The sequence below is a fragment of the Acinetobacter seohaensis genome (assembly GCF_056431365.1).
The window spans coordinates 56,679-105,171 of record NZ_JBWKMK010000021.1 but is presented as its reverse complement, the minus strand read 5'-3'; the positions used below and the strand labels follow the sequence as shown (position 1 = coordinate 105,171).

44 protein-coding genes, 1 rRNA gene and 1 pseudogene (1 of these 46 running past the window's edge) are annotated in these 48,493 nt (G+C 39.4%); 28 read left to right on the top strand and 18 right to left on the bottom strand.

The window, feature by feature from the left end:
- Positions 1-263 precede the first annotated feature (263 nt).
- Positions 264-378: ribosomal RNA gene (rrf, locus tag AC07E5_RS03450) — 5S ribosomal RNA — on the top strand.
- 157 nt (positions 379-535) lie between these two features.
- On the opposite strand, the gene AC07E5_RS03445 is transcribed toward rrf, so the two are convergent.
- Positions 536-1,087 (bottom strand): lytic transglycosylase domain-containing protein, encoded by a 552-nt coding sequence (locus tag AC07E5_RS03445; RefSeq protein ID WP_004973862.1) that lies wholly within the window; start codon positions 1,085-1,087, stop codon positions 536-538.
- Between the two features lie 325 nt (positions 1,088-1,412).
- On the opposite strand from AC07E5_RS03445, the gene AC07E5_RS03440 reads away from it, so the two are divergent.
- From AC07E5_RS03440 to AC07E5_RS03410, 7 genes are all read left to right on the top strand, one after another.
- Positions 1,413-3,005, top strand: coding sequence for a Na/Pi cotransporter family protein (locus AC07E5_RS03440; protein WP_104851940.1), 1,593 nt, complete (start codon positions 1,413-1,415; stop codon positions 3,003-3,005).
- A gap of 117 nt (positions 3,006-3,122) precedes the next feature.
- Entirely contained in the window at positions 3,123-3,590 is a 468-nt protein-coding gene (ybaK, locus tag AC07E5_RS03435) for a Cys-tRNA(Pro) deacylase (protein WP_004973860.1), read from the top strand.
- A gap of 135 nt (positions 3,591-3,725) precedes the next feature.
- Positions 3,726-3,899, top strand: a complete 174-nt coding sequence (locus AC07E5_RS03430) for a hypothetical protein (RefSeq protein WP_004973856.1) — start codon at positions 3,726-3,728, stop codon at positions 3,897-3,899.
- A 248-nt stretch (positions 3,900-4,147) separates the two neighbouring features.
- A complete protein-coding gene (locus tag AC07E5_RS03425) occupies positions 4,148-4,564 on the top strand; it encodes a YeeE/YedE family protein (RefSeq protein WP_004973854.1) in 417 nt (138 codons plus the stop codon).
- Positions 4,565-4,981 carry a DUF6691 family protein gene (locus tag AC07E5_RS03420; RefSeq protein ID WP_004973852.1) on the top strand — a complete coding sequence of 139 codons (417 nt, stop codon included), beginning with the start codon at positions 4,565-4,567 and terminating at the stop codon, positions 4,979-4,981.
- Between the two features lies 1 nt (position 4,982).
- Complete coding sequence (locus AC07E5_RS03415; protein WP_004973849.1) at positions 4,983-5,849, top strand: MBL fold metallo-hydrolase; 867 nt, start codon at positions 4,983-4,985, stop codon at positions 5,847-5,849.
- Between the two features lie 163 nt (positions 5,850-6,012).
- Positions 6,013-6,774: an alpha/beta fold hydrolase gene (locus tag AC07E5_RS03410; protein ID WP_104851942.1), complete on the top strand. Its 762-nt coding sequence runs from the start codon at positions 6,013-6,015 to the stop codon at positions 6,772-6,774.
- A 206-nt stretch (positions 6,775-6,980) separates the two neighbouring features.
- On the opposite strand, the gene accC is transcribed toward AC07E5_RS03410, so the two are convergent.
- The 5 genes from accC to AC07E5_RS03385 all read right to left on the bottom strand — a co-directional run bounded on the left by accC (position 6,981) and on the right by AC07E5_RS03385 (position 12,299).
- Entirely contained in the window at positions 6,981-8,348 is a 1,368-nt protein-coding gene (accC, locus tag AC07E5_RS03405) for an acetyl-CoA carboxylase biotin carboxylase subunit (RefSeq protein WP_004973841.1), read from the bottom strand.
- A 17-nt stretch (positions 8,349-8,365) separates the two neighbouring features.
- Positions 8,366-8,788, bottom strand: coding sequence for an acetyl-CoA carboxylase biotin carboxyl carrier protein (gene accB / locus AC07E5_RS03400; RefSeq protein WP_004973838.1), 423 nt, complete (start codon positions 8,786-8,788; stop codon positions 8,366-8,368).
- 16 nt (positions 8,789-8,804) lie between these two features.
- Entirely contained in the window at positions 8,805-9,260 is a 456-nt protein-coding gene (gene aroQ, locus AC07E5_RS03395) for a type II 3-dehydroquinate dehydratase (protein WP_004973836.1), read from the bottom strand.
- Positions 9,261-10,227: 967 nt separating this feature from the next.
- Positions 10,228-11,634, bottom strand: coding sequence for a sensor histidine kinase (locus AC07E5_RS03390; protein ID WP_498624588.1), 1,407 nt, complete (start codon positions 11,632-11,634; stop codon positions 10,228-10,230).
- The gene (locus tag AC07E5_RS03385) at positions 11,631-12,299 is read right to left on the bottom strand and encodes a response regulator transcription factor (RefSeq protein WP_104851944.1); all 669 of its coding nucleotides are present in this window, start codon (positions 12,297-12,299) and stop codon (positions 11,631-11,633) included. Before AC07E5_RS03385 ends, AC07E5_RS03390 begins: the two co-directional genes overlap by 4 nt.
- A gap of 170 nt (positions 12,300-12,469) precedes the next feature.
- Between AC07E5_RS03385 and dsbD the strand changes: the two genes are divergently transcribed.
- Genes dsbD through dsbG form a run of 3 tightly spaced genes read left to right on the top strand, consistent with a single transcriptional unit; the run spans position 12,470 to position 16,179 of the window.
- Positions 12,470-14,533: a protein-disulfide reductase DsbD gene (gene dsbD / locus AC07E5_RS03380; RefSeq protein ID WP_104851945.1), complete on the top strand. Its 2,064-nt coding sequence runs from the start codon at positions 12,470-12,472 to the stop codon at positions 14,531-14,533.
- Positions 14,530-15,360 (top strand): TlpA disulfide reductase family protein, encoded by an 831-nt coding sequence (locus AC07E5_RS03375; protein WP_104851946.1) that lies wholly within the window; start codon positions 14,530-14,532, stop codon positions 15,358-15,360. The genes dsbD and AC07E5_RS03375 overlap by 4 nt, the downstream gene beginning before the upstream one ends.
- Before the next feature lie 60 nt (positions 15,361-15,420).
- A complete protein-coding gene (dsbG, locus tag AC07E5_RS03370) occupies positions 15,421-16,179 on the top strand; it encodes a thiol:disulfide interchange protein DsbG (protein ID WP_004973828.1) in 759 nt (252 codons plus the stop codon).
- A 109-nt stretch (positions 16,180-16,288) separates the two neighbouring features.
- Here the strand turns inward: dsbG and AC07E5_RS03365 are convergent, their stop codons facing one another.
- Together AC07E5_RS03365 and AC07E5_RS03360 are read right to left on the bottom strand one after the other, a co-directional pair.
- On the bottom strand, positions 16,289-16,918 hold the full coding sequence (locus AC07E5_RS03365) for a class I SAM-dependent methyltransferase (RefSeq protein ID WP_104851947.1): 630 nt from the start codon (positions 16,916-16,918) through the stop codon (positions 16,289-16,291).
- A 30-nt stretch (positions 16,919-16,948) separates the two neighbouring features.
- Positions 16,949-17,296, bottom strand: a complete 348-nt coding sequence (locus tag AC07E5_RS03360) for a carboxymuconolactone decarboxylase family protein (RefSeq protein ID WP_004973824.1) — start codon at positions 17,294-17,296, stop codon at positions 16,949-16,951.
- A 294-nt stretch (positions 17,297-17,590) separates the two neighbouring features.
- On the opposite strand from AC07E5_RS03360, the gene AC07E5_RS03355 reads away from it, so the two are divergent.
- Entirely contained in the window at positions 17,591-19,798 is a 2,208-nt protein-coding gene (locus AC07E5_RS03355) for an OsmC domain/YcaO domain-containing protein (RefSeq protein WP_498624587.1), read from the top strand.
- 185 nt (positions 19,799-19,983) lie between these two features.
- On the opposite strand, the gene AC07E5_RS03350 is transcribed toward AC07E5_RS03355, so the two are convergent.
- The 3 genes from AC07E5_RS03350 to AC07E5_RS03340 form a co-directional block, all read right to left on the bottom strand.
- Complete coding sequence (locus AC07E5_RS03350; RefSeq protein WP_004973819.1) at positions 19,984-20,298, bottom strand: helix-turn-helix domain-containing protein; 315 nt, start codon at positions 20,296-20,298, stop codon at positions 19,984-19,986.
- 418 nt (positions 20,299-20,716) lie between these two features.
- On the bottom strand, positions 20,717-22,012 hold the full coding sequence (locus tag AC07E5_RS03345; protein WP_498624586.1) for a Y-family DNA polymerase: 1,296 nt from the start codon (positions 22,010-22,012) through the stop codon (positions 20,717-20,719).
- 43 nt (positions 22,013-22,055) lie between these two features.
- Positions 22,056-22,670 carry a LexA family protein gene (locus AC07E5_RS03340; protein ID WP_096902350.1) on the bottom strand — a complete coding sequence of 205 codons (615 nt, stop codon included), beginning with the start codon at positions 22,668-22,670 and terminating at the stop codon, positions 22,056-22,058.
- A 198-nt stretch (positions 22,671-22,868) separates the two neighbouring features.
- On the opposite strand from AC07E5_RS03340, the gene AC07E5_RS03335 reads away from it, so the two are divergent.
- The 3 genes from AC07E5_RS03335 to AC07E5_RS03325 all read left to right on the top strand — a co-directional run bounded on the left by AC07E5_RS03335 (position 22,869) and on the right by AC07E5_RS03325 (position 25,153).
- Positions 22,869-23,414, top strand: a complete 546-nt coding sequence (locus AC07E5_RS03335; protein WP_368780108.1) for a hypothetical protein — start codon at positions 22,869-22,871, stop codon at positions 23,412-23,414.
- 92 nt (positions 23,415-23,506) lie between these two features.
- Positions 23,507-24,694, top strand: coding sequence for a phosphotransferase enzyme family protein (locus AC07E5_RS03330; protein WP_498624585.1), 1,188 nt, complete (start codon positions 23,507-23,509; stop codon positions 24,692-24,694).
- Positions 24,695-24,988: 294 nt separating this feature from the next.
- Positions 24,989-25,153 carry a hypothetical protein gene (locus AC07E5_RS03325; protein WP_178867722.1) on the top strand — a complete coding sequence of 55 codons (165 nt, stop codon included), beginning with the start codon at positions 24,989-24,991 and terminating at the stop codon, positions 25,151-25,153.
- A gap of 95 nt (positions 25,154-25,248) precedes the next feature.
- Here the strand turns inward: AC07E5_RS03325 and AC07E5_RS03320 are convergent.
- A pseudogene (locus AC07E5_RS03320) lies at positions 25,249-25,437 on the bottom strand (IS110 family transposase); the annotation flags it as partial.
- Between the two features lie 203 nt (positions 25,438-25,640).
- Here AC07E5_RS03320 and AC07E5_RS03315 point away from each other — a divergent pair.
- Positions 25,641-26,816 carry a Fic family protein gene (locus AC07E5_RS03315; protein ID WP_498624584.1) on the top strand — a complete coding sequence of 392 codons (1,176 nt, stop codon included), beginning with the start codon at positions 25,641-25,643 and terminating at the stop codon, positions 26,814-26,816.
- A 150-nt stretch (positions 26,817-26,966) separates the two neighbouring features.
- On the opposite strand, the gene AC07E5_RS03310 is transcribed toward AC07E5_RS03315, so the two are convergent.
- Positions 26,967-28,058, bottom strand: coding sequence for a sigma-54-dependent transcriptional regulator family protein (locus tag AC07E5_RS03310; protein WP_104851952.1), 1,092 nt, complete (start codon positions 28,056-28,058; stop codon positions 26,967-26,969).
- Between the two features lie 233 nt (positions 28,059-28,291).
- Entirely contained in the window at positions 28,292-29,266 is a 975-nt protein-coding gene (lipA, locus tag AC07E5_RS03305; RefSeq protein WP_104853228.1) for a lipoyl synthase, read from the bottom strand.
- A gap of 342 nt (positions 29,267-29,608) precedes the next feature.
- On the opposite strand from lipA, the gene AC07E5_RS03300 reads away from it, so the two are divergent.
- The 6 genes from AC07E5_RS03300 to AC07E5_RS03275 are packed head-to-tail and all read left to right on the top strand — an operon-like array spanning position 29,609 to position 36,435.
- On the top strand, positions 29,609-30,571 hold the full coding sequence (locus AC07E5_RS03300) for a thiamine pyrophosphate-dependent dehydrogenase E1 component subunit alpha (RefSeq protein WP_104851953.1): 963 nt from the start codon (positions 29,609-29,611) through the stop codon (positions 30,569-30,571).
- Between the two features lie 15 nt (positions 30,572-30,586).
- A complete protein-coding gene (locus tag AC07E5_RS03295) occupies positions 30,587-31,606 on the top strand; it encodes an alpha-ketoacid dehydrogenase subunit beta (RefSeq protein ID WP_368779758.1) in 1,020 nt (339 codons plus the stop codon).
- Position 31,607: 1 nt separating this feature from the next.
- On the top strand, positions 31,608-33,146 hold the full coding sequence (locus tag AC07E5_RS03290; RefSeq protein ID WP_498624583.1) for a dihydrolipoamide acetyltransferase family protein: 1,539 nt from the start codon (positions 31,608-31,610) through the stop codon (positions 33,144-33,146).
- Between the two features lie 11 nt (positions 33,147-33,157).
- Positions 33,158-34,558, top strand: a complete 1,401-nt coding sequence (gene lpdA, locus AC07E5_RS03285; protein WP_498624582.1) for a dihydrolipoyl dehydrogenase — start codon at positions 33,158-33,160, stop codon at positions 34,556-34,558.
- Positions 34,559-34,569: 11 nt separating this feature from the next.
- Complete coding sequence (locus AC07E5_RS03280; protein WP_108619593.1) at positions 34,570-35,355, top strand: acetoin reductase; 786 nt, start codon at positions 34,570-34,572, stop codon at positions 35,353-35,355.
- Positions 35,356-35,376: 21 nt separating this feature from the next.
- Positions 35,377-36,435 (top strand): 2,3-butanediol dehydrogenase, encoded by a 1,059-nt coding sequence (locus AC07E5_RS03275; RefSeq protein ID WP_004281883.1) that lies wholly within the window; start codon positions 35,377-35,379, stop codon positions 36,433-36,435.
- A gap of 310 nt (positions 36,436-36,745) precedes the next feature.
- On the opposite strand, the gene AC07E5_RS03270 is transcribed toward AC07E5_RS03275, so the two are convergent.
- Positions 36,746-36,982, bottom strand: a complete 237-nt coding sequence (locus AC07E5_RS03270; protein ID WP_003651786.1) for a VF530 family protein — start codon at positions 36,980-36,982, stop codon at positions 36,746-36,748.
- Between the two features lie 452 nt (positions 36,983-37,434).
- On the opposite strand from AC07E5_RS03270, the gene AC07E5_RS03265 reads away from it, so the two are divergent.
- Complete coding sequence (locus tag AC07E5_RS03265) at positions 37,435-38,769, top strand: ISNCY family transposase (RefSeq protein WP_498624581.1); 1,335 nt, start codon at positions 37,435-37,437, stop codon at positions 38,767-38,769.
- Positions 38,770-38,959: 190 nt separating this feature from the next.
- Here the strand turns inward: AC07E5_RS03265 and AC07E5_RS03260 are convergent, their stop codons facing one another.
- Positions 38,960-39,418: a DUF2147 domain-containing protein gene (locus tag AC07E5_RS03260; protein ID WP_180112803.1), complete on the bottom strand. Its 459-nt coding sequence runs from the start codon at positions 39,416-39,418 to the stop codon at positions 38,960-38,962.
- Positions 39,419-39,838: 420 nt separating this feature from the next.
- On the opposite strand from AC07E5_RS03260, the gene AC07E5_RS03255 reads away from it, so the two are divergent.
- The 4 genes from AC07E5_RS03255 to AC07E5_RS03240 all read left to right on the top strand — a co-directional run bounded on the left by AC07E5_RS03255 (position 39,839) and on the right by AC07E5_RS03240 (position 44,883).
- Positions 39,839-41,698: an ABC transporter ATP-binding protein gene (locus AC07E5_RS03255; protein ID WP_167846013.1), complete on the top strand. Its 1,860-nt coding sequence runs from the start codon at positions 39,839-39,841 to the stop codon at positions 41,696-41,698.
- 227 nt (positions 41,699-41,925) lie between these two features.
- A complete protein-coding gene (locus AC07E5_RS03250; protein ID WP_004973729.1) occupies positions 41,926-42,954 on the top strand; it encodes a helix-turn-helix domain-containing protein in 1,029 nt (342 codons plus the stop codon).
- Positions 42,955-43,025: 71 nt separating this feature from the next.
- A complete protein-coding gene (gene gcvH, locus AC07E5_RS03245) occupies positions 43,026-43,400 on the top strand; it encodes a glycine cleavage system protein GcvH (RefSeq protein ID WP_096902550.1) in 375 nt (124 codons plus the stop codon).
- Between the two features lie 292 nt (positions 43,401-43,692).
- A complete protein-coding gene (locus AC07E5_RS03240; protein WP_498624580.1) occupies positions 43,693-44,883 on the top strand; it encodes an MFS transporter in 1,191 nt (396 codons plus the stop codon).
- A gap of 123 nt (positions 44,884-45,006) precedes the next feature.
- Here AC07E5_RS03240 and AC07E5_RS03235 read toward each other — a convergent pair whose 3' ends face one another.
- Both AC07E5_RS03235 and AC07E5_RS03230 read right to left on the bottom strand, forming a co-directional pair.
- Positions 45,007-46,065 carry a 3-deoxy-7-phosphoheptulonate synthase gene (locus tag AC07E5_RS03235; protein ID WP_004973722.1) on the bottom strand — a complete coding sequence of 353 codons (1,059 nt, stop codon included), beginning with the start codon at positions 46,063-46,065 and terminating at the stop codon, positions 45,007-45,009.
- Positions 46,066-46,582: 517 nt separating this feature from the next.
- Positions 46,583-47,698: an S-(hydroxymethyl)glutathione dehydrogenase/class III alcohol dehydrogenase gene (locus tag AC07E5_RS03230; protein WP_004973720.1), complete on the bottom strand. Its 1,116-nt coding sequence runs from the start codon at positions 47,696-47,698 to the stop codon at positions 46,583-46,585.
- Between the two features lie 237 nt (positions 47,699-47,935).
- Here AC07E5_RS03230 and AC07E5_RS03225 point away from each other — a divergent pair, with 237 nt between their 5' ends.
- A protein-coding gene (locus AC07E5_RS03225) for a phospholipase D family protein (RefSeq protein WP_131261443.1) crosses the window boundary here: on the top strand, positions 47,936-48,493 show its beginning. 966 nt of this gene lie beyond the right edge of the window; 558 of the gene's 1,524 nt are visible here — the first part of the coding sequence; it begins with the start codon at positions 47,936-47,938; the stop codon falls past the right edge of the window.

Sequence of the window (48,493 nt, the reverse complement as noted above, 5' to 3'; positions counted from 1 at the left end):
ATGTGGAAGCATAGCGATATGTGAAGCTGACCAATACTAATTGCTCGTGAGGCTTGACTATACAACACCCAAACAGTTGGGGTTGTATGCTCAATCGATTCAAATCCAATCAGTCAATTCAGACTGACCTTGATTTAGTTAACGCTAAACAATAAAATTCAGACCCAATACAGCCCAACCTGTTAATAACTCATTTGGAACAAAGTAAGGCATTACATGCAAAAGCAGAGTAACTAAGACCCGAACAAGTCCATAACAGTTGTGCTGGCGACCATAGCAAGAGTGAACCACCTGATCCCTTCCCGAACTCAGAAGTGAAACCTCTTCGCGCTGATGGTAGTGTGGGGTTACCCATGTGAGAGTAAGTCATCGCCAGCTCATTATTCAAACACCCTCAACTAGCGTTGGGGGTGTTTTTTTATGTGGAAAAGAAAATATTAAGAAGAAAAGTAGAAAAAGAAAGGATAATAAAACCATCTGAGGATGGCTTTAATTCAACGGGTATTGGCTACTTTATTAAGCTAGTAAGTCAAAATTAAAGTGCATCTTTTAAGTTTTTTTGGTGCTGTTTGACTTGTTTCGCGTAGCGTTTACCTTGCTTTTTCATTTTTCGATTACTATTGTAGCCAGTAGGTCCCACATTGTAATAGGCCAAAGCTTTAGGCCATTTACCCGACTGATTTTTATAATGATTTAAAATAAATGTACCACAGTTGATATTGGTATGTTCATGGAATAAATCGCCAGGACAAGTCTGCTGCCAATAACGTGGAATAATTTGTGTGAACCCAACTGCACCTGAAGGTGAAACAGCATAGGCACGATAATTCGATTCTTGTCTAATAACTGCAGCGACAAGCAGAGGATCAACATTATGTTGTTCTGCACTTTGTACAATGATTGGTGCTACACGATTTGCTGTATCAGGATGCACAGCATAAGCCTTTTGGATCCCTGTAGAAAGTTTAGCTGAGCGTTTTGCAAGAGAGCCACCTCCTAGTGGAGAGCAGGCTGCTAACGTTAAAACAGTACAACCAATACTGAATATTTTTATAGATGGATATTTTCTAAATGCATTAAAAATCATATTAAAACTATATCTGTCATTTTGGCGTATGTGAGTATATATACTGATTTTGAGGTGAGCGATTGGTTCAGTCAAGTGAACTGAAGATTTGAATTGTATCGTGTCAGCATAATACAGAGGTTTCGTTTTGTTTTATCGAATGATTGGATAAACCAATGGAGTCTGATCTATCCTTAGGTTTTAATAATATGTCAAATTGATGACAAGTTTTTTATTTAATATAAACTATTGGAATAGAACAAATAAACTGCAATTTTAAGATAAAAGTACGTACAATATCGGCTTTTTAGCACTTTGAAAATTGCTTATTGCACAGGGAGTAAGTGTGTTAGAAGTCTTTGTACAATTATGTGGTGGTATTGGCCTATTTTTGATTGGTATGACCATGATGACGGACAGCTTAAAAGATATGGCAGGGGAAACCTTGCGTATTTGGTTGTCTAAGTTCACAGGTTCACCCATTAAAGCTGTGCTTTCAGGCATCGGTTTAACTTTAATTGTACAGTCTTCTACGGCAACAACTTTAGCCACGATTGGTTTTGTTAGTGCGGGGATTCTTACTTTTGCTCAGGCAATTGGTGTCATTATTGGTGCGAATATTGGCACAACCAGTACGGGTTGGATGGTGGCATTTTTAGGTGTTAAATTTTCCATCACCAGTTTTGCATTACCTTTGCTGGGTTTGGGTGCAATGCTCAAATTATTTAGTCAGGGGCGAGTTGCATTATTTGGAATGACATTGGCAGGTTTTAGTCTGATTTTCCTTGGCATTGATATGTTGCAAGTTGCCATGTCAGGTTTTGCTGAACGTGTCGATTTATCAGTATTTTCAAGTAGATCTTTGATTGCGCAACTCAGTTTGGTTTTGGTCGGTATTATCATGACCATTCTGTTGCAATCTTCAAGTGCTGCAATTACCGCGACCTTAGCAGCATTGGCCAGTGGTGCGATTGATTTGCAACAGGCTTTAGGTTTGGTGATTGGACAGAATATTGGTACGGTGGCGACAACCATTATTGCTGCAATTGGTTCAACTGCAAATGCCAAACGTACTGCAGCGGTTCATGTGATTTTTAACATCATTTCAGCCATTTTTGCTTTTATTATTTTAAAACCGTTATTTCTTGAGCTAACACAAAATCAACGTCTTATGGCAACATGGGACAATGTGGTGATTGTTGCTGCATTTCATACAGCATTCAGTATTTCTGGTACTTTGATTATTTTGCCTTTTATCCGTCAGTTCGAAAAACTGATTATGAAAATTATCCCAGATCAAACTCAATCGGTTTTATGTTATCTCGATCAAGCGAGTTTATCTGTGCCCGCCTTGGCTATTCATGCTGCATCAAAGGTGATTTATCATAGTTTGTATGACGTTTTGGTGATGCTAAAACTGGCTATCCAAGAGGGAAGATTACCTTCAAAAGTACGTTTATTACAGCTAGATGAAGTACTCATTCAAGTCCAACGCTATTTGGAAGAAATGTCGATTTCAGAAAATGAAGCCGATCAACAGCGTTTAATGGCGATGCTTCGTTTGATGGTGTATTTACGTGTTTTACGAAGTGATTTGGAAAATATTACTTTAGCAAAAGAAATACGCACCCAACCTGCAATTTATCAAGTTGGCTTAGATTTTGTACAAATTCTTGATGAACATCTAAAAGAAATGGATGATTTTGATGTGCATAAACATGTACTAAGTCTAAATACCGAATTATCTAATTTGAAAAAATGGACAGAAGATCAACGTGCCGAAAACCGTGAAAAAGTGCTGCAATATATTGCCGTGAATCAGCTCAATGCTGCGACAGGTTTAGAGTTGTTGGCGGCACAACGTTGGTTGGATCGCGTGATTGCGCATGCACAGCGCTTAGCTAACGTGTTGGTTGAAAATTCACGTAAACCAAGTTAATGATTTTAGGCTATTTTTTCGATAGTTACTTTTATATTTAAAAATAGCCTAAGCAAATTAACTTTTAATCTTGATTAAGCGTATAATTTTAACATCATTTTTTACAGTATTTTTTCAATGACTCCAGCAGCTAAACTTTTAAAAGCCAAGAAAATTCAATTTTCTATGCATGAATATGAACATGATCATAATGCTAAAAGTTTTGGTTTAGAAGCTGCGGAGAAGTTAGGCTTAGATGTCACAGAAGTATTTAAAACTTTATTGGTCAGTGATGATAAGCATTATTTTGTGGCGATTTTACCTGTCCATTACCAATTAAATCTTAAAAAAGTTGCGGCTGCTTTTCAGTGTAAAAAAGTACACATGGCTGATCCTAAAGATGCTGAGCGTTTGACAGGTTATTTGGTTGGGGGCATTAGTCCAATTGGGCAGAAGAAACAACTGAAAACAGTGATTGATGCATCCGCTCAACAGCTTGCAACTATGTATGTGAGTGGAGGGAAGCGTGGATTAGATATTGGTTTAACACCAAGCGATTTGGCAAAAGTTTTAAATGCTAATTTTGTAGATATCGTAGATGCATGATATGTTGCAATTTACATTGAATGGCGTCCAAATTAAGCAATAAATAGGGTAATTAAAAACTCGTATTGATGATTTTTTAACAAACTAAATTTTATGTTATATTAGTGAAAGTCAAGAAATTCTGAGAGGTGCAGTATGGGTAAGCGTCTTAAAGACTACACAATCGAAGATCGAAAAGCTCGTCCAATGTGTCCAGCTAAACCTATTGACTTTGGTGATGATGAGACTACCAATCGCATTATGTTAGATGCTGCTAAACGTGTAATTCGTCGGCATAAAAAAGAACTTATTGCGCTTGCTCACAAATGAGTCTAATGCCCTCAACTTTTGTCGTTGCTGTCTATTTTGATATATCTTTATTACGTTATGAGGCAGTCATTTAGAATGACTAAATTTTCTGCCTTATGACTTAATATCAGCCAAAAACTTGCGAAATCTCTCTCACATCGCAAACATAGACGAATAGTCAGATGAAGTTTACAAAACTTACAAGAGAATAGTTGAATAATAATTACAATAATATATTATAAAAACATATATTGTTTTGGGTGTTCAAAATGCATGATTATCTGCTGGCATTAATCGGTGGTGGATTGCTTGGTCTTGCAGTCGTGGGCTATTTATATGTTCATGGTCGTATCGCAGGCATTAGTGGTTTACTGGCTCAAGTATTAAATCCGCAAACGCTGTTCAAAACGCCTGCATTGTGGTTTGTGTTAGGTATTTTCATTGTGCCTTTTTTCTATGGCATCGTGGCTCAACCTAAAGTTGAATTGAATGCAAGCCCATTGATGATGATTGTGGCGGGATTGTTGGTTGGTTTCGGTACTCGTTTGGGTTCGGGTTGTACCAGTGGACATGGTATTTGTGGCATGAGTCGTTTATCTAAGCGCTCCATTGCAGCAACAGCTACCTTTATGTTAGCTGGCTTTATTACCGTTTATGTTATCCGCCATATCACAGGAGCATTCTAAATGAAAAATTTCTTAGCCTTTGTTTTCGGTGGTATTTTTTCAGCTGGATTGATTCTTTCTGGTATGTCGAATCCTGAAAAAGTTTTAAACTTCCTCGATCTTTTCGGTACATGGGATGCAAGTCTGGCATTTGTTATGATGGGTGCAATTGCGGTTGCCTTTATTCCATTCCAAAGAATTATGCGCCAAGCTGAACCAAAAACCATTTTAAATGAACCAATTGATTTGCCTAAACAAACTCAAATTGACTCTAAACTGATCACAGGTAGTTTTATTTTTGGTATCGGTTGGGGCGTTGCAGGAATTTGTCCAGCGCCAAGTCTAACCTTGATTGGTTTAGGTTATTATCAAGCAATCTATTTCATTGTTGCAATGTTGGTGGGGATTCTCATTCATCGTAAGGTTGCAGGAGCATAAGATGCACGCAGATATTCAGCATTTTTTTGATGAAAATACTAATACATTCAGTTATGTGGTAAGTGATCCTGTAACGCGTCAATGTGCCATTATTGACAGCGTGTTGGATTATGACCCTGCATCTGCGACTACTTCAACAATTCATGCCGATGAAATCATTGCTTACATCCAAAAAAATGAATTAACGGTTGAATGGATTTTAGAAACGCATGTGCATGCCGATCACCTGACAGCTTCTCAATATTTAAAAGAGCAGTTGGGTGGTAAAATTGCCATGAGCCATAAAATTTCGATTGTGCAAGAAACATTTAGTGCTATCTATAACTTGGATATCAAGTATTTCAATTCACATCAATCATTTGATTATCTGTTTGACGATCATGAAACTTTTACGATTGGTGAATTACAAGCCTATAACATCCCTACGCCGGGGCATACGCCTGCTTGTTTAAGCTATGTGATCGGTGATGCTGTATTTGTAGGTGATACTTTGTTTATGCCTGATTATGGTACGGCACGTTGTGATTTCCCGAAAGGCAGTGCAGGGCAGTTGTACGATTCTGTGCAAACGCTATACGCATTGCCTGAAGAAACACGAGTGTTCTTATGCCATGATTATCTACCAGAATCACGTGAACAATATGAACATGAAACACTGCTCAAAACTCAAAAAGAGCAGAATATTCATATTCATACAGGGGTAAGCAAAGCTGAATTTATTGAGATGAGAACTCAGCGTGATGCTACTTTAACGATGCCTAAATTGATTCTGCCATCAATTCAAATCAATATGGACGCAGGTAAGTTCCCACAACCTGAGGCCAACGGCATTCGTTATTTGAAGTTGCCTTTGAATTATTTTAAATAAAATTTTAAGAAAAGTTCATCTTGTATGTTATTGCTTAGGTTTATACAAATAGCCTAAGCAATATTATAAGTTTCACGATAAAAAGCACATATAAAATTTGATTTATAAACTCAAAACTCATTAAATAGATTAATCATTTGTATTCAAGTTTAGAGTCTATTTTATGTTATTAAATTATCAAATCACGCAAAATCAGCCTGAATCTACGTTGCCATCTTTGGTTTTTATTCATGGTTTATTTGGTAGTTTGAGTAATTTAGGCATGCTCGCACGTGCATTTCAAGAACAGCGCACCGTAATTCAATTAGATGTGCGCAATCATGGTAAGTCTGCGCATTGTGATGACATGAATTATGCAGCAATGGCACAAGATGTTTTAGAAACGTTGAACAGCTTGAATATCGAACAGTTTTCTGTGGTTGGGCATTCAATGGGCGGTAAAGTTGCAATGACTTTAGCTCCTCTGGCTGCTGGGCGTTTACAGCAATTGGTTTTATTGGATATTTGTCCTTTTGCTTATCCTGAAAATCGTCACGATCAAATTTTTACAGCCTTGTTTGCTGTGCAAGATGCACAAGTTGAAAGTCGCCAAGCGGCAATGGAAATTATGCGTGAGCATCTTCAAGAAGAAATGGTTGTGCAATTTTTGATGAAGTCATTTAGCAAAGGGCAATGGTTATTTAACTTAAATGCGCTACATGAACATTATGCCGAAATTTTGTCATGGCAGACAGTGCATAGTGATGTCAATACTTTGTTTATTCGTGGCGGTAATTCACCTTATATTGAGTTACCTGAGCATTATGCCGCTATTCAAGCACAGTTTCCTCACGCAAAAGTTGAAACAGTCGCTCATGCAGGGCATTGGTTGCATGCCGAAAAAACCGCAGAAGTATTGGCATTCATGACTGAGTTTTTAGATTAATCTTGTCTAGTATTTTGCATCATTCGATGATCTAAAATGATCTCAGTTTTTAAATCAATTTTTAAACCAATACTCCATTTGGAGTATTGGTTTTTTATTGACACTGATCTGCATAGATTAACGGTTTAGCTTTTATTCCCAACAATAAAAAAGAGCTGACGTTGAATCATCAGCTCTTTATTTTAAACTTAAGCAACCTTAATTACTTATGCTTTTTCTTCTTCATTGCCAGCAAGTTGCTTTAGCAAATGCTTTTCAAGATAGTGAATATCCATTGCTTGTTTGCAGAAGTTTTTATCTTGCAGAATCAAGTCTTTGTGCAAAGGAATGTTGGTTTTAATTCCTGTTAAGATAGTTTCATCCAAGGCTTGACGCATACGCGCAATACTGGTTTCACGATCTTTACCATGCACAATCAGTTTAGCAATCATTGAGTCGTAATACGGCGGAATGCTATAACCTTCGTAGATGTGTGAATCTACACGAACACCTGCACCACCTGGGGCATAGAAGTGTTCAATTTTACCTGGTGAAGGTACGAAGGTGGTTGGGTCTTCTGCGTTAATACGACATTCGATTGCGTGACCACGAATTTCAACCTGATCTTGCTCAATGTCTAAACCTAGACCTGCAGCAATACGCAATTGTTGTTCAATGATGTCAATGCCTGTCACCATTTCAGTTACAGGATGCTCAACCTGAACACGTGTATTCATTTCAATGAAGAAGTATTCATCATCTTCAAATAAGAATTCGAAAGTACCTGCACCACGGTATTGCATTAACTTACATGCATTAACACACGCTTCTAAAATATCGGCACGTGCTTGTTCTGGTAAGTTAGGTGCTGGCGCTTCTTCAAGAACTTTTTGGTGACGACGTTGTAAAGAACAGTCGCGGTCATAAAGGTGAATCGCGTGACCATTACCATCAGCCAATACTTGTACTTCTACGTGACGTGGCTTTTGTAAGAAACGTTCCATATAGACCGTGTCATCACCAAACCACATTTCTGCATCACGTTGAGCCGCTTGAACTGATTCAAGCAGGGTGTCTACGCGCTCTACAATACGCATACCACGACCACCACCACCAGCAGCCGCTTTTACAATGAGCGGGAAACCAATTTCTTTGGCTTCAGCTAAAGCATTGTGTGGTGTAACGGCGTGTGCTGAACCCGGTACAGTTGGTACGCCAGCTTTACGCATTGCAGTAATTGCAGAAACTTTGTTACCCATTAAGCGAATATGCTCAGGGCGTGGACCAATGAAAATGAAACCTGAACTTTCTACAATTTCAGCAAATTCGGCATTTTCGGCAAGGAAACCATAACCAGGGTGAATGGCATCTGCACCTGTAATTTCTGCTGCAGTAATAATTGCAGGAATATTCAGGTAACTTTCACTGCTCGCACCCGGACCAATACACACGGCTTCATCACAAAAGCGTAAGTGCATCAGGTCTTTATCGGCATCTGAATAGATACCCACGGTTTTGATCCCTAAAGTTTTGCAAGCTCGGGTGATGCGCAGGGCAATCTCACCACGGTTTGCAATTAAAACTTTTTGCAACATTGTGAATCCCCGAGGTCTTAAGCGCGGTAGCGGAAGAGTGGTTGACCAAATTGAATCACTTCGCCATTTTTAACTAGAATTTCTTCAATCACGCCACTTTGAGTTGCTTCAATTGGGTTCATGATTTTCATTGCTTCGATAATGCCAAGCGTTTCACCAGCAGAAACAGTTTGACCCACTTTAATAAATGGTGCTTCACCTGGGCTTGGTGCTGCATAGAACACGCCAACCATTGGAGAAGTTTCAACAGCACCACGTGGTGAAGATTTAGGTGCAGATGGTACTTCTGCAGAAGGTGCAGGCATTGCAGGAACTGCTGCCGCTACTACTGGACTGCGACGAGTTAATGCAATCGACTGATCGCCTTCTTTAACTTCAATCGCTTGTAAGTCAGATTCAATCATCAAGTCGATGAGTTTCTTGATTTTACGAATATCCATGGACAGTATTCCTAGTTTAAGATTGTGTAGTAGGTTGAATTTTTTCAAGAACAAAGTCGAGTGCTGCGGCATAGCCTTTTGCGCCTAAACCGCAAATCACACCAATGGCTTTGTCTGATAAATATGAATGATGTCTAAACGCCTCACGTGCATGCACATTCGACAAATGGACTTCAATAAATGGAATAGCGACCCCTAACAAAGCATCACGTACCGCAACAGAGGTATGCGTCAATGCAGCAGGGTTAATAATGATATATTGTGTGCCATCTAACGCGGCTTGATGAATTCGGTCTACAATTGCGCCTTCCCAATTACTTTGGAAAGTATCTATAGAAATTGATGCTTTTTGCGCTTGTGAAATGAGCTGTTGATTTATATCCTCAAGAGTGAGGTAACCATAAACTTCGGGTTCACGCTTTCCTAGCAAATTTAGATTCGGTCCATGAATAACCAAAATGGTCGAACTCATTCCGCTTGCTCCAATAAATAATTGCAATAATACTTTGCAAGATGTCTGCAAAGTTTGCTAATTATGGCATAAAATTCCACATTTTTTTTGTAATTTGTTTAATTTGACGTAGAAAGCGTGTGCCAAAATGAGGCTCTATAATGAAAACTTTGCAGGGAATTCGCAATGTTAAAAAATTACATTTTTAGTTTTTTTTGCTGATTTTTATATTCTAAAACAACTGACCAAATCTATTCATTTGTTTTCTGTAACGACTGATCAAGCGAGTGACTTGAACTGGTTTGATTCGGAATGTCAAAGCCAGAAAACAACCAACATCAATATCGCATTTCTTTATAGCATGATATTTCGTTGCTGTTTATAAAAAATGGCGATTCCATTTTTTCAGTTCATTCAAAGTAGATGACCACACAAACTGCAGTGGATCATCTAATACGTTTTGTGATCATCGTTCAAGTGGTTATGGATTCGATAGAAAGATCATTTCGATAATAAGATATTTTAAAAATTCAACTTTATTTAAATAAAACATGAGCTTAAATGGAATGCTTTGATTGATATATTTATCTATATTTTAGTCTGGAATAGATGCTCCTACGCTGCGTATTATATTTTGAGTGGGGTGCTGTTGGTTTTATGTACACTTTAATTAAGTTGTAGATTGATCACAAGACCAAGCGCATGCACGATCTGCACGGATATCTACCTCATTTAAAAATATGACGTGGTATCGAACAAAAAAACGGTGATGAAAGTTTCAGCAATTTTTTTCTAGCCAATGTTCTTCTACTCAATAGCCCGCAGCATCTACATCATAGATAAAATTTTAGAACGCATTGACCTTTTATTTCAAAAATCACCTTAAAAATGGCGTTATCGTAAAGTAGAGCAATATGTTCGGTATTGGCAAAAGTTAAGTGATCTTGTTCTGAATCTTGCTTTATTTGCTGTTAAAGCTCAGAAAAGCTTAATCCGTCTGTTGTTTCTCTGTTGCAGAAGGTGCTGCATCAAAACTGACAATCACTTTTAAACCTTGCGGTTGGTTAGCCTGAAATTGAAGTAGGTAGCCATATTGCTCTAATAATACTTTGACTAGAGTTAGACCTAAGCCATAGCCTTGTTTATGCGCAGATTTACGCCAAAAACGCTGAGTCAGAATGGTAAAATCATCTTCATTCAGGCTTTTGCCTTGGTCTGCAATGATCAATTGCAGGTCTTGCATATAAATTTGAATGTTTGGCGCATCCTCTGCATGCAAATAAGCATTTTGAATCAAGTTTTTCAGTACCATGTGAAACGCAGGCGCTGGAATATTAATGTGTTGTCCTACCAAACTCGCCCAATCAATCTGTAATTTCGCTGATAGATTGGGATATTCCACAGTCAGTTCCGACAAGACTGTTTCTAATACGCTACGCATATCTGCATGGCTATGTGCCGCTTGAATACCTGCTTCAGTTTGACTGAGCAATAACAGTTGTTCCAAAAGTTGTTGATAACGTTGGATGCTGCGTTCTGCGTGTTTTAAATTGTCGATGACTTTGGCTGTATCTTGGGCAGATGCGGTTTGATTCAACATCAATTGGCTTAGTTGCACATGCGTTTTAATAGCCGTTAACGGCGTGCGCAGTTCATGCGCAGCAAATGCACTAAAGTTTTTTTCGTGTTCCAGACTTTTATGTAGGCGTTCAATCAGCATCAATAAGTTATCGACAAAAGGCTGAATTTCTTTAGGAATTTTTTGTGATCTCAGTTCAATTAAATAACGAGAAGCTTCATCTAAAGATTGTTTTTTCTGAATTAAGTGGCGGGTGATGTGATCGAGCGGTAAAAACTCCAGACGGATAATCCACAAAATTAGCAAAATACAAATAATCAAAGTAAGCAGTAAAGGAATCAGTACCGACTGTAAAATTTGTTTAAGTAGGTTTTGCCGTAACTGAATTTTTTCAGCCACCACCACCTGAACTTCACCTTCACGCAGTACATAACTACGCCATTGCAGTCCATTTTCTGTCCATGTGCTGAAACCGACTTGTTGGTTTTTTAAATTTTTCGGTGCGCCTTGAGTGCGTGCAATCACATGCTGTGGTAATGAAACATCGGCACGGAAAATAGAGACTTCACAAGCAATTAAACTATGTAGCAAGGCATTTTCTGATTCGGCATGCAAACTTTCTGTGAGTTGTTCTAGGGGCAGTTGCTGAATCAGGCGGGCGACCATACGGGCTGAGGTAGAAAGTCGTTCATCCAGCGTATTTTGTAAGCGTTGTTCCAAGTCATGGTAGAGCCATGCAAAGACAATCACCCACAGCAAAATAAATGCACAGCTGATGGTCGATACCAAACGCCATTTCAGACTGTAGTTTTTCATGTCAGCAGCTCAGGTTTAAAGATGTAGCCGACACCACGCACCGTTTGAATAAAATCGGGGTGGATTTTATGCCGTAAATGGTAGATATGCACATTTAAGGCATTGCTTTCGATACTGTCTTGAAAGCCATACACTTTATCTATCAGTTCTTCATTTTTTAAGATTTGGTTCGGATGCCGTAAAAAGGTTTCCAATAGGCTATATTCACGGCGTGAAAGCTGAATGTTTTGTGAATGCCAACTGACTTCTTGTGTATCGAGGTTCATGTGTAACTGACCACTTTGCAGTTGGTTCGATGAATAACCACGATGACGGCGGCTTAATGCATATACACGGGCAATCAGTTCATTTAATTCAAAAGGTTTAGTTAGGTAGTCATCTGCTCCTAAGTTGAGCGCCTGTACGCAGTCTTGAGTATGATTCCGCGCGGTTAATACCAATACTGGAATATGAATGGCATCTTTACGCCAGTTTTCGAGTAACTGTAAACCATCTTGGTCAGGCAGACCTAAATCGAGCAGGCACAGATCTACCGCACTATGACGTATGAAGTAATCGGCATCGCGCGCGTTATTCACGTGTTCGACTGAAATACTTAAAAATTCGAGTGCTGCCACAATACTTTGGGCAATATAAGGATCATCTTCCACCAAAACGACGAACATATTTGCTCCTATACCACAGTCAGCCCAATATATGACACATCTCGATCACGCCACAAATTTAGATTAGGCACCTACAATGCTCAAGTTTACAAAGAAAAATCTTTATTAATGTTCTCTTAATCTACACTTACCGATAATACAGTCAGTTTTTTAATTTTTAGTATAAATACATGATTTTTATTCGCGTCATTGCTTATTTTGTGTTGAGTCTGTGTGCGGTGTGGGTCAATGCTGCCAATGAATTTTTAGCGTCCGATCAAGCTTTTAAGTTTCAGGCGACGTCATTGTCTGAACAAACGGTTGAACTGAAATGGGATGTCGTACCGCATTACTATTTATATCACGATCAATTCAAAGTCAGTCAGGCTCAAAAGCCGCTTGCTTTTAAATTGCCTGCAGGGCAGGAAAAAGATGATCCGACTTTCGGGCTGACACGTGTGCATTATGGGCAAGTGACAACACAGATTCAGGTGAAGCCTAATCAGCAATATCAAATTACTTGGCAAGGCTGCGCTGAAGATGGTTTGTGTTATCCCGTACAGCGTAAAACGATTCAAACCGATGCCGATGGTTTATTGCCACAGCATAATTTAAGTGCGGGCAAAGGTAATTTACTTCAGCAACTCAATCAGAATAATCAGGCTGCTTTAAACACTAACTTAAATGATGCAGATAAGCATCAAGCCAATGGTTCTAGTACACAAAAACAAGTTACGACAACTGCAAATACTGTAACGACAAAAGAACTCAAACTTGAACAGCAAACGCTAGAAAACAAAGCACAGCTTGCTGAAAATGCGGTTGCTGTAACACAAGCTGATCCTAAACTTACCCCTGAACCAGTAGAAAACGTTGATTTAGCAAATTCCTTAGAGATTGAAAATACAGATACGGCGTTGACAGACAATACATTCGCTGCATCAGCCAATTCAAGCAATACGGAAACAGCCAGTAGTACGAGTCTGAATCAGCAATGGAACAATGATCAATTTTTCCTGAATTTATTGTCTGGGCAAGGGTTGTTACTGAATGCGTTTATCTTTTTAGGTTTTGGGGTATTACTGGCTTTTTTACCGTGTTCATTGCCGCTGATTCCAATTCTTTCTGGCATTTTGGTGCAGCGCAACACAGGCTATAAAGCGGCAGCAATTGCGATCACCTTTATCGTCAGTATGGCGCTAGTCTATGGCTTGATGGGCGTTGTTGCGTCACACATTGGTTATAGCGTACAGCGTTGGTTCCAAAATCCCGTAGTGATTGCAGTTTTTGCTATGTTGTTTGTGCTCTTTGCTTTAAACCTGTTTGGACTGTATCAGTTCTCATTACCACAAGCAGTGTTACAGCGTTTAGATCGTATTCAGCAATATCAAAAAGGCGGTACTTTATTGGGTGCGGGCGTTATGGGGGTGATTTCTGCACTGATTGTCGGGCCATGTATGAGTGCGCCTTTAGCGGGAGCATTGCTGTACGTCTCACATTTGGATCAAGCAGCATTGGGTGGTTTATATTTGTTCCTGCTCGGTTTAGGTATGGGAATTCCTTTACTTATTGCCAGCGTGTTTGGCGCGAAATATTTGCCAAAGCCAGGTTTGTGGATGGAACGGCTAAAATTTAGCTTTGGTTTTATCATGTTGGCAATGGCTTTGTATTTTGCTCGTCCGCTATTTTCTGTGACTTGGTACTATGTTGCTTTTGCCGTGGTGTTATTTGCCTTCGCTGCATATTTAATCGCAATTTTGCGCCACGTGTTACATCGTCCACAGCGTTTTTCGTTATTGGCTTTGGCGGCAGTAATCGCCAGTAGTGGAATTTGGCATGTCAATCAGAGTATTGCCAGTGTCAATGCGCAGGTACAAGCAGACCAATTACAGCCATGGATCAAAGTACGCACAGAACAAGAGTTGAATGCAGCTTTGGCCGCACATGCTCATCAAAAGATTGTGATTGATGTCTATGCCGATTGGTGTGTGGCGTGTCAGCCGATTGAGCGTGATGTGATTCCTCGTACCGATGTGCAAGATGCTTTAAAGCATGTGGTGCGGATTAAACTCGACTTAACCGAACAGCATCCTTCACAAGATGCCTTATTGAAAAAATGGCAGATTTTAGGGCCGCCAACGTTGTTATTTTTGGCAGATCCACAACGGGAACAACGTGAATTGCGTCTAACAGGTGCTTATAACGCAGCGCAATTGATTCAAAATATTCATCAACTGCAAGAGGCTGCGCCATGATTCAATCCGCAGTCTTGCAGTTAGGCATGTTGATGATTCCATGGCCATTGGTGTTTTTATTGCTAGGACTGATTGTCGTCTTTGCAATGGGTAAATTTTTTCAGCGTCGTTATACATGGAATGCACAGACTTGGACAGGTTATCAGGATGCATTATGGAATGCGCTGTGGATTGGTGCTTTAGTTGGGCGGGCAGTTTTTGTGTTGCAGCATTATGAGCTGTACTTTGCCAACCCGATTGATATTTTAAAAATTCAGGACAAAGGCTTTCATCTGATTGCCGCAGTTATGGCAGGTGTGGCGTGGTTTGTCTGGAAAAATCGCGCTATTCAACGTGTTGTTCTGGCATGGGCAGTTGCGCTCTTTATTACAGTACAAGTTGTAGGTTGGAGTCTTATCCAACCTTTGCAGACGCAGCATGCCTATCCCAATCTAGTATTGCACAACCTAGCGCAACAACCTCAAGATTTAGCTCAATTTTCAGGGCAGCCCACGGTGATTAATCTCTGGGCGACTTGGTGTCCAGTTTGTCATCGTGAAATGCCTGTTATGCAACAAGCACAGCAAGATTTCCCTGAGGTCAATTTTGTATTTGCCAATCAAGGCGAATTTGCAGCAGAGATTCAAGCCTATTTACAGAAACATCGATTTCAGTTTGAACACGTGTTATTAGACCCTGCAGCTCGTTTAGGACAACACTTCAATATGTTCGGTTTGCCAAGTACTTTGTTTTTTAATGCACAAGGAGAATTGGTCGATCATCACATGGGTGAATTGACCAAGCCGATGCTGCAGCATTATCTGAAAAAAATACAAGCGAATCCATAAACGCGCTCTTAACGATTTGAAAGAAAACCCGCCGTGAAGCCAAAATTAAGGACAATCAATATGACATCAAACATCAAAAATAACATGCTGAAACTGGCGATAGGTATGAGTCTTGCCAGTAGTGTGAGTATGCTGCAAGCACAGGACAACCTCAAACAGCACATTGAAAAAGAAGGTTTTAAGTTTGTGCAACAAATTCAAGCACCTGCACAAATGACAGGTTGGGCAGGGCATATTGAACAAAGTCCTGCGACAGTGTTTATTTCCAATGATCAGAAATACTATATTGTAGGCACTTTGTTTGATGCACAAGGCAATAATTTAACCGTCGATGCTTTAGACCGTTATGTGAAAAAGTCGGTACTTGAAGATGTGTGGCAAAGTCTGGAACACGCTACTTGGATTCAGGATGGGCAAACCAGTGCTGAAAAAATTGTCTACGTGTTTTCAGACCCGAATTGTCCGTATTGCCATACCTTTTGGAAGCAGGCACGTCCGTGGGTAGAATCTGGCAAAGTTCAGTTAAGACATATTATTGTGGCGGTGATCCGACCTGAAAGCAAAGGGCAGGCCGCGACTTTATTAATGGCGAAAAACCCACAGCAGACCTTTAATGCGTTCCATCGTCAATACGGACAAAAAAAGCTGATCGAGCAAAAAACTGTGCCTGTACATGTAGAAAAAACCTTAGAACAGAATCAGGCACTGATGGATAAATACGAGTTCTTTGCCACACCTGTTGTGCTTTGGAAAAATAAACAGGGCGAATTACAGTCGGTACAAGGAATGCCAAAATCTATGAAAGATGTGTTTGAGTGATTTTAAAAATTTCCGAGCAAATATCTAACTGAATATTCAAATCTAAAGCGCAAAAAAGCTTGCTCTAATTGCATTAGAGCAAGCTTTTTGATGTAAAAGATTCAGTCTTTTATTTCTGAATACGAATCGCAAATTGAACGACGTGGGATTTGCCCTGATGCAGTTTGCCTTCTGAGCGTTCTACATCGCCCACAAAGAAATGAATCAGATGATCGTGTTTAAAATGGCTTAAAAACTCGATAGGATCGTACAGCATTTCTACTGCACGTGGGCCGCCCGTTTTATATTCTAGCTGACGAGTAGAATACAGCTCACCAACAAATAAACCGCCGTTGACCAAAGTTTCGCGCACGCCATTTAACACTTTTTGCTGTGTTTCAGGGTTAAAGTGACCAAATACACAAATCACGTTGTCATATTGATTGGCTTGCCAATCCACCTGACTTAAATCTTGCTTTCGTGTATTTAGGCTTAAACCACGTTGCTGTGCATAGCCTTGAGCCTTATCTAAAGCAACTTGCGAGTAGTCCCATAAATCTGCTTCAAATGCTTGCTCATTGGCTTGTGCCACAGCTGCCAAATATAACAAGTTACGACCTTCACCTTCGGCCAAGCCCAAAGTTTTGCCGTGAATAGACAGTTTTTGCGTAATGTCCTGAATGAACGCATTGGCTTGTTCACCATAAATATGGTCATGTTGGCTGTAGCGTTCATCCCATTCATTATGGATATTTAACATAGTTTCGACTCGGTAAAAAATTTGATGCTGTTATTCGGCTGTAGATGGAGAAAACTCTTTAAATGCTGCCACGGCGTTTGCGGCATACATGAGTGATGGGCCACCGCCCATATAAACAGCAATACCTAAAATTTCATTCAATTCTTCAAAAGTCATGCCCATTTTGACCAAAGTTCTGACGTGAAAACCGATACAACCATCACAGCGTTGTGCCACACCAATTGCAAGCGCAATAAACTCTTTGGTTTTGGCATCAATTACGCCATCTTTCATCGCAACTTGTGACAGGGCATTAAAACTTTTAAGTAAATCGGGAGATTGTTCTTTAATGGATTTGATATTAGACGAAATTTCAGCAGTGAGTTCGGTATATTTCATGTTGTTTCACCATCAAGCAGATTAGAACCTAAAGACAATATAGCATATATTTAAATATATTATGTTTATATATATTAATTAGCAGCTTTGCTTAAATTCAGTAAATCTGTATTTATAGCATTATCAATTCACCCAAATCACTTTATAATGTTGTCGCATATTCTGGAGTCGCTGTTAAATAGTTGCGATGACTTCAAACCTCATTTTTTAAGTCTTATTCTCCCTCTTGATTCGGCTTATAAATCAATATTTTATAATTTTGTGTCTGAGTAGGCACATACAATAGGTGCCTGCATGGAAATTAAAGTCAATTATTTAGACAACTTGCGTCTTGAAGCTAAATTTGACGATTTTACCGTCATTGCCGATCAGCCCATCCGTTATAAAGGCGATGGTTCTGCGCCAGGCCCATTTGATTATTTCCTTGCGTCATCTGCATTGTGTGCTGCGTATTTCGTGAAGGTTTATTGCCAATCACGTGATATTCCAACCGATAATATCCGCTTATCTCAAAACAATATTGTCGATCCTGAAAACCGTTATAAACAGATTTTTAAAATTCAGGTGGAATTGCCTGCAGATATTTCTGAAAAAGACCGTCAGGGGATTTTACGTTCTATTGACCGTTGTACCGTAAAGAAAGTCGTGCAAACAGGCCCTGAGTTTGTGATTGAGCAAGTCGAAAGCATTGATGCCGATGCACAAGCTTTGCTGATGCCGAACTTGACTTCATCTCAAGCGACTTTTATTGCTGGTAAAGATTTACCGCTTGAAGAAACTATTGCCAATATGTCGGGTATTTTGGCAGGTTTGGGCATGAAAATTGAGATTGCCTCATGGCGTAATATCGTGCCAAATGTCTGGTCATTACATATTCGTGATGCGCAATCGCCAATGTGTTTTACCAATGGTAAAGGCGCAGCCAAAGAAAGTGCATTAGCATCTGCTTTGGGTGAATTCATTGAACGTTTGAACTGTAACTTCTTCTATAACGATCAGTTCTGGGGTGAAGAGATTGCCAATGCCGAATTTGTGCATTATCCAAATGAAAAATGGTTTAAGCCTGGCCCAAATGGTGAATTGCCTAAAGAAATTTTAGATGAATATTGCTTAGAAATTTATGATCCTGAAGATGAGTTGCTGGGCACACATTTATATGACACCAACTCAGGCAATACTGAACGTGGTATTTGTTCATTGCCATTTGTGCGTCAATCCGATGGTGAAACGGTATATTTCCCATCAAATTTAATTGAAAACTTATATTTAAGTAACGGGATGAGTGCAGGTAACACGCTTGCAGAAGCTCAAGTGCAGTGTTTATCTGAAATTTTTGAACGTGCAGTGAAGCGTGAAATTATTCAGGAAGAAATGAGCCTGCCTGATGTACCGCAAGAAGTTTTGGCAAAATATCCAAGTATTGTGGCAGGTATTCAGGCTTTAGAAGAACAAGGTTTCCCAGTATTGGTGAAAGATGCGTCTTTAGGCGGTCAATTCCCTGTCATGTGTGTGACCTTAATGAACCCGCGTACAGGCGGTGTTTTTGCTTCGTTTGGTGCACATCCAAACTTTAAAGTCGCTTTAGAGCGCAGCTTAACTGAACTATTGCAAGGGCGTAGTTTTGAAGGTTTAAATGATTTACCACAGCCGACCTTTAGTACGAATGCGGTAACTGAGCCGAATAACTATGTTGAACACTTTATTGATTCAAGTGGTGTAGTGTCTTGGCGTTTCTTTAGTGCGCAGGCAGACCATGAATTTGTAGAGTGGGATTTCACCAACAATGGTCAATATAGCAATGTCGAAGAAGCTGAGGCTTTATTTGCGATTTTAGAAGAAATGGGCAAAGAATCCTATATGGCGATTTATGAACATTTAGGTGCAACTGCTTGCCGAATATTAGTCCCTGATTATTCAGAAGTGTATTTGGTAGAAGACCTGATTTGGGATAATACCAATAAAGCTTTGCTGTACCGTGAAGACATTTTAAATCTGCACCGTTTGGATGATGAGCAACTTGAAGCTTTAGTTGAGCGTTTGGAAGAATGTGAGCTAGATGACTATACCGAAATCAAAACCTTAATTGGCATTGAATTTGATGACAATACCGTTTGGGGGCAGCTCACCATCCTCGAATTAAAATTGTTGATTTATTTGGCATTAGAACAGTTTGAAGAAGCTAAAGATTTAGTCGAAGCATTCTTACAATACAACACCAATACCGTAGAACGTGGCTTGTTCTATCAATGTATGAATGTCGTGCTTGAAGTTATTTTAGATGATAAAATGGATATTGCCGATTATGCTGTCAATTTCCGCCGTATGTTTGGCAATGAACGTATGGATGCAGTCATGGGTTCTGTTGAAGGCACAGTACGTTTCTATGGTCTAACCGAAACCAATATGCAGCTTGAAGGTTTAGATCGTCATTTACGTTTAATCGACAGCTACAAAAAACTGCATAAAGCACGTGCCAAGTTTGTTGGGCTGAATAAAGACTAATCTTGCAGAAGTAGAACGCTGTTCTGATTTGAATCACCGTCCAAGAAAAAGACTCGGCTTTAAAAGTCCGAGTCAGGTATTATGGCAACAACATGGTGTTGCATTTCAAATGCTAATCTAAGATTTGCTGTTATTATTGAAAAGGCAAAATAATAAATAGCCCTTGTTGTTGAGGGCTATTTTATTTAAGCGAGATGGTCACGAACAAATTGAGGATCTAAAATAAACAATTTAATCAGTGATTGAGCTGCTCCTGAAGGTCTTCTAACACCTTGCTCCCAAGATTCTAATGTACGTTTAGAGATACCTAAAATTTTAGCAAATTGATCTTGAGTGAGTTCAGACTTTCTTCGTGCTAAAGCAACATCTGTTTCATTGATCACAGTTTTTCTTGCTGCGTTATTAGCAAGCATTTGTTTAACGCCTTCTAATAATTCAACATTTAAGTCTCGTTTTGCTTCTCGAGCTTCCAATTCTTTGTCACTTAATAAACGACTCATTTCAGTAACTCCGCTAATTGTCTAAGTGTCTTTTTCTCAAGTTGGGTAATTGTGTCTTTACTATATAAGGTCAATAACCAAATTTCGCCATTTGCTAAACGGTTGTAATAAATTACACGAACACCACCTTGTTTACCTTTACTCTTTCCACCCCATCGAATTTTACGAACGCCGCCAGTACCAGGTTCTACATCTCCTGCTGTAGGGTGGTTCTCGGCAATGAAAATTTTAAAGTCATTGTATTGTTCTTCAGTCCAATAGTAGGGATATTCATTGGTAAAAAAGTAGTCTCACAGATGGTATACATCAAACACCTTTATACTACTTTGTAGTGTTTAATTGTATACTACAAAGTAGTACTTTTAAGCATTAAATTAGGTCTCATATTGTGAGCTTTTTTAGCCCAATCAAATAACTGCTAATCACCAAGCGCCAATAAACCTTCCCAGCTAAAATAATTCGGGCTTAAATGGCTGCGCTGCATCGCCCAAGTTCGATCTTGCAATTTACATGCTCCAATGGCGAGTTTTTGCACACCAAATTTATTTTTCACGGTATCCAACACTTGCTGTAATTGTTCCTGTTTTTCAATGGCGTCAGTATCTGTAAGCAGTTCGTGAATATAGCTTTGTTTGGGTTCAAGTCCCGTTAAAATCACACCACATTTTTTAAAGGCAATTCCTTCCTGAAATAGCGTTGTCACATGCTTCATCATGGCTTTGTTTATGAGCAAAGCAGAATCTGTTGGCTCATTGAAAGCAATAGTGACCGATTGATTGTAAAAAACTTGGCGCGGATCAAAACGGTTAGATTGCGCAAAAATGATCATACAACCACATAAACTTTTTTCAGCTCTGAGCCTTTGCACAGCAGATTGTAAATAATCGCTCAAAGCTTCTGAAAGCGCATGAATATCTGTTACACGCTGCCCAAAAGAACGTGAGCTGATGATTTGCTGCTTACTTACGGTATTGTGCTCCAGTTCAATACATGCTGTACCTGTGAGTTCAAGAATGGTTTTTTTCATTAAAATTGAAAATTTACGTTGCATTTGCTCAGGATCACTAATTGCTAAATCAAATACAGAATGAATCTTTAAAGCATGCAGTTTTTTGGCAAGTTTTCGACCCACACCCCAGACTTCAGCAACATCAATGTGTTGAAATAAGGCTTCTTTGCTACATAAGTCCATATGGAGTAAATTACACACGCCGTTGAAATAGCTATTTTTCTTGGCGATATGATTGGCCAGTTTGGCTTCAGTTTTACTGTGACCAATACCGACACAGACAGGAAGAGCCAGCCATTGCCATAAAGTTGCTTTAATTTCTTGCGCTAATTCATTTAAGTCGGTCTGAGAATATGAATTCAGTTCAATAAATGTTTCATCAATTGAATAAATTTCAATATCTTTGGCACTGACAAATTCTTGAATAATATTATTAAAACGTCTGGACATTTCTGCATAGAGCGCATAATTACTTGAAAAGACCGCAACATCATGTTGTTGAATTAATTCTTGAACTTGGTAAAAGGGCACAGCCATTTTAATGCCAAGTTGTTTGGCTTCTTCGGAACGTGACACCACGCAGCCATCGTTATTGGAAAGCACCACCACAGGACGATGATTCAGGTGTGGTTGAAACAACCGCTCACAGCTCACATAACAATTATTAATGTCAATGAGCGCAAAAACTTGCTCTAAAGCTTTCATGACTATTTTACTTATTCGGCTTTTTTATGCATTATTGTGGTGTTTAAACCATCAGGTTTTTCAAATTCCACGTGACCACAGCAAACACTTCAAAAGTTTGCCCATCTTTCAGGTAAATGCTGTCGTAGTCGGGGCTTTCTGCCTTGAGCCAAGCTTCGGGCAAAGTGGCAGGGTCGTAGTCTTCACCAAAATGTTCAGCCAATTCACTTTTGGACATTTTGGCTGTAATCATCAAGCGTTTAATAGTCAGGTCTTTTTGGTCGATTAATGCAACCACAATGCTGCGGTGTTTGGCTTCTTTACTGCGATCTACCAGTACAATATCGCCGTATTCAAGCCCTGCATTCACCATAGAGGTAGTGCGTACCACATTTAAAAAGGTCGCATTTTCATTAGAAATAAGATATTCATTCAGATCAATATTTTTATCAATATAGTCTTGAGCAGGCGAAGGAAAACCTGCAGGAATGGATTCTATTGTTACGGGAAGATGCAGCGTTTTTCTTTTAGCAAGCGCTTGAAAATCATGCTGATTCAGCAATTCAATTTGTTCAAGCAGGGCATTAAGGCTAGGGCTGGGTTTACCATCGCTGCCCATGATTTTTTGTAATGACGCCCAAGCAGCGTCAGAGAAGTAAATAGGTAACTTCTTAGACATGAGATTACTCCTACGCAACGAGGCGTGTTTGAAGTGAAATTTGATGTGTTGATAGCATAGCTGAAAACATGATTAAGATTCAATCTACGTGGATAATTGATTGCTAGATATAGATCACACTCTACGATTGCATAGCTATACAAACACAAGCCTTTCCGTTAGGATTTTTCTATCGCAGCAGCATATTTAGAGATTGGCATGCATATTGTTGAAGACATTTATTTAACGAATGAAGAAGTTGAACCTGAGTTTTTAATGCAGGATTTCATGAAACATCAGGTCTGGTCTTTGGCTGAATATTTTAAGCAAAATACTGAACATGAAATTGATTTTGCGCAAATCAGTTGCCCGATTAAAGTCAAAGCGGAATATCAAAATCATCGTTTAAAACGTCATTTTCTGGTTGAGTTTCATCTGACCACCACACCTTTTTTTAATTATGAGCCAGAAGAAAATAGCGTGGCTTACTCCTACATGATGAAAGATTTTTATCTGACCGATATTATTTTTTATGATGCCTATACGGGTGAAAATTTGCAGGCTTGGATGCAAAAAAGATTCGTGATTTTGCAGGGTGAACGTGAAATAGAAGTGAATTCATTGTCATGGTATGCAGATTACAATTTGCCGCAAGTTACACAAAATATGGTGTCTTTTGTGAGTGAAGCTGCTTATGACACAGGTTTAGATCAGATTGTAGATGAAGTGAATTTGCGTTTACGACAAGCCAAGACCGTTAATTAAATAGCTATCATCTATCTAAAAAATGATTATTTGAGATGGATGGCAGGGAATATACGATTACACAATGCTGATCAGGTTAAGGAATATCGAAAATGACCACAATCACACATGATTTAGGTCATGGCATGGGGAATGACTGGGAATATAAAGATTGGGCACATCTGACTGTCTCAGAATTACACAACCTGCAACCGTATTACCCATGTTTGCAAGGGAATATTCAAATTTTGTGGTGCAGTCCGCGCCCATTTTCATCTGCCGCAGTGATTGAAGTCACGCAGGATGCAGCCAGTACAGATAAAATAGGAAGTCGCTCGTATTTCATTAAACGCAGTCATCGTTCATTTCGTAATGCGCAAGATATTTTGCAAGAGCATGCTTTTTTGCGACATTTAGCCAGTAAAAACATTCCTGTTGCGACATTAATTGCCTCGAATTACGGACTGACCGCTTTAGAAATGGGCGACTGGACTTATGAAGTCTACGAAAAAGCAGCAGGTTTTGACTTATATGTCGATCAGCAATCTTGGACGCCTTTTTTCTATACGGAACATGCTGCCAAAGTGGGGAGTTTACTTGCGAAACTGCATGTCGCCATGCAGGATTTTCCTGAGTTACATGGCAGATCGGTACGTTATTTAGTATCAAATCAGCAGCTTTTAGAAAGTGAAAATATCGTAACGGCTATTCAGCAACGTATTCAAAACAGCCCTGAATTGAGCCGTTATTTTGCCGATAAAAACTTAGACACCGTTTTTTTAGAGCGTGTATCTCAGACGCATCATAAAATTAAGCATGTATTGCAGCAGGTCACTAAAATTTGGACGCATAATGATTTGCATGCTTCTAATCTGTTTTGGTCTACGCAAAGTGCCGATGCCAATATTACCGCGGTGATTGATTTTGGCTTATCGGATCGAAATTCAGCGCTTTATGATCTTGCGGTAACGATTGAGCGTAACTTTATAGATTGGTTAGCTTTAGAACATACATTACAAATCAATATTGACGAAGCGGGTTTAAGCGCGTTTTTACAGGCGTATTTTGCAGAAATACATCCGCAACAAGACTTTAGCATTTTGCCCGGATTACTAAAAATTGTGCATTTGGATTTTGCATTTTCAGAGCTTGAATATTTTGTCGGGATTACCCAAAACCTGAAACATGCCGATGCTGCTTATTATGATTGGATTGTTGGACATGTAAATTGGTTTTTTACAGAGCAAGGACAGCAATTTACCCAGACTTTTACTCGATTCCTTCAACGCGAATTGTCATAATCTGCACAGCTAAATGCCTCAAGCATCACCACTTTTTTAATGCAAGATTTTGTATGTACAATTGTAAATTCAAACAGAATATATTCACTGCGCCTTTAAAAATCTTCATTCTGTCAGCGCTGTGTTGAGAACCTTGGGTTGATGCAGAAAATGGTATTCAATAATTTGATACGATTGTCATCACAGCCAATGAAACCACGCCGTATTTTAGTTTTACAGTAAAGACTGAGGGTTTGCGTACAGATTGTTTACAAAAAGCGCCTGCCTCTATTTCTGTTATTACTGCAGATGCGATTGTCGATCAATTTAATTTATGGTTTGAATGTACAACATAGCTCTGCTGCTGGAACAGGAGTACATTTAGAAATATTTCAACTGCCAATCATCACTATAACTGCTGAAAAGCAGGATGAACGTCATTCTCCATCTCAAGCGATTACACAGTTCAACCACAATTGACTAGGTCTTAATTGAGAGGTGAACCGTACCAGGTTTGTCGGAGACTCAATATTCTGAGATGAGATAGCGTCTTGGTAGTCAATCAGGTTTTGATATTATTCGACCAATAAATAATCGCTTTGATAGGCAGTCTGATGTTTTAAAACGCCATAACACAGATGTATAAGCTTGCGCATTGCAGCACCTAAAGCACACATTTTATTTTTAACCTGGCTTAATAATCGTTGATATAAAGCTTCAATGTGTGGATTATATTTAATCGCTGTTAATGCTGACATAACCAACCTAATGGCTAAAAGAAGTAAATGAGCCGAATAACCTGTATATTTGGCTCATTATATGAGCTGTTTAAGCCAATTATTCGGCTCACAATCTAGGTTTTATTAGGTCAATAGTCATAAATGAGCTGAATAACTGAATTAATAGCTCCTCACTAAATGAGCCGAATAGGTGTTACAATAGACTCATGCAGTAGGGGGGAATGCTTATGAAAAAATGGGTATGGCAAAAAGCAAACTGGACTAAATTTAAATGGGATGAAGCACTTGTCACAGTAAAATTACGTTTAATTCATAAGAAGATAGGTCAATTAGTCGGAGAGAGCAAAGTATCACCAGAAGCTGAGGCATTACCATTAGATACACTGCTCACAAATCTAGTCGCATCCTCACTCATTGAAGATGAGAAGTTGAATGTTCGTTCACTCAAATCCTCATTAGCTCGGCGTTTAGGGGTAACAGAAGAAAATCCTGCACCCATTCAAGATAAAAATGAAGGTTTAGCCAATATCATGATGGATGCAGTGAGCAATCATAATGCGCCATTAACAATGGAGCGCTTATTACAATGGCATAACTGGCTTTTTCAAACTATAGAACGCTTTGATTATGCTGCGCAAAAAATCAAAGTAGGAGAAATTCGTGATAACGAGGCACCAATGCAGGTTGTTGGTGGTTCTCTTTATGGTACTACTACCAAGGTTTACTTTGAAGCACCTGAGGGTGGAGAGCATTTACAGGGACTAATGAATGAATTTATAGAATGGTTCAATAGTTCTAGAGAAGATGTAATGCTTGATCCGTTATTGCGAGCTGCACTTGCTCATTTTTGGTTTGTGACATTACATCCATTTGAAGATGGTAATGGTCGTATTACGCGTGTTATTACAGATTTAGCATTAGCTCAAATGGATCACCAAAGTATCCGTTTATATGCTATGTCCGTGGCCATTCATGAAAATCGTAGTAGTTATTATGAGGTCCTTGAGAAATGCCAGAATGATACTTATACAATCAATGAGTGGTTGGTCTGGTTTTTAAACACCTTAGAAAAAAGTATCGATAGGTCTTTACTACGACTTGATCGAACGATCACTAAAGCGAAATTTTGGAGCACTTATTCTCATATCGAATTCAATGAAGCCCAGAATAAAGTTTTAAATCGTTTACTCAATGGCGAAGAGAATGATTTCCCTCTCGGAATTAATGCTTCACAGTATCAAAAGCTCACTGGAGCAAGTAAGGCTACAGCAACACGTCACCTAACCGAGCTTTTGGAAAACGATGTGCTGTATAAACTGGAAGGTGGTGGGCGTAATACCCGCTACGTGCTGAAAATTGATAAAGAAAAGTTTACTCAAAAAGAGGTGGTCTCACTTGTTTGAACAACTAAAAGCTTATTTATAAGCTTTATAAGCGATATTCTGTATTAGTTCAGACTTGATCGTACATTCTCATTAAAGGAGTATGAAAATCAAGCTTCCTTTTCAATCTGTTTCACAATAAAACTTTAGAATTGAAGCAACAGATCAAATCTAAATCAGATTTGAAAAATAATTACGGTGGATACTGTCCTGTGGTAATAACTCTAATAAACGCTGTACAGCATCAATTCGGTCATGTGTCTGCCCAATAATTCTTAATAACTGATCGATATCCTTTATTTGATAGATCAACTGGCTCAAACGGGCATCAAAACAATGTCTCCAAGTGCTGAGTAAAGGGCTTTCTGATTTAGAGAGAAAGCTACCTTTATATAGTGAGAATGTACTGGAAATAAGATTTGCATTTAATGATTGTTCAGCACTTAAAAAATCACATTGGACTTCACAGCTAAGCCTATAAATCCGAGGCTCAATTGAATGAGGTAATAGGCTACGAAGTTGTGAAAGCTCAGCCTTTAGGGTTTTTAGGCTGACACTACGCTCACCATAAAGGGCATAGTGTAACTCTTCTAAGCCAATGCCATGGGGATGCAAAGCTAAAATGCAAAGTATTTCAATTTGACGGTGACTCAAGTTTAAAGTTTGCCCATTAAATTGAACCCAAGGCGAGCCTAGCGCCTTAATGTATAAAAAATTTTGCTGTTCAAACTTTATGGCTCGTTGTATTAAATCCGCACAGCGTTCAACTGCAAGCAGCCCCAAAGGAGTATGTTTTTTATATTTTGTGGAAAGGTTAATAATGCCATGAAATTGCCCTGATGTCGGATCCCAGATCGGCGCGGCATAACAAACCCAATCTCGAACACTGTCCATTTGGTTTTCATGAGAATAGACACAACTTGATATTTGGCTGTTTAAAGTCATACCTATCGCATTGGTCCCAACAGCCTGTGTAGACCAATGCCCACCCTCAATAAAATGAACCTGTTCGGCAGAAGAAAGCATTGCAGAACTACTCCATGTCCATAACAGAGTACCTTGATGATCTGTGAGACCAATCGCCATATCTGAATCATCAGCTATTTTGAGTAAGTCGGCATAATTATGTTGGATAGAGCGGCGAAATAAAGACGTTTTATCTTCTGGAGGTAAGGCTAAAACAGGAGCCGCATGTACAGTATGTTGATTAATTAAATGGGTTGTTTGCAGATTTTTTGCAGATGCGGTATTGAACAGGTTCATATCATATTCCTTTATGATCAGACTGTAATATTTTTAAATTTTAGAAATGAGTTTCCAAATTTATAGTCATTTACGTCATTTCTTCTTGCTTCAATTTTAAATGCTTTTATCTTTGCTTGGTTAAATCATATCTTATGGCTTTACCAGTCCTTGAGTTACTTTAAAAGTGTTCTTATGAGCTGAAAATGGCTATTTCCATCTGAAATGTTAATAAACGTAAATAGGATGAAAATTCATTCGCTCATGTAAGGGCTAGGCACAGCTTCACCATGATACTGACGGTCTGCAAAATAACTTGATCGTACTAATGGCGCACTCCAAATATTTTTAAACGCTAAGCGCTCTCCATGTGTTTGATAATGCTTAAACTCTTGCAACGTAACAAAACGATGAATTGGCGCATGAGACTTAGATGGCTGTAAGTATTGACCGATTGTGACATAGTCAACGTGGTAATCTTTCAAATCATTTAATAAGACAATAACCTCAGCCTCGACTTCTCCTAAACCGACCATCAAACCGCATTTGGTTGGAATATCGGGACAGTAGTGTTTAAATTTCTTGAGTAAATCCAATGAGTGCTTATAGTTAGCGCCTGGTCGCATGGCTTTATACAGACGTGGCACGGTTTCAATATTATGATTAAAAACATCAGGTGGGTTTTGGCTCAGAATCTTCAGGGCAATATCTGCACGACCACGAAAATCAGGAACCAAAATTTCTATCAGAGTCTCTGGACTGGTTTGACGAATTTCTCGAATGCAATCTGCAAAATGCTGTGCACCACCATCTTTTAAGTCGTCTCGATCAACAGAAGTAATCACGACATACTTTAAGTTTAGATTCTTGACTGTTTCAGCCAGATGCTTTGGCTCATTAGGATCTAGGATATTAGGACGACCATGTGCGACATCACAGAATGGGCAGCGTCGAGTACAAATATCTCCCATGATCATAAACGTTGCAGTCCCTCCGCTAAAGCATTGCGGCAAATTGGGGCAGGCCGCTTCTTCACAAACCGTATGTAGTTTCTGTTGTCGTAATAAATCCTTAATGATTTGAACTTCCTCGGGTTGACTAATTTTAGTCCGAATCCATTCTGGCTTTTTCGGTGTCGTTTCCGTTGGAACAACTTTAATCGGAATACGCGCCATTTTCTCAGCGCCACGTAGCTTCTTTCCAGTTAATACTGTGTTATTTAAATCCATTTCAAACACTCCGTCGTTTAAAATAATTAACATATACCCTGATATTAAATAAACTGCTTTAAATGCATTAATAATATTAAAACAGGGCAAAAAACTTATCATATAAAACAAAGGTTGGTTAAAGGTTTGTTTTTGTATGTGATTGAGCTGTTGTAAAATTTTACAAAAATTTTTAATTTCATAACCTTCTGTTTTTAATATTTATCTCATCTTTTTATGCATTATATTTTTTTAGTCTAATATGAAATTAAGTAAAAATATTCTTATATAAATATACGATTTAAAAATCCAATTATTCAATTTTGGATTTTCTTTTAAGCGTAGTGAATAAGGAACAAATATATGCAATTAACGGAAGAGCAATTGCTAGCAGCATACAAAAGAATGCGCGACATTCGTGAATTTGAGGATCGACTTCACGATGAAAACAATACAGGTGATATCCCTGGTTTCATCCATCTCTATAGCGGTGAGGAAGCTGTTGCAGTAGGGATTTGCGAAAATTTAACAGATAAGGACTTCATTACATCAACACACCGTGGACATGGACATTGTATTGCTAAGGGCTGTGACATTCACGCCATGATGCTAGAAATTTTTGGTAAAGATGATGGTTTGTGTCGTGGTAAAGGCGGCTCAATGCACATTGCGGATTTAGATAAAGGCATGCTCGGTGCAAACGGTATTGTAGGTGGTGGTCCACCTTTGGCTATTGGGGCAGCTTTAAGTGCTAAAACACTCAAGAATGGTGGTATTGGTCTGTCATTTACCGGTGATGGCGGGTCAAATCAGGGCTTAACTTTTGAAGCAATGAATATGGCTGTGGTGTTAAAGCTTCCTGTCATTTTTGTTTTTGAAAATAACGGTTTTGGTGAAGGTACTGCACATGATTATGCCGTAGGCAGTAAAGACATTGCAGGCCGAGCAGCAGGTTTTGGCTTACCCGCTGAAAAAGTAGATGGAACAGACTTTTTTGCTGTGTATGAAGTTGCACAAAAAGCCATTGAACGTGCCCGCCGTGGTGAAGGCCCGAGTGTGATTGAAACAGTAACCAACCGTTTTTATGGACATTTTGAAGGTGATCCGGGACTTATTCGTTCCAAAGAAGAACTGGATTATGTCAAAGAACATAAAGATCCATTGAAAATATTCCGCGAAAAAGTCAAAGACAAAATTGACGAAGCCAAGCTCAATGCGATTGACGCTCAGTCTAAAGCCAATGTAGACGATGCCGTTGCAAAAGCACGCGCAGCTAAGTACCCAGAAGTCTCTCAGTTACTTACTGATGTTTACGTCTCTTACTAAAGGAATAGTAGAAAAATGCCAAATAAAAGTTATCGAAACGCGATTAAAGAAGCAATTGAATTAGAAATGCGCCGAGACTCAAGTGTCATTGTGGTCGGTGAAGATGTTCGTGGTGGGCATGGTGGCAAAAATACCGATGACAATAAACTGGAAGGTTTTGGCGGTGTACTTGGTGTAACCAAAGGCTTATGGACTGAATTTGGTTCTGAACGAGTCATTGATACGCCAATTACAGAATCAGCGATTATTGGTATGGCGGCAGGTGCTGCTGCAACGGGTTTAAGACCTGTGGCAGATTTAATGTTTATGGATTTTTACGGCGTGTGTTATGACATGCTGTATAACCAAGCAGCTAAATTTCGCTACATGTTTGGCGGCAAAGCCAAAGCGCCACTCGTTGTACGAGGCATGATCGGTGCAGGTTTTTCCGCAGCAGCGCAGCATTCTCAGTCGCCATATAACGTGTTTGCCTCAGTGCCAGGCTTAAAAGTGGTGGTGCCTTCAAGTGCCTATGATGTAAAAGGGTTGTTGATTCAAGCCATTCGAGATGACGACCCAGTAGTCTTTTGTGAACACAAGTTGTTGTACGACATTAAGGGCGAAGTGCCAGATGAGTCCTACACTATTCCTTTTGGTGTCGCAAATTACACCCGTGAAGGCACAGATATCACCATTATTGCCTTAAGTTTGATGGTGCATCGTGCCAATGAAGTCGCTGATAAGCTCGCAAAAGAAGGCATTTCGGTTGAAGTGGTTGACCCTAGAACCATTTCTCCATTGGATGAAGACGGTATTTTAGAGTCAGTGGCTTCAACAGGCCGCGTGGTGATTGTAGATGAATCTGCAGCGCGTTGTGGTTTCGGACATGATGTGGCTGCACTCATTGCACAGAAAGGCTTTCATTTTCTTAAAGCACCAATCGAGTTAGTCACTCCACCACACTCACCCGTACCATTTTCACCCGTATTAGAAAAAGAATGGTTACCCAGTGTAGAACGCATCGAACAGGCTGTACGTAAGACGTTGGAGGCTTAGGATGAGCGAAATTAAAACCTTAGAAATCCCAAAATGGGGTTTGTCCATGGAAGAGGGTACGATTGCCCAATGGCTGATTCAGGAAGGTACCCAATTTAGTAAAGGACAGGAAATTTGTGAAATTGAAACCACAAAAATCGTCAATGTATTGGAGGCACCTTTTGATGGCCTGCTACGAAAAATTATTGCTAACGATGGTGACACACTGGTCGTAGGTGGAATCATTGCAATTTGTGCAGACGCTCAAGTTTCCAATGCAGAAGTTGAAGCATTTGCACAGTCTTTAGGTGGAACACCTGCTGTAACTGAAAATAAAGCGGTAGCAGCGGTTCCTGAAAAAGTCGATGTGGCTCAAGTTGAAACCAAAGTACAATCTGCTCCTAAACAGAACAGTGTTGGTAATGGATCAAAAGCGGTGACTCATCAGGGCGGATATTCTATTCCTGCTGCGTTACAAGGCTACCAACAAAGCGATGATATTTTTGCAACGCCACATGCCTTGAAATTGGCTGAAAAGCATAATGTAAATTTGGCTCAGATTACGGGTTCTGGACGTGAAGGCCGTATCAGCGTTCAAGATATTCAGGCCGCAGTTCAAGCTGCTGGTGGTTCTTGGCCAGATGTACGTCATCAAGCCAGCACGAAAGCCGCGAAATCTAAAGCAGATGACAGTGATGTTCTGGCGACACCTGTTGCCCGCCGTTTGGCAAAACAATGGGGCATTAATTTGCATGATTGTCGTGCATCGGGTTCACGTGGACGAGTCTGTAAGGAAGATGTTGAAGCTGTATATCAACGGGAAAATCCTGTACAAGCTCAACATACTGAGTATACGCATCCAACAGAGTCTGCAAAATTCACCACCGTAGCTATGAATGGTATGCGTAAAGCAATCGCTGCACGGCTACAAGCGGCAAAACGCAATGCACCACATTTTCGCTTAACGATAGACTTAAATGTTGAGTCTGTTCAGGCTTTGCGTCAGCAAATTAACAGTACTGTACCGCAAGTCAAACTGTCCATTAACGATATGCTGATTAAAGCTGCTGCTGCTGCACTGATTAAAGTTCCACAAGTTAATGTTCAGTTTGATGAAGAGAATCAGCAGATTTTACAGTTTGAACAGGCTGATATTTCGGTTGCTGTAGCCATCGAAAATGGACTGATCACGCCAATTATTAAAGCAGCGAACCGTAAATCTTTGGCGCAAATTTCCAATGATATGCGTGATCTGGTGACACGTGCCAAAACTGGAAAACTAGTACCTGATGAGTTTCAAGGGGGCAGTTTCAGTATTTCCAATTTGGGCATGCTTGGTATTCCACAGTTTGATGCCATTATTAATCCGCCTCAAGGTGCAATTCTAGCCTTAGGTGCAGCAGAGAAACGTGCTGTCGTTGAAAATGATGAGATTGTTGTTCGTGAAATGGTGACCGCAACATTGTCTTGTGATCATCGTGTCATTGATGGTGCGTTGGGTGCTCAATTCTTATCGGCATTGAAGCAGTTTGTCGAAAATCCTGCATTAATTTTGGTGTAGGAGGAATAGTCATGTCAGATACACAATTTGATCTTGTGGTTATTGGTGCTGGTCCTGGAGGATATGTCGCTGCGATTCGCGCAGCGCAACTGGGATTAAAAACGGCAATCGTTGAAAAACAACACTTAGGCGGAGTATGTCTTAATTGGGGATGCATTCCAACCAAGGCATTATTGAGCGGGGCTGTGCTTGCGCAGCAGTTCAAACATGCAGGGCAGTTTGGCTTTACGCTTAACGCGATTGATTTTGATATTCAAAAACTGGTCCATCATAGCAGACAGGTTTCTGAGCAACTGGTGCAAGGTATCGGTCAACTATTGAAAAAAAATCAAATCACTGTTTTTAACGCAGCAGCCCAGTTTATTGCCAAAGAGCAATTAGAGCTTACAGATGCGAATGGTCAAAAACAGCAGATTTCTGCACCGCATATTATTGTCGCAACAGGCGCACGTGCGGCCAATTTGCCTCATATTCCTGTAGATGGCCATCAGGTCTGGAGTTATAAAGAGGCTTTAGTTCCAGAACAATTACCAAAATCTTTACTAGTCATTGGTTCGGGTGCTATAGGCAGTGAGTTTGCAAGCCTATACCAAGACTTAGGCTGCCAAGTCACCTTGGTTGATATTGCAAAGCAGATTCTTCCTAGCGAAGACATTGAGGTTGCGAAGTATGTACAAAAGCAATTTGAACAGCAGGGTATGCAGGTTTTAACCGAAGCGACTGTAAAAAAAATAGAAACTGATCAGGCTCAAGTACATTGTCATATTGAAACTGCCACAGGTGTACAAATCATTACTGTTGAAAAGGTGCTTTCAGCTATTGGCGTGAAACCAAATGCTGAAAATCTTGGCCTAGAAGCTTTGGGAATTGAATTTGAGAATGGTTTTATTAAAGTCGACTCATGGTGTAAAACCAATGTAGTGGGCATTTATGCAATTGGTGATGTCGCAGGTGCACCGTGTTTGGCACACAAAGCCAGTCATGAAGCCATTCTTTGTGTGGAGAAAATTGCAGGCCTAAGTCATGTACATGCTTTAGATCGTACACAAATTCCGGGCTGTATCTTTACCCATCCACAAGTGGCCAGTATTGGTTTGACAGAACAGAAAGCGAAAGCTACGGGCTTGAATATCAATGTGGGTAAGTTTCCTTTACAAGCGAATGGTAAAGCATTGGCTTTGGGCGATAGCGCAGGATTTATTAAAACCATTTTTAGTCAGGAAACGGGTGAATTGTTGGGTGCTCACATGGTTGGACATGAAGTCACCGAACACATTCAAGGTTTTGCCATCGCGAAATACCTAGAAGCTACAGATGAAAGCTTAGCGCAGGTCATTTTCCCTCATCCTACTTTGTCTGAGGCGATGCATGAGTCGGTCTTGTCGGCGATGCAACGTGCAATCCATATTTAAGGAGTCGCAACATGCCTAGAGGTTTAAACAACAAAGTTGCTTTAATTACGGGTGCGGCACAAGGCATTGGACGTGGTATTGCCTTACGTTTAGCACAAGAAGGTGTTCATATTGCCTTGGTCGATCTTCATCAAGAAAAGTTAAATACTGTTCAACAAGAGGTTGAAGCCTTTGGCGTAAAAGCCACCACATTTATTGCGGATATTTCAGATCCAATACAAATCAGTGACGCTATTAATCATGCAGAATCGACACTTAATGGCTTTGATATCATGATTAATAATGCAGGTATTGCACAAGTCAAAGCTTTGGCAGAAGTAACGCCGAGTGAATTTAACCAAATTATGAACATCAATGTCGGTGGTGTACTTTGGGGGATTCAAGCCGCAGCAAATAAATTTAAACAACGCCAACAGGCTGGAAAAATTATTAATGCATGCTCAATAGCAGGTCATGAAGGCTTTGCTTTACTCGGTGTTTATTCGGCAACGAAATTTGCAGTTCGTGCATTGACGCAAGCTGCGGCTAAAGAATATGCTAGTGTTGAAATTACTGTAAATAGTTATTGTCCGGGTGTTGTTGGTACAGACATGTGGGTCGAAATAGATCAGCGGTTCTCTGAAATTACAGGTGCACCAATTGGTCAAACGTATAAAAAATATGTAGATGGTATTGCTTTAGGACGTGCTGAAACACCAGATGACGTGGCTGCATTAGTTGCATTTTTAGCCAGCGAGGATGCAAACTATATTACAGGTCAGTCTATTTTGACAGATGGTGGAATGGTTTACCGTTAATATCAACATAAGGAATACACAATGAAAGCAGCTCGTTTTTATGATCGAGGGGATATTCGAATTGAAGATATCCCTGAACCGAAAGTACTTCCAGGCACAGTTGGAATTCAAGTTGCATGGTGCGGTATTTGCGGTACAGATTTACATGAATTCATGGAAGGCCCTATTTTTATTCCACCTTGTGGTCATCCACATCCAATTTCGGGAGAATCTGCACCTGTAACAATGGGACATGAATTTTCAGGCGTAGTTTATGCAGTTGGAGAGGGTGTAGACGATATCCAAATTGGACAACATGTCGTAGTTGAACCCTATATTATTGCGGATGATGTCCCGACTGGCCCCAATGATAAGTATCATTTATCAAAAAATATGAACTTTATTGGTTTAGGCGGACGCGGTGGTGGTCTTTCTGAAAAAATTGCAGTTCAGCGGCGTTGGGTTCATCCTATTTCAAATGATATTCCTTTAGACCAAGCAGCATTGATAGAACCTTTATCTGTCGGTCATCATGCCTATGTCAGAAGTGGCGCAAAAGCTGGCGATATCGCACTGGTTGGTGGAGCAGGCCCAATAGGCTTACTTTTATCTGCTATTTTAAAGGCTAAAGGTCTCACGGTCATCATTACTGAACTGAGTGCAAAACGTAAAGAAAAAGCGATAGAAGCGGGTGTTGCCGATTATGTACTAGACCCATCTAAGGTTGATGTAGTTGCTGAGGTAATGAAAATTACAGAAGACCGCGGTGTAGATGTCGCTTTTGAATGTAGTAGTGTCAATAAAGTCATGGATACACTCGTTGCAGCAATGAAACCAACTGGTGTAGTCGTTATCGTTTCTATTTGGAGCCATCCTGCCACAATTAATGTGCATAGTGTGGTGATGAAAGAGCTAGATATTCGTGGCACGATTGCTTATGTAAATGATCATCAGGAAACTATCCGTTTAGTCGAGCAAGGTAAGATTAATCTAGAACCTTTTATTACCCAACGTATTGCATTAGATGATCTTGTTTCTAAAGGCTTTGAAACGTTGATTCATAATAATGAATCGGCTGTAAAAATTATTGTTCATCCATAGTAAAGCCTAATTTGAATAAGCTAGAAATAAACTCTATGTAGCTATTTCTAATATCTTTATAGATAGGGAATGAGTCTGTACGTACAGATTCATTCTCAAATTTACAGTGTTGAGTGCCAGTATGATTTTGATCATACAGCCTAGTAAAGATAGAAAATAAGTTTTTAAATAAACCATAGGGATATAGACTAAATTTTGCCAGGAGAGTGGTGGCAGTCCACCACTAATTAAAAGATGTCTACAAAATCATTGGCTATTCAATAAGTTTAGTTTACTGTTTGGTATAAAATATTATGCTGAGTTTTGATAGCTACGATTTTTGTTTGGCTTTTTGACGTAAGACATACAAATATAAGCTTTCAACTTTTTCACGTGCCCATGGTGTGGTACGTAAAAACCGTAATGATGACTTAACACTTGGATCTATACAAAAACATCTAATTTCAATTTTACGACTTAAGCCTTCAAAGCCACCATAGTAATCCAATAACTCATCCAAAATGTCAGCAAGTTTTTTGCCGTGTAGAGGGTCATTGGAGGCATTCATAATAGATAAACCATATTTTTGGAGGCCATCATTATAACCTGAGCTAGTTGAAAAATGGGAGGGTTGAAATTTAAACATAATTAACATTGATGTGTGCTGAAATAGCAGGAGACATTCACTTGTGAGATTCTAGTCAGCCGACTTGTAAAAATCTTCTGCCATTTGATTTAGTGTCTTAAAATGTAGACCTTTCTTTTTATAGAATAAGACCTTAAAGAAAACCTATTTAACTGAAGCAAACATAAAAGTGCATTACTAATTTGACAGATAATAAAACCTGATTTAATCTATATCAGAAATAATGAACAAATTAGCAGGTGTTATTTATTTAACATAATATACATTATGCGCAATGGTATTGTTAGAAACCATTTAAAGTGTCTGTATTCTCACCAATAAAAATGTCTGGTCTATGATGCGCATCAACATCATGGACTGGATATAAACTTGAGATGCTGATCACTATGTCTGACAAGGAAATACAACGTCTTGCAGTCCTGCAAGATGTTCGAGATCAACGTATTACACAAGTCCGTGCTGCAGAAATTCTGAATCTTTCAACACGCCAAATTACTCGATTATTGCACAAGCTCAATCAAGACGGTGTTTCAGGTCTGGCACATGCCAGTCGTGGTCAACCGGGTCATCGTCGTCATGATGACTTGTTAAAATCAAAGTGCCTTTCCATTATTTCTGAACATCTGCTGGGCTTTGGTCCCACCTTGGCGCATGAGAAGCTCAACAGCATGTTTGACCTGAATATCCCTGTAGAAACGCTTCGGCGCTGGATGACTGCAAATGGTCTCTGGATTCCGCGATCCAAGCGCCAGAAACGTCCATATCAACCTCGATATAACCGCGATTGCTTTGGTGAGCTAATCCAGATTGATGGCTCATATCACGATTGGTTTGAAGGACGTGACGCTAAATGCTGCTTGTTGGTTTATATTGATGATGCCACTGGAAAGCTGTTGCATCTGCGCTTTTGTGAGGCCGAAACGACCTTTGATTATATGCTTTCAACCCGAGCCTACATTGAGCAATACGGCAAGCCTTTGGCCTTTTATAGCGATAAACACTCAGTATTTCGAGTCAATCAGAAATCCAAGCAAGACAGCCAGATCACGCAATTTGGCAGGATTCTCAACGAATTAAACATCGATATTATCTTTGCCAACTCACCACAGGCCAAAGGACGTGTGGAACGCGCCAACAGAACTCTGCAGGATCGCCTAATCAAGGAAATGCGTTTGGAAGGCATCTGCTCAATTACCGAGGCCAATGCTTGGCTGCCCTGCTTCATTGAGCAGTTCAATCAGAAGTTTGCCAAGTGTACGAGAAACTCGAAGAACTTGCATCGACCTTTAACGGAATCTGATGCTGAGCTAGAGGATATTTTTACCTGGCAGGAACCGCGTAAGGTCACGAAGAATCTGACTATCACGTATGACAAGTGTATTTATATGCTTGAGCCAACAGCACTGAACCACAAACTTGTTGGGCAATACATAACATTTTTAGAGTATCCAGATGGTACTGTGGCCATCATGCACGAAGGACGGAAGATCAACTACAGTATTTTCAATAAACTGGCTAGACTGCAGCAGAATGAAGTAGTTGAGAATAAAAGATTAGGTGCGGTTCTGGCCCATATCCAGCAACAACATGAAGAGTTGGAAAAACAAAATAAAAGTTCCCGTGCCAAGAAAAGTATGCCGAGTCGTAAAGCTCAGAAAGTTGTTATTGAACAAAGAAATTTAAATCCTGTTCTTGACTCTTGCAGTTAAAAACAGGACATTTTAAATGGTTTATCGCATAGACATTTTAATTGGTGAATAACAAATAAATATTAAGTAATTGATATGTATTAAGTTATTTTAAGTATTCGGTATCTCAATTTACCTTATCATTCACAAAAAGATAAAAAGCTACTCAATCTTTCAATCAAGTAGCTTCAAAAATACGCCGTACAATCTGTTAAAGTTTTTTCCAAGTCATCGTGCTAATCGCATTCGCGCTCTTGGCTTTGCCATATACTTTCATTTGATTATTCGCCGCATTTAATTGAGCATCAATTTTATAGACATAACCATCTTTCGGATTAATCCATTGTCCTTGCGAAAATTGTTTCGGATTTGAATTTGCCACTAAGCCTTCTAATGCCTGCATGCCTTTTATGGGCTGATTCTTTAAGTTGCCTTGGCATTTGCTACATACCTCTAATTGAGTTGTGCCTACCGACAATAAATTTCGAGTAATTACAGCACTATATTCCGAAGTTTTAGAGTTCTTACGAATCACAATTTCCGCAATATAATGCCCTGTATGATCATCAATTACTTTCCATGTACCAATCAATGGATCAAATGGCATGGCTTGAACAGGAAAAATAAATCCAAAATATAGTGCAATTGCACCTAAAAAGTTACGCATCATAAAAATATCAACTTAAAACCAATTTACAGCACGGTTGTGCTAAAAATGGGCGTGATTATAGCAATCAATGTTGAGTTTAAATAAATTTTTCATAAAAATTAAATATTTATATGCTATTGGTTCGATGAAATATCATTAAAAATGTGAACCAATACGCTTTTTATGGGTAGATGAATTTTGATGCGTTGCAGCTTTATGTATAAAAGTGAATCTATAACGTGATTTTGTATGCCAATTAATCATCTATATTTCTATTTTCAACATTTGCTGTGTTATGGCGTAAACTAGACCTACAAGCTGTATCACTATAAGTTAAGAAATATTCACAGGAATGCTCTTAACTTTATCCTAAGTTTTTGTTTTTACTGTCTTAAATTTATCTATCTTTAAATTTAGGTTTAGTCATCAAGGTAACATCGTATGCTCAAGTGGTTCGAGAAACTTATAGATCCTTATCCAAATAAAGGTTTGACCGAACCCTTGCCAACCACGTTTTTTGCCTTTGTTTGGCAAGCAGCTTCAGGTGTACGTCCATATTTATTGTTATTGGTTTTATGTACTGCAGGCGCTGCCAGCTTTGAAGCTTTGCTATATGCAAAAATTGGCGATTTAGTCACATGGCTTAGTCAAAGTCAGCCAGATACTTTCCTTGCGCAACATCAGCAGAACCTTACTTTGCTGTTTTGTATTTTATTGGCCAATATCTTTTTTGCCAGTGCGCAGTCAATTGTGAAGCATCAAATGTTATACAGTGGTTTTCCAATGCGTTTGCGTTGGCGTTTCCACAATTTAATGTTGCAACAAAGTCTGGATTTTTTCCATAATGATTTTGCAGGAAGACTCTCTGCCAAAGTCATGCAAACCGCCTTAGCAGTACGTGAGTTTTGGGTCATTTTGGGCGATATGCTTGCCTATGTATTCATTTACTTTATTACGATTAGTCTGGTATTGGGCGCAATTTCTCCAATGCTCATTTTGCCGTTATTGCTATGGTTGGCTTTATTTATTCTTGCAGCAGCTTATTTTATTCCGCGTTTGAGCAAAGTATCTAATGAACAAGCCGATGCACGTGCGGTGATGACAGGACGCGTGACCGATGCTTATACCAATATTCAAACCGTAAAATTATTTGCGCATGCAGGTCGCGAAAGCCAATATGCCAAAGCGTCGATGCAAGAGTTTATGTTGACGGTTTATAAACAAATGCGTTTGGGCGCTCAATATGAAATCAGCATCAATTTACTGAGCGTGGTGTTGTATGTGGGCGTTTTAGGTACAGCAATTTGGCTCTGGTTAAATGGCCGTGCAGAATTGGGGATTATTGCTGCCACTACAGCCATGATTCTTAAACTCAACAGTATTGCCGAGTTTATGATGTGGCAGACCTCTGCCCTGTTTGAAAATGTCGGCACCATTCAAGATGGTATGAAAACTCTCGGACGTCCAATTGCGATTCAAGACAAAGCCGATGCAAAACCATTACAAGTTGCTCAGGGCGAAATTCAGTTTAAAGATGTCAGTTTTGCTTATAACAGTAAAAACGTGATTGATCAGTTTAATCTGCATATTCGTGCAGGCGAAAAAATTGGTATCGTGGGACGTTCAGGCGCAGGTAAATCGACCTTAATTCAATTGCTTTTACATTTTTATGAGCTCAAACACGGCTCAATTATGATTGATGGGCAAAATATTGAAGATGTAACCCAAGACAGTTTGCGTAAAAATATTGCACTTGTCACTCAAGATACTTCGCTATTACACCGTACTGTGGCTGAAAATATTAAATATGGTCGTCCTGACGCGACTGATGCAGAAATGTTTGAAGCTGTACGCAAAGCCAAAGCCGAAGAATTTATTCCACAATTGACCGATTTACGTGGCAAAAAAGGCTATGAAGCCTACGTGGGCGAACGGGGTGTTAAACTTTCAGGTGGACAACGTCAACGTATTGCCATTGCCCGTGTTTTCTTAAAAGATGCACCTATTTTAATTTTAGATGAAGCCACCAGTGCGCTCGACTCTGAGGTTGAAGCGGCAATTCAATCGAGCCTCGATGAACTCATGCAAGGTAAAACTGTAATCGCGATTGCACACAGACTATCTACCATTGCACAAATGGATCGTTTAATTGTGCTCGATCAAGGACGTATTGCAGAACAAGGTACGCATGATGAACTGGTGGCTATGAACGGAATTTATGCACAACTTTGGCAGCGTCAAACAGGTGGTTTTTTAATTGAACAAGATAAAATCGTAAAACCATCGACTGATAAAAATTAGCATCTCCAGCAACTTTGCTGTAACTCAGGCTTTGATGAAATGCAGATTTATCGCATATAGTCAAAGCCTGTTTTGTCTAACAATTTCCATAGAATTTCTTTAATTTTCATGCCAAGATGCAATATGTCATCTACGTTCTTATGTCGCCGTTTGGCAAACTAAGATATGCATAGATGACAGTCGCTAAGGCAAATTAAAATAAAATTAGCAAATGCAATGGAACATGCATGAAAACAATATCAGCACGTCAGGAACAAGGTGTTCCAGGGGTTTATGGCTTATTGGTTTTGGATGTTGTATCCCGTTGGGGTTATAACGCAGATACCTTATTTGCACCATTTCAACTCAATAGCGAAATGTTGGCAGACCCAGAATGTCGTATTCCTACACCTATTGCCAATGAGTTGGTTAAACATGCTTTAAAACTTACAGGCGAATCGACGCTCGGTTATCATCTTGGTACGCAAATGCGCATTTCCATTCATGGCTTTATTGGCTATGCGATTATGACTGCGCATGAAATTAGTGATGCGTTGATTTTAGCCAATCGTTTTATTCAACTGCGTATGCCCTTTTTACAATTGTTTTTCTCAACTTTTGGTGAAAAAGCCAGTCTGCAATTGCAGTGTGATATTCACATGGAACCTTTACGCACAGAAATTGCCATCGCTTTAATTATTGGCATGATTACCATGAGTAAAGCCATGACAGGTACCGAACACTTTACAGGTGAAGTCGATTTTGACTTTCCTAAACCTGCAGGTTTTGATCAGTATTTTTCGAAATTTCCTTATCATCAATTCCGTTTTGATCAGCCGTATTTAGGTTTAAGTTTTGACAAGCAATATCTAGGCTTAAAAATGATTAATGCCGATCCTATTGCCAGTCAAATTGCGATTAATCAATGTGAAGCCGAACTTTCTGCTTTAGGTGAACGTCGCCGCATTTCTATGCGAGTACGTGATATTTTAACCCACGCAGAACAGCATTATTTAAGCATTGAAAATGTTGCCGACTATCTACACATGTCCGACCGCACACTCAAACGTCAACTGGCTGCAGAAGGTACTTCATTTTCAAACTTGGTCGATGAAGTACGTTATCGGCATGCAACTTCCCTGCTTTCCCGTACAGACTACACGCTAGAACAAATTGCCGATGAATTGGGTTATAGCGATGTGGCAAATTTTAGTCGTGCTTTTAAACGCTGGAGTGGACGCAGTCCGAGCAATTGGCGTAAAGATCCGTATTTATAAACTTTTGTTTTTAGCAAAAAGCATGTATAAAACATGGCAAAAAGATTCGATACAATTTAAGGAGTTATCAAATGAATCACCCAGCGGAATTAAAATATGCAAGAACACATGAATGGGTGCGTATTGAAGGTGATTTGGTCGTCACAGGCATTTCAGACCACGCACAAGATGCTTTAGGCGATTTGGTCTATGTAGAAGCACCTGAAGTTGGTCAAAAAGTAATTGCGGGTGAACAAGCAGGTGTGGTTGAGTCTGTTAAAACAGCTTCAGATATTCACGCCCCTGTTTCAGGCGAAGTAGTTGAAGTAAATAGCAATTTAGACGATGACCCTGACTTTGTAAATGATGAACCGTATGGCAAAGGCTGGATTTATAAAATCAAGCCAGACAATATGGCAGATGTGGAACAGCTTTTATCAAGTGCGGACTATGAATCTGGCTTATAAGCCTTAAATTTGTAGTGTTTAATCGCTCAAATTCAAAGAAATCAGCTTCGGCTGATTTTTTTTGCATTGCAATTTGCGAAATAAATAAAATTATCTTTATCTGATAAAACAATTAAAAAAATAGAATTAAAATCTAATTTTAGTTTTAATTTTATTAAATAACTATACTTTTCACATAAATAGGTTTATTATTTTTTGCATGATCTTACTGTGTGATGACTTCCAATAACAAAGCATCTGTATAACAAAGTACACATTACACGCTGCTCCACTCACCATATAGGTTTAAATTATGTCTGCTATAAATGCTGAACATTTATGGAATAAGTCGTTTATTCTCTGCTTATTCAATAACTTGTTCTTATTCATATTTTATTTTGCGCAAACGACAATTTTGCCTATTTATATTGTGAATGAGTTGGGTGGTAGCTTGTCACAGGCAGGTTTAGCCATGACTTTGTTTATGTTATCTGCAATCGCGATTCGCCCATTTAGCGGTTTGATTATTGAAAAATTTGGTGTAAAGAAAACCTTATATGTTTCTGAAATCATGTTTTGTCTGTGTAGCGTGGCATACATTTTTGTAGATAGTTTACTGTTTCTACTCGTACTGCGTTTTTTACATGGGATTTGGTTCAGCATTGTCACCACAGTTACCGTCCCTATTGCCAATAACTTTATTCCAGACAGTCGCAAAGGTGAAGGTATGGGCTATTTTTTGGTGTCAGTAAATTTAGGGATTGTATTGGGACCTTTAATTGGTTTAAGTCTGATTCAAAGTGTTTCTTATGCCAGTATTTCTACCTTACTATCCGTCAGTGTTTGGGCAGGTTTCGCCTTCTGTTTAATGATTCCAATTGCGACCCAAAAAGTAAAAACTGAAACAACACCTAAACGTAAATTAGGGCTTCAAGATTTTGTAGAGAAAAAAGCAATTCCTGTATCACTCATGGCGATGATGGTTTCTTTCGCGTATGCCAGTATTATGTCATTTATTTCCACCTTTGCAGAATCACGCAATATGCTGTCTTATGCCAGTTTATTCTTCGTGATATTTGCAGTTTCGATGATGATTTTGCGCCCAATTACAGGCAAAATTTATGATCGTAAAGGGGCGAGTTATGTGATTTATCCTGCAATTATATTATTTGCTTTAGGATTAATTGTCTTGAGTCAGGTACACAGTGTATTCGGTTTTATGTTGGCTGCTGCATTAATTGGTGTAGGGTTCGGGTCTGCCCAACCTTGCCTGCAAACCATTTCAATTCAACGCTCCCCTAAAGATCGTATTGGTCATGCCACATCTACGTATTTTTGTTGTTACGATATTGGTATCGCCTTAGGCGCGTTAATTCTAGGTTGGATTATTGCGGGTTATGACTATACCGCAGCGTATTTGCTCTGTGCTGTTGTGACCTTAATCAGTTTAATTTTCTATAAATTTGTTGTGGCTAAACAACCTAATGCAGATATTCAGGCTTAGTTTTTAATAGCAGCAAAAGAATTGTTATTTTAAAAACTAATCTAAGAAGAGTTGATTTTTAAATACTCTCCCACCCAAAAAACCTGAAATTTCAGGTTTTTTGGGTTTCTGGAGTTTTATTTTTTATGCAGTTTTAGCCAAAACCTGACGATTTAAGCTTTCAGCGACCTCAATAAGCAGTTGTTCAGTCTTATCCCAACCCAAGCAGCCATCGGTAACAGATTGACCATAAGTCATCTCGCAAGAAATCTTTTGATTTCCATCCACCAAATGACTTTCTAACATGATGCCACGGACTTGCGTCTGTTCACGTTCTGCCACAATGGTACGCAAGACTTGCGGTTGTTGTTGTGGGTCTTTATGGCTGTTACCGTGACTACAGTCAATAATCAATGCAGGCAACTGCCCTTTGGCTTTTTGCTGAATTTTCTCAATTTCTACCAATTGATAATTTGGCCCTGAATTTGCGCCACGTAAAATTAAATGCGCGTGTGGATTACCTTGTGATGACAAAATAGCAGGTAAACCCGACTGGCTCATTCCCATGAATTGATGTGGATGACTTGCCGATTGAATTGCATCTAATGCAATTTGAATTGAGCCATCAGTTCCGTTTTTGAAACCAATGCTATACGGCATGGCGCTAGAAATTTCACGGTGAATTTGTGATTCACTGGTACGTGCGCCAATTGCACCCCAAGCCAGTACATCATCAAAATATCCCGTTGCCATTGGGCTTAAAATTTCAGAAGCAATTGGTAAACCCATTTCTATAATTTGTAGATACAGTTCACGTGATTTTTCTAAGCCTAATTGCATGTTTGCAGAGCCATCTAAGTCTGGGTCATACAAAAAGCCTTTCCAGCCTACCGTAGTACGTGGCTTTTCGATATAGGCGCGCATCACCAAGAAAATTTGATCTGAAACTTGGCTTTGTAATTGTTTTAATTTTTCTGCGTATTCGAGTGCTGCTTGCGGATCATGAATTGAACAAGGTCCTGTAATGACCAATAAGCGAGGGTCTGTGCCCGCTAAAATGTTCTGAATAATCTGTCGATGTTGTGCGATTTGTTGTTTTAGCGCAGATGAAAGTGGGAGTTGCGCTTTGAGTTGATGCGGTAAACTTAAACTAATTTCAGTATTGTTGGTCTGTTGTTGTAAAGCAGTATTTAAAGCATTCATTGGTCTGTTCCTTTGGACTGTTTCTCTTTTTTACAGTCCGATCATTTATTTCAGCGTTATGGGTCTAATGGATTGCAAGGTTTGAGTCATAGATTGACTAAAGTAAAACCAATAAAAGTTGCTAAAGTATGAATAATTAACGTTGTACATGATTAAATCTCCGAAAAACCTATAAAATTCAAAACACCAGACATAAAAAAACCTGATCAGGGTTGCCGATCAGGTATCAACTGGTGGGCAACCTTTTGCCCGAACGCGACTCAGGCAATCATTGAAACTGCCAAAAGTAATAGTAAGCGTTTGCGATTAAAGGTTGCTTTAACATCTTGTTTTCATCAAAAAATGAGCTGTTAAAATTAAAATACGCTGTATTGTTCCGTTTGGCAATCCTTTTTGTAAAATAATTTTTATTGGATGTATTTATTAAAATTAAGCTGCTGTTTTAGCGAATCCAGGGGTTAAAAAAACCAAGCCGAAGCTTGGTTTTTGTTGGGTCTTTATTTAAGCGCGTTACTCATCATTGATCAAAATGAATCACACTACGAATAGATTTACCCTCATGCATTAAATCAAAGGCTTCATTAATTTGGTCTAGCCCCATGGTGTGCGTTACAAATGGTTCGAGTTGAATATCACCCTTCATGGCTTCTTCAACCATGCCTGGCAATTGCGAACGACCTTTTACACCACCAAACGCAGTTCCTTTCCAAGTACGACCTGTCACCAATTGGAATGGACGAGTTGAAATTTCCTGACCTGCACCTGCAACACCAATAATAATGGATTGTCCCCAACCACGATGCGCACATTCCAAAGCGGAACGCATCACATTGGTATTTCCAATACATTCAAAAGAATGATCTACGCCCCAACCTGTTTTTTCCACAATGACTTCCTGAATTGGGCGGTCATAATCTTTTGGATTTAAGAATTCGGTTGCACCAAATTGTTCTGCCAATTTGAATTTCTCTGGGTTGGTATCAATGGCGATAATACGGCTGGCTTTGGCTTTATGCGCACCTTGCACAACTGCTAAACCAATACCACCTAAGCCAAATACCGCAACGGTATCGCCTTCTTGGACTTTTGCAGTATTTTTAACTGCACCTAAACCAGTTGTAACACCGCAACCTAATAAGCAAACTTGCTCATGATTGGCTTCAGGATTAATTTTTGCTAAAGATACTTCAGCAACTACCGTATATTCACTAAAGGTTGAACAGCCCATGTAGTGATAAATCGGTTGTCCATTATAAGAAAAACGTGTCGTGCCATCAGGCATTAAACCTTTACCTTGTGTCGCACGTACGGAAACGCATAGGTTGGTTTTACCAGATTTACAGAATAAACATTCGCCACATTCTGCTGTGTAAAGCGGAATCACATGATCGCCTGGTTGAACACTGGTCACACCCTCACCAACTTCAACCACAATACCTGCACCTTCATGGCCAAGAACTGCAGGGAAAACACCTTCAGGATCTTCACCCGATAAGGTAAATGCATCGGTATGGCATACCCCTGTGTGGGTAATTTTGACCAAGACTTCTCCAGCCTGCGGCGGTGCAACATCAATTTCAACAATTTCAAGCGGCTGACCTGGGCCGAATGCGACGGCTGCACGTGATTTCATGAGCAAATTATCCCTAAAAAATACATTAACAGATGATAAGGGGCTGCTGACAATTCGTCTATGTTTGCGATGTGAGAGAGATATCTCGCAAGCTATTTATAAAATATCAACAGACTCTCACAATACCCTCTTTCTATTCAGAGTTTCAAGCATTAACATGAGGATAATCTCCATGTATAAATACAGAATGACTTAAGAATAATCATGAAGATCCAAAGACCTTGTTACTGGCTTGGAATGTTGGCTTTTTTCGCTATTTTACTGACAGGATGCAGTTTACCGATGAATCAAGCGAGCAAAGATAGCCCTGTTGAGCATTATGTAGATCATTGGCTGAATGGTCAGGAAATTGATGCACATTTATCCCAAAATTTAACAGCGTATCTTTCTCTAAATGATGCCTTTAGTAGCATCGCCTCGCGTTTATATTTGATTCAAAAAGCACAGCACCATTTAGATTTACAATATTACATTTGGGAAGATGATTTAATTGGTCAGTTGATGTTGGCTGAACTGCTCAAAGCAGCAGATCGTGGTGTAAAAGTTCGTTTATTAATTGATGATCAAAATGGTACGCAACTTGATCCAACCTTAAAACGGCTTGCTCAGCATCCTAATTTTGAAATAAAAATTTTCAATCCGTACAAATATCGGCATTTTCGTGTGATGGATTATTTGTTTCGTTTTAAACAAATCAATCGCCGTATGCACAATAAACTAATTATTGCCGATGGGGCGATTGCCGTGACAGGTGGGCGTAATATTAGCCGTGAATATTTTGATGCCAGTGAAAAT

Excerpts from the sequence above, each read along its gene's own strand:
- accC (WP_004973841.1), bottom strand. The coding sequence starts at position 8,348 with ATGTTGCAAAAAGTTTTAATTGCAAACCGTGGTGAGATTGCCCTGCGC.
- AC07E5_RS03360 (WP_004973824.1), bottom strand. The coding sequence starts at position 17,296 with ATGAAATATACCGAACTCACTGCTGAAATTTCGTCTAATATCAAATCC.
- AC07E5_RS03390 (WP_498624588.1), bottom strand. The coding sequence starts at position 11,634 with ATGAAAAACTACAGTCTGAAATGGCGTTTGGTATCGACCATCAGCTGT.
- AC07E5_RS03430 (WP_004973856.1), top strand. The coding sequence starts at position 3,726 with ATGGGTAAGCGTCTTAAAGACTACACAATCGAAGATCGAAAAGCTCGT.
- gcvH (WP_096902550.1), top strand. The coding sequence starts at position 43,026 with ATGAATCACCCAGCGGAATTAAAATATGCAAGAACACATGAATGGGTG.
- dsbD (WP_104851945.1), top strand. The coding sequence starts at position 12,470 with ATGATTTTTATTCGCGTCATTGCTTATTTTGTGTTGAGTCTGTGTGCG.
- AC07E5_RS03335 (WP_368780108.1), top strand. The coding sequence starts at position 22,869 with ATGCATATTGTTGAAGACATTTATTTAACGAATGAAGAAGTTGAACCT.
- AC07E5_RS03235 (WP_004973722.1), bottom strand. The coding sequence starts at position 46,065 with ATGAATGCTTTAAATACTGCTTTACAACAACAGACCAACAATACTGAA.
- AC07E5_RS03265 (WP_498624581.1), top strand. The coding sequence starts at position 37,435 with ATGCTGATCACTATGTCTGACAAGGAAATACAACGTCTTGCAGTCCTG.
- accB (WP_004973838.1), bottom strand. The coding sequence starts at position 8,788 with ATGGATATTCGTAAAATCAAGAAACTCATCGACTTGATGATTGAATCT.
- AC07E5_RS03345 (WP_498624586.1), bottom strand. The coding sequence starts at position 22,012 with ATGAAAGCTTTAGAGCAAGTTTTTGCGCTCATTGACATTAATAATTGT.
- AC07E5_RS03290 (WP_498624583.1), top strand. The coding sequence starts at position 31,608 with ATGAGCGAAATTAAAACCTTAGAAATCCCAAAATGGGGTTTGTCCATG.
- AC07E5_RS03445 (WP_004973862.1), bottom strand. The coding sequence starts at position 1,087 with ATGATTTTTAATGCATTTAGAAAATATCCATCTATAAAAATATTCAGT.
- AC07E5_RS03425 (WP_004973854.1), top strand. The coding sequence starts at position 4,148 with ATGCATGATTATCTGCTGGCATTAATCGGTGGTGGATTGCTTGGTCTT.
- AC07E5_RS03415 (WP_004973849.1), top strand. The coding sequence starts at position 4,983 with ATGCACGCAGATATTCAGCATTTTTTTGATGAAAATACTAATACATTC.
- dsbG (WP_004973828.1), top strand. The coding sequence starts at position 15,421 with ATGACATCAAACATCAAAAATAACATGCTGAAACTGGCGATAGGTATG.
- AC07E5_RS03355 (WP_498624587.1), top strand. The coding sequence starts at position 17,591 with ATGGAAATTAAAGTCAATTATTTAGACAACTTGCGTCTTGAAGCTAAA.
- AC07E5_RS03340 (WP_096902350.1), bottom strand. The coding sequence starts at position 22,670 with ATGTCTAAGAAGTTACCTATTTACTTCTCTGACGCTGCTTGGGCGTCA.
- AC07E5_RS03280 (WP_108619593.1), top strand. The coding sequence starts at position 34,570 with ATGCCTAGAGGTTTAAACAACAAAGTTGCTTTAATTACGGGTGCGGCA.
- AC07E5_RS03315 (WP_498624584.1), top strand. The coding sequence starts at position 25,641 with ATGAAAAAATGGGTATGGCAAAAAGCAAACTGGACTAAATTTAAATGG.
- AC07E5_RS03240 (WP_498624580.1), top strand. The coding sequence starts at position 43,693 with ATGTCTGCTATAAATGCTGAACATTTATGGAATAAGTCGTTTATTCTC.
- AC07E5_RS03350 (WP_004973819.1), bottom strand. The coding sequence starts at position 20,298 with ATGAGTCGTTTATTAAGTGACAAAGAATTGGAAGCTCGAGAAGCAAAA.
- AC07E5_RS03410 (WP_104851942.1), top strand. The coding sequence starts at position 6,013 with ATGTTATTAAATTATCAAATCACGCAAAATCAGCCTGAATCTACGTTG.
- AC07E5_RS03255 (WP_167846013.1), top strand. The coding sequence starts at position 39,839 with ATGCTCAAGTGGTTCGAGAAACTTATAGATCCTTATCCAAATAAAGGT.
- ybaK (WP_004973860.1), top strand. The coding sequence starts at position 3,123 with ATGACTCCAGCAGCTAAACTTTTAAAAGCCAAGAAAATTCAATTTTCT.
- lpdA (WP_498624582.1), top strand. The coding sequence starts at position 33,158 with ATGTCAGATACACAATTTGATCTTGTGGTTATTGGTGCTGGTCCTGGA.
- AC07E5_RS03295 (WP_368779758.1), top strand. The coding sequence starts at position 30,587 with ATGCCAAATAAAAGTTATCGAAACGCGATTAAAGAAGCAATTGAATTA.
- AC07E5_RS03300 (WP_104851953.1), top strand. The coding sequence starts at position 29,609 with ATGCAATTAACGGAAGAGCAATTGCTAGCAGCATACAAAAGAATGCGC.
- AC07E5_RS03365 (WP_104851947.1), bottom strand. The coding sequence starts at position 16,918 with ATGTTAAATATCCATAATGAATGGGATGAACGCTACAGCCAACATGAC.
- AC07E5_RS03330 (WP_498624585.1), top strand. The coding sequence starts at position 23,507 with ATGACCACAATCACACATGATTTAGGTCATGGCATGGGGAATGACTGG.
- AC07E5_RS03420 (WP_004973852.1), top strand. The coding sequence starts at position 4,565 with ATGAAAAATTTCTTAGCCTTTGTTTTCGGTGGTATTTTTTCAGCTGGA.
- AC07E5_RS03385 (WP_104851944.1), bottom strand. The coding sequence starts at position 12,299 with ATGTTCGTCGTTTTGGTGGAAGATGATCCTTATATTGCCCAAAGTATT.
- AC07E5_RS03310 (WP_104851952.1), bottom strand. The coding sequence starts at position 28,058 with ATGAACCTGTTCAATACCGCATCTGCAAAAAATCTGCAAACAACCCAT.
- AC07E5_RS03260 (WP_180112803.1), bottom strand. The coding sequence starts at position 39,418 with ATGATGCGTAACTTTTTAGGTGCAATTGCACTATATTTTGGATTTATT.
- AC07E5_RS03230 (WP_004973720.1), bottom strand. The coding sequence starts at position 47,698 with ATGAAATCACGTGCAGCCGTCGCATTCGGCCCAGGTCAGCCGCTTGAA.
- AC07E5_RS03275 (WP_004281883.1), top strand. The coding sequence starts at position 35,377 with ATGAAAGCAGCTCGTTTTTATGATCGAGGGGATATTCGAATTGAAGAT.
- AC07E5_RS03375 (WP_104851946.1), top strand. The coding sequence starts at position 14,530 with ATGATTCAATCCGCAGTCTTGCAGTTAGGCATGTTGATGATTCCATGG.
- aroQ (WP_004973836.1), bottom strand. The coding sequence starts at position 9,260 with ATGAGTTCGACCATTTTGGTTATTCATGGACCGAATCTAAATTTGCTA.
- AC07E5_RS03250 (WP_004973729.1), top strand. The coding sequence starts at position 41,926 with ATGAAAACAATATCAGCACGTCAGGAACAAGGTGTTCCAGGGGTTTAT.
- lipA (WP_104853228.1), bottom strand. The coding sequence starts at position 29,266 with ATGGATTTAAATAACACAGTATTAACTGGAAAGAAGCTACGTGGCGCT.
- AC07E5_RS03270 (WP_003651786.1), bottom strand. The coding sequence starts at position 36,982 with ATGAATGCCTCCAATGACCCTCTACACGGCAAAAAACTTGCTGACATT.